This is a genomic window from Oerskovia flava (assembly GCF_026163685.1).
Taxonomy (GTDB): domain Bacteria; phylum Actinomycetota; class Actinomycetes; order Actinomycetales; family Cellulomonadaceae; genus Oerskovia_A; species Oerskovia_A flava.
Genome location: NZ_JAOXSR010000006.1, coordinates 1 through 57671 on the forward strand (window position 1 = coordinate 1; position 57671 = coordinate 57671).

Annotated in this window: 51 protein-coding genes and 1 pseudogene (1 of these 52 running past the window's edge); 26 read left to right on the plus strand and 26 right to left on the minus strand. The window is 73.2% G+C overall.

What is annotated here, in order from left to right; all coding sequences use genetic code 11:
* From OHL10_RS10975 to OHL10_RS10990, 4 genes and pseudogenes are all read right to left on the minus strand, one after another.
* Positions 1-169: pseudogene (locus OHL10_RS10975) on the minus strand (glucosamine-6-phosphate deaminase); the annotation flags it as partial.
* On the minus strand, positions 169-1245 hold the full coding sequence (locus tag OHL10_RS10980; RefSeq protein ID WP_265522257.1) for a Gfo/Idh/MocA family protein: 1077 nt from the start codon (positions 1243-1245) through the stop codon (positions 169-171). The gene OHL10_RS10980 and the pseudogene OHL10_RS10975, both read right to left, overlap by 1 nt.
* Positions 1242-2318 (minus strand): Gfo/Idh/MocA family protein, encoded by a 1077-nt coding sequence (locus OHL10_RS10985; RefSeq protein ID WP_265522258.1) that lies wholly within the window; start codon positions 2316-2318, stop codon positions 1242-1244. The genes OHL10_RS10980 and OHL10_RS10985 overlap by 4 nt, the downstream gene beginning before the upstream one ends.
* Complete coding sequence (locus tag OHL10_RS10990) at positions 2315-3064, minus strand: FadR/GntR family transcriptional regulator (protein WP_265522259.1); 750 nt, start codon at positions 3062-3064, stop codon at positions 2315-2317. Before OHL10_RS10990 ends, OHL10_RS10985 begins: the two co-directional genes overlap by 4 nt.
* A 105-nt stretch (positions 3065-3169) precedes the next feature.
* On the opposite strand from OHL10_RS10990, the gene OHL10_RS10995 reads away from it, so the two are divergent.
* The 8 genes from OHL10_RS10995 to OHL10_RS11030 all read left to right on the plus strand — a co-directional run bounded on the left by OHL10_RS10995 (position 3170) and on the right by OHL10_RS11030 (position 13319).
* Positions 3170-4771 (plus strand): ABC transporter substrate-binding protein, encoded by a 1602-nt coding sequence (locus tag OHL10_RS10995; protein ID WP_265522260.1) that lies wholly within the window; start codon positions 3170-3172, stop codon positions 4769-4771.
* A 125-nt stretch (positions 4772-4896) separates the two neighbouring features.
* Positions 4897-5853, plus strand: coding sequence for an ABC transporter permease (locus OHL10_RS11000; RefSeq protein ID WP_265522261.1), 957 nt, complete (start codon positions 4897-4899; stop codon positions 5851-5853).
* A 1-nt stretch (position 5854) separates the two neighbouring features.
* Entirely contained in the window at positions 5855-7873 is a 2019-nt protein-coding gene (locus OHL10_RS11005; RefSeq protein ID WP_265522262.1) for a dipeptide/oligopeptide/nickel ABC transporter permease/ATP-binding protein, read from the plus strand.
* Positions 7870-8688: an ABC transporter ATP-binding protein gene (locus tag OHL10_RS11010; RefSeq protein WP_265522263.1), complete on the plus strand. Its 819-nt coding sequence runs from the start codon at positions 7870-7872 to the stop codon at positions 8686-8688. The genes OHL10_RS11005 and OHL10_RS11010 overlap by 4 nt, the downstream gene beginning before the upstream one ends.
* A 23-nt stretch (positions 8689-8711) precedes the next feature.
* Positions 8712-9626 (plus strand): dihydrodipicolinate synthase family protein, encoded by a 915-nt coding sequence (locus OHL10_RS11015; protein ID WP_265522264.1) that lies wholly within the window; start codon positions 8712-8714, stop codon positions 9624-9626.
* On the plus strand, positions 9619-10617 hold the full coding sequence (locus OHL10_RS11020) for an ROK family protein (protein ID WP_265522265.1): 999 nt from the start codon (positions 9619-9621) through the stop codon (positions 10615-10617). Before OHL10_RS11015 ends, OHL10_RS11020 begins: the two co-directional genes overlap by 8 nt.
* Entirely contained in the window at positions 10614-11333 is a 720-nt protein-coding gene (locus tag OHL10_RS11025) for an N-acetylmannosamine-6-phosphate 2-epimerase (RefSeq protein ID WP_265522266.1), read from the plus strand. Before OHL10_RS11020 ends, OHL10_RS11025 begins: the two co-directional genes overlap by 4 nt.
* A 114-nt stretch (positions 11334-11447) precedes the next feature.
* Positions 11448-13319 (plus strand): carboxylesterase/lipase family protein, encoded by a 1872-nt coding sequence (locus tag OHL10_RS11030; protein ID WP_265522267.1) that lies wholly within the window; start codon positions 11448-11450, stop codon positions 13317-13319.
* Here OHL10_RS11030 and OHL10_RS11035 read toward each other — a convergent pair.
* Positions 13286-15028 carry an ABC-F family ATP-binding cassette domain-containing protein gene (locus OHL10_RS11035; protein WP_265522268.1) on the minus strand — a complete coding sequence of 581 codons (1743 nt, stop codon included), beginning with the start codon at positions 15026-15028 and terminating at the stop codon, positions 13286-13288. The genes OHL10_RS11030 and OHL10_RS11035 overlap by 34 nt on opposite strands.
* A gap of 142 nt (positions 15029-15170) precedes the next feature.
* Positions 15171-17165 carry a M15 family metallopeptidase gene (locus OHL10_RS11040; RefSeq protein WP_265522269.1) on the minus strand — a complete coding sequence of 665 codons (1995 nt, stop codon included), beginning with the start codon at positions 17163-17165 and terminating at the stop codon, positions 15171-15173.
* Positions 17166-17431: 266 nt separating this feature from the next.
* On the opposite strand from OHL10_RS11040, the gene OHL10_RS11045 reads away from it, so the two are divergent.
* The 4 genes from OHL10_RS11045 to OHL10_RS11060 all read left to right on the plus strand — a co-directional run bounded on the left by OHL10_RS11045 (position 17432) and on the right by OHL10_RS11060 (position 21241).
* Positions 17432-17974 carry a WXG100 family type VII secretion target gene (locus OHL10_RS11045; protein WP_265522270.1) on the plus strand — a complete coding sequence of 181 codons (543 nt, stop codon included), beginning with the start codon at positions 17432-17434 and terminating at the stop codon, positions 17972-17974.
* Between the two features lie 22 nt (positions 17975-17996).
* A complete protein-coding gene (locus tag OHL10_RS11050; protein WP_265522271.1) occupies positions 17997-19265 on the plus strand; it encodes a hypothetical protein in 1269 nt (422 codons plus the stop codon).
* Positions 19266-19407: 142 nt separating this feature from the next.
* Positions 19408-19980 (plus strand): hypothetical protein, encoded by a 573-nt coding sequence (locus OHL10_RS11055; RefSeq protein WP_265522272.1) that lies wholly within the window; start codon positions 19408-19410, stop codon positions 19978-19980.
* 94 nt (positions 19981-20074) lie between these two features.
* Positions 20075-21241, plus strand: coding sequence for a GAF domain-containing sensor histidine kinase (locus OHL10_RS11060; RefSeq protein ID WP_265522273.1), 1167 nt, complete (start codon positions 20075-20077; stop codon positions 21239-21241).
* On the opposite strand, the gene OHL10_RS11065 is transcribed toward OHL10_RS11060, so the two are convergent.
* Together OHL10_RS11065 and OHL10_RS11070 are read right to left on the minus strand one after the other, a co-directional pair.
* Positions 21183-21617 carry a pyridoxamine 5'-phosphate oxidase family protein gene (locus tag OHL10_RS11065; protein ID WP_265522274.1) on the minus strand — a complete coding sequence of 145 codons (435 nt, stop codon included), beginning with the start codon at positions 21615-21617 and terminating at the stop codon, positions 21183-21185. The two genes, OHL10_RS11060 and OHL10_RS11065, sit on opposite strands and share 59 nt — an antisense overlap.
* 52 nt (positions 21618-21669) lie before the next feature.
* Entirely contained in the window at positions 21670-22359 is a 690-nt protein-coding gene (locus tag OHL10_RS11070) for a response regulator transcription factor (protein ID WP_265522275.1), read from the minus strand.
* Positions 22360-22519: 160 nt separating this feature from the next.
* Between OHL10_RS11070 and OHL10_RS11075 the strand changes: the two genes are divergently transcribed.
* A complete protein-coding gene (locus tag OHL10_RS11075) occupies positions 22520-23473 on the plus strand; it encodes a universal stress protein (RefSeq protein ID WP_265522276.1) in 954 nt (317 codons plus the stop codon).
* Positions 23474-23478: 5 nt separating this feature from the next.
* On the opposite strand, the gene OHL10_RS11080 is transcribed toward OHL10_RS11075, so the two are convergent.
* Positions 23479-24174, minus strand: coding sequence for a potassium channel family protein (locus tag OHL10_RS11080; RefSeq protein WP_265522277.1), 696 nt, complete (start codon positions 24172-24174; stop codon positions 23479-23481).
* A complete protein-coding gene (locus OHL10_RS11085) occupies positions 24167-25546 on the minus strand; it encodes a TrkH family potassium uptake protein (protein WP_265522278.1) in 1380 nt (459 codons plus the stop codon). The genes OHL10_RS11080 and OHL10_RS11085 overlap by 8 nt, the downstream gene beginning before the upstream one ends.
* Before the next feature lie 107 nt (positions 25547-25653).
* Here OHL10_RS11085 and OHL10_RS11090 point away from each other — a divergent pair, with 107 nt between their 5' ends.
* The 4 genes from OHL10_RS11090 to OHL10_RS11105 all read left to right on the plus strand — a co-directional run bounded on the left by OHL10_RS11090 (position 25654) and on the right by OHL10_RS11105 (position 28844).
* Entirely contained in the window at positions 25654-26619 is a 966-nt protein-coding gene (locus OHL10_RS11090) for a metal ABC transporter substrate-binding protein (protein ID WP_265522279.1), read from the plus strand.
* Positions 26616-27404 (plus strand): metal ABC transporter ATP-binding protein, encoded by a 789-nt coding sequence (locus OHL10_RS11095; protein ID WP_265522280.1) that lies wholly within the window; start codon positions 26616-26618, stop codon positions 27402-27404. The genes OHL10_RS11090 and OHL10_RS11095 overlap by 4 nt, the downstream gene beginning before the upstream one ends.
* Entirely contained in the window at positions 27401-28270 is an 870-nt protein-coding gene (locus tag OHL10_RS11100) for a metal ABC transporter permease (RefSeq protein WP_265522281.1), read from the plus strand. Before OHL10_RS11095 ends, OHL10_RS11100 begins: the two co-directional genes overlap by 4 nt.
* Before the next feature lie 100 nt (positions 28271-28370).
* Positions 28371-28844, plus strand: coding sequence for a hypothetical protein (locus OHL10_RS11105; RefSeq protein ID WP_265522282.1), 474 nt, complete (start codon positions 28371-28373; stop codon positions 28842-28844).
* A gap of 203 nt (positions 28845-29047) precedes the next feature.
* Here OHL10_RS11105 and OHL10_RS11110 read toward each other — a convergent pair whose 3' ends face one another.
* The gene (locus OHL10_RS11110; protein WP_265522283.1) at positions 29048-29947 is read right to left on the minus strand and encodes a siderophore-interacting protein; all 900 of its coding nucleotides are present in this window, start codon (positions 29945-29947) and stop codon (positions 29048-29050) included.
* A 155-nt stretch (positions 29948-30102) separates the two neighbouring features.
* On the opposite strand from OHL10_RS11110, the gene OHL10_RS11115 reads away from it, so the two are divergent.
* A complete protein-coding gene (locus OHL10_RS11115; protein WP_265522284.1) occupies positions 30103-31695 on the plus strand; it encodes a bifunctional phosphatase PAP2/diacylglycerol kinase family protein in 1593 nt (530 codons plus the stop codon).
* 315 nt (positions 31696-32010) lie between these two features.
* Here OHL10_RS11115 and OHL10_RS11120 read toward each other — a convergent pair whose 3' ends face one another.
* Positions 32011-32955, minus strand: a complete 945-nt coding sequence (locus tag OHL10_RS11120; protein WP_265522285.1) for a potassium channel family protein — start codon at positions 32953-32955, stop codon at positions 32011-32013.
* A gap of 367 nt (positions 32956-33322) precedes the next feature.
* On the opposite strand from OHL10_RS11120, the gene hrpA reads away from it, so the two are divergent.
* The 4 genes from hrpA (at position 33323) to OHL10_RS11140 (ending at position 40437) form a co-directional block, all read left to right on the plus strand.
* Positions 33323-37711, plus strand: a complete 4389-nt coding sequence (hrpA, locus tag OHL10_RS11125; protein WP_265522286.1) for an ATP-dependent RNA helicase HrpA — start codon at positions 33323-33325, stop codon at positions 37709-37711.
* A gap of 129 nt (positions 37712-37840) precedes the next feature.
* Positions 37841-39049, plus strand: a complete 1209-nt coding sequence (locus OHL10_RS11130; protein ID WP_265522287.1) for a beta-ketoacyl-[acyl-carrier-protein] synthase family protein — start codon at positions 37841-37843, stop codon at positions 39047-39049.
* Between the two features lie 15 nt (positions 39050-39064).
* Positions 39065-39586, plus strand: a complete 522-nt coding sequence (locus tag OHL10_RS11135; RefSeq protein WP_265522288.1) for an O-acetyl-ADP-ribose deacetylase — start codon at positions 39065-39067, stop codon at positions 39584-39586.
* 56 nt (positions 39587-39642) lie between these two features.
* Positions 39643-40437: a hypothetical protein gene (locus OHL10_RS11140; protein ID WP_265522289.1), complete on the plus strand. Its 795-nt coding sequence runs from the start codon at positions 39643-39645 to the stop codon at positions 40435-40437.
* A 78-nt stretch (positions 40438-40515) separates the two neighbouring features.
* Here OHL10_RS11140 and solA read toward each other — a convergent pair whose 3' ends face one another.
* On the minus strand, positions 40516-41694 hold the full coding sequence (solA, locus tag OHL10_RS11145) for an N-methyl-L-tryptophan oxidase (RefSeq protein ID WP_265522290.1): 1179 nt from the start codon (positions 41692-41694) through the stop codon (positions 40516-40518).
* Between the two features lie 85 nt (positions 41695-41779).
* On the opposite strand from solA, the gene OHL10_RS11150 reads away from it, so the two are divergent.
* Positions 41780-41968 carry a PspC domain-containing protein gene (locus tag OHL10_RS11150; RefSeq protein ID WP_265522291.1) on the plus strand — a complete coding sequence of 63 codons (189 nt, stop codon included), beginning with the start codon at positions 41780-41782 and terminating at the stop codon, positions 41966-41968.
* A 136-nt stretch (positions 41969-42104) separates the two neighbouring features.
* Here OHL10_RS11150 and OHL10_RS11155 read toward each other — a convergent pair whose 3' ends face one another.
* From OHL10_RS11155 to OHL10_RS11170, 4 genes are all read right to left on the minus strand, one after another.
* On the minus strand, positions 42105-42899 hold the full coding sequence (locus tag OHL10_RS11155; protein ID WP_265522292.1) for a hypothetical protein: 795 nt from the start codon (positions 42897-42899) through the stop codon (positions 42105-42107).
* A 148-nt stretch (positions 42900-43047) separates the two neighbouring features.
* Entirely contained in the window at positions 43048-43200 is a 153-nt protein-coding gene (locus OHL10_RS11160) for a hypothetical protein (RefSeq protein WP_265522293.1), read from the minus strand.
* Positions 43201-43329: 129 nt separating this feature from the next.
* Positions 43330-44802 carry a mannitol dehydrogenase family protein gene (locus OHL10_RS11165; protein WP_265522294.1) on the minus strand — a complete coding sequence of 491 codons (1473 nt, stop codon included), beginning with the start codon at positions 44800-44802 and terminating at the stop codon, positions 43330-43332.
* Positions 44799-45503, minus strand: coding sequence for a nucleoside/nucleotide kinase family protein (locus tag OHL10_RS11170; protein ID WP_265522295.1), 705 nt, complete (start codon positions 45501-45503; stop codon positions 44799-44801). The genes OHL10_RS11165 and OHL10_RS11170 overlap by 4 nt, the downstream gene beginning before the upstream one ends.
* A 164-nt stretch (positions 45504-45667) precedes the next feature.
* Between OHL10_RS11170 and OHL10_RS11175 the strand changes: the two genes are divergently transcribed.
* Positions 45668-46396 (plus strand): SDR family oxidoreductase, encoded by a 729-nt coding sequence (locus OHL10_RS11175; protein ID WP_265522296.1) that lies wholly within the window; start codon positions 45668-45670, stop codon positions 46394-46396.
* 44 nt (positions 46397-46440) lie between these two features.
* Entirely contained in the window at positions 46441-47430 is a 990-nt protein-coding gene (locus OHL10_RS11180) for a LacI family DNA-binding transcriptional regulator (RefSeq protein ID WP_265522465.1), read from the plus strand.
* Positions 47431-47451: 21 nt separating this feature from the next.
* On the opposite strand, the gene OHL10_RS11185 is transcribed toward OHL10_RS11180, so the two are convergent.
* The 9 genes from OHL10_RS11185 to OHL10_RS11225 all read right to left on the minus strand — a co-directional run bounded on the left by OHL10_RS11185 (position 47452) and on the right by OHL10_RS11225 (position 57565).
* A complete protein-coding gene (locus OHL10_RS11185) occupies positions 47452-48351 on the minus strand; it encodes a hypothetical protein (protein WP_265522297.1) in 900 nt (299 codons plus the stop codon).
* Between the two features lie 22 nt (positions 48352-48373).
* Positions 48374-49735, minus strand: coding sequence for an FGGY-family carbohydrate kinase (locus OHL10_RS11190; RefSeq protein ID WP_265522298.1), 1362 nt, complete (start codon positions 49733-49735; stop codon positions 48374-48376).
* A gap of 100 nt (positions 49736-49835) precedes the next feature.
* Positions 49836-50831: an ABC transporter substrate-binding protein gene (locus tag OHL10_RS11195; protein WP_265522299.1), complete on the minus strand. Its 996-nt coding sequence runs from the start codon at positions 50829-50831 to the stop codon at positions 49836-49838.
* Positions 50832-51917, minus strand: coding sequence for an ABC transporter permease (locus OHL10_RS11200; protein WP_265522300.1), 1086 nt, complete (start codon positions 51915-51917; stop codon positions 50832-50834).
* The gene (locus OHL10_RS11205; RefSeq protein WP_265522301.1) at positions 51917-52684 is read right to left on the minus strand and encodes an ATP-binding cassette domain-containing protein; all 768 of its coding nucleotides are present in this window, start codon (positions 52682-52684) and stop codon (positions 51917-51919) included. Before OHL10_RS11205 ends, OHL10_RS11200 begins: the two co-directional genes overlap by 1 nt.
* 114 nt (positions 52685-52798) lie before the next feature.
* The gene (locus tag OHL10_RS11210; RefSeq protein WP_265522302.1) at positions 52799-53806 is read right to left on the minus strand and encodes a LacI family DNA-binding transcriptional regulator; all 1008 of its coding nucleotides are present in this window, start codon (positions 53804-53806) and stop codon (positions 52799-52801) included.
* Positions 53807-54006: 200 nt separating this feature from the next.
* Complete coding sequence (locus tag OHL10_RS11215) at positions 54007-54990, minus strand: phosphotransferase enzyme family protein (protein WP_265522303.1); 984 nt, start codon at positions 54988-54990, stop codon at positions 54007-54009.
* Between the two features lie 166 nt (positions 54991-55156).
* Positions 55157-55723, minus strand: coding sequence for a P-loop nucleotide/nucleoside kinase family protein (locus OHL10_RS11220; RefSeq protein ID WP_265522304.1), 567 nt, complete (start codon positions 55721-55723; stop codon positions 55157-55159).
* A 9-nt stretch (positions 55724-55732) separates the two neighbouring features.
* The gene (locus OHL10_RS11225; protein WP_265522305.1) at positions 55733-57565 is read right to left on the minus strand and encodes an ABC transporter ATP-binding protein; all 1833 of its coding nucleotides are present in this window, start codon (positions 57563-57565) and stop codon (positions 55733-55735) included.
* A 75-nt stretch (positions 57566-57640) separates the two neighbouring features.
* On the opposite strand from OHL10_RS11225, the gene OHL10_RS11230 reads away from it, so the two are divergent.
* Positions 57641-57671 carry the start of a TetR/AcrR family transcriptional regulator gene (locus OHL10_RS11230; protein WP_265522306.1) on the plus strand. Its footprint extends 596 nt past the window's final position, so 31 of the gene's 627 nt are visible here — the first part of the coding sequence; it begins with the start codon at positions 57641-57643; its stop codon lies beyond the right edge, outside the window.

Sequence of the window (57671 nt, forward strand, 5' to 3'; positions counted from 1 at the left end):
ACGACAACCCCGACTCCCGATGCCGACGCACCAGCTCGTCATACACCCGCAACGGGCTCGACCCCGTCGCCAGACCCAGCACCGCATCCGGCTTCGACCGCACCAACGACTCCACCGCATCAGCAGCCAGCACCGCCAGCTCCTGCGCAGGAGCGATGACGACCTCCATCAGACGATCTCCTTCGTGTGCTCATGACGGACCACTGCGACGTCGCCCGTCTCGACCGACCGGTAGGCCGCGTCGATCACCGCGAGCGTCGCTCGCGCCTCCTCGATGCCGTAGTCGGGCCGTCCGCCCGCCAGGACCGCGCCGACCACGTGGCGCAGGTACGCCTGCGCGGCGACCTGCCCGGCGTCGGCGGCGATCGTCGTCCGCCCGGCGGGGCCGAACCGCGCGACCGCGGGGACGTCGTCGTCACCGACCGCGTGCCCGTGCGAGCCGAGCAGCCGCACGGACGACGTGGTCGCCGTGCCGCCGGGGGCGTACGGGACGCGGCCGAGCGTGATCGTCGCGGTGACGCCACGCTCCAGCTCGAGCGTGACGACCGCGGTGTCCTCGACGCCCGCGGCGCGGTGCGGCTCGAGGAAGAGCGAGCCGACGAACGCGTGCACCTCGACCGCGCGCAGACCGGTGAGGTAGTGCGCCGCGTCCGCGCAGTAGCCCAGGAAGTTGAGCAGCTCGCCGCCGCCCGACAGCGCCGGGTCCACGACCAGCTCCGGCCGCTCGACCGACGTCGCGAGGTGCGCACCCGACGCGAAGAGCTCCAGGTCGAGGTGGCGCGGCAGGCCCACGTGCCCGGCGTCGACCCACGCGCGCAGCCGGCGCAGCGCGGGTGCGTGCGTCCGGTTCACGACCGCGCAGGTGCGGCCGGTCCGGGCGGCCACCTCCGCGAGGCGGTCGGCGTCCGCGAGCGTCGTCGCGACGGGCTTGTCCACCAGCACGTCGTGCCCCGCCTCGAGGAGGGTCGCCGCGAGGCGGGCGTGGCGCGTCGGCTCGGCGCACACCGCCACCAGGTCCACCGGGGCGTCGAGCGCCCGGGCGACGGACGCGACGTCGTCCACCTCGGCGTACCGCACACCGGCGTGGTCGGCCGCGGCCCGCGAGTCCTCGCGGACCCACGCGGGCGCCGACGACTCCTCGACCACCCCGACGACCTCCACCCGCTCGTCGGCCGCGAGGAGGCGCAGGTAGTCCGCCGCGTGCCGCACGGCGGAGGCGACGGCGACGCGCAGGACGACGCTCATGCAACCACCGCCGCGCCGACTGCGGCACCCCGGTCGTCGGCTCCCCGGTCGTCGGCGCCCCGGTCGTACCCGGGGACGTCGCGGACCCGCTCACGGCGTCCGGAGAGCAGCGACCGCTGCGCGGCGAGGGCGGTCGCGAGGGCGGCGCGCACCTGCGCCGTGGTGACGAGCGGTGCCGCGTCGCCGCGCACGACGTCGAGCCAGTGCGCGAGCTGGGTGCGCAGCGCGCCGTCGACGGACGGCGGTGGGGCGGTGGCGGCGTCGGAGTGCAGGCCGTCCTCCTCGGCGGTCGTGTGCGCGAGGGTGCCCTCGGTGCCGACCAGGACGACGCGGCGCAGCAGGTCGCCTCGGCGCTGCAGGGCGTAGCAGAGCTCGAGCGTCGCCAGCGCGCCGGAGGCGGTGCGGAGCTGGACGTGGAACGAGTCGGGCGAGTCCATGTCGGGCGAGAAGGTGCGGAAGCCCCGGGCGAAGACCTCGGCGGGCTCGTCGTCGAGCAACCAGGTCGCGAGGTCCATGATGTGGGTGCCGTTGTGCACCGGGTGCCCGCCGGAGAGCTCGGGGTCGAGCTGCCAGCCGCGCCAGCCGCCCGGCCACGCGTGCCCGGTGTACCAGGAGACGTGCGCGAGGCGCGGGGTCCCGATCTCGCCGCGCCTCGACGCGGCGGCGAGCGCCGCGACCGCCGGCTGGAACCGGACGGTCTGCCCGACGACGAGGCTCGTGCCGTGCGTGGCGCGCACCATCGCGTCGAGCTGGGGCAGCGACAGCGCCGCGGGCTTCTCGACCTGCACGTGTCGCCCGGCCTCGCCCGCGGCGACGGTGTCGCGCGCATGGGTGGGGGTGGCGGTGACGACGTCGACGGCGACGGCCCGGTCGTCCGCGAGCGCCTCGGCGAGGTCGGTCGTCGCGCGCGCTCCCGGTGTCAGCGCGGCGAAGTCTCGGGCCCTGCGGAGGTCGTGCCCGACGACCCAGCGCACGTCGGCGCCCGGAAGGGTGGCGAGGGCTGTCAGGTGCTCGCGGGCGAAGGCGCCGGTGCCGACGAGGGTGATGCCGACGGGGTCGTGCGGGGGCGTCACGCGGTCGTCACCTCGAGGGCGCGGTCGATGGGTTCGTAGTGGGAGACGACGGCGGCGCGGAACGCCTCGACGTCCCCGGCCTCGGCGGCGGTGAGCATGGCGCCGTGCGCGCGGGCGGTCTGGTCGAGGTCGGCGGCGACGGAGATCCCGAGCTTGGGGACGACGGCGGTGTGCACGTCCCAGAAGGCGGCGACGAGCTGGCCGACGAGGGAGTTGTCGAGCCGGGCGAGCAGGCCGGTGTGGAACGCGCGATCCTGCTTGGGGAAGGTCAGGCCGTCGCCGGCGGCGGCGACCATCTCGTCCACGAGGGAGTGGAGGTCAGGGTTGGACGTCCCGGCGAGGCTGGCGACGATGCGTTCGGCCATGGCGAGGTCGAGTGCCTGGCGGACCTCGACGACGTCCCGCAGGGCGCGCAGGTCGTCGCCAGGGCTGAGGACACCACGGAAGACGAGCGCCTCGACGAGCGCGTCGAGGGACATGTCGCCGACGAACGTGCCGTGCCCGTGGCGGACCTCGACGATGTCGAGGGTCGACAGGGTGCGGATCGCCTCGCGGACGCTCGAGCGGGAGACGCCGAGGTGCTCGCAGAGCTCGGCCTCGGTGGGCAGCGGGTCGCCCGGCCGCAGGCCCTCGCCGAGGATGAAGTCCTTGATCCGGTCGGCGGTGGTCGTCCGCCGGGGCGAACCCGCCGCCCCGGCCCGGGACGTGTCGAGGGTGGTAAAGCTCCTACGCCGTGCGGTTGCCATCTTGACCCCTTCGCTTTCTGCTCCTAGTGTCATGCTACACAACGTCAGACATCAGACATCATCTGTCATGACCTTCCCGTCGAGTCACCACTGTCAGGAGAACCAATGAGGCTTCACGTCAGTACACCTCCCCGGCGCCGAGGTACGGCCCTCGTGGCCATGGCCGTCGTCGGAGTCCTCGGCCTCACCGCCTGCTCGGGCGGCACCGCCGAGGACGACACCGCGCAGGGCACCGACGCCCCGGGCGAGATCGATCCGGACGCCGTCATCGAGGCCGGCATCTCCTACTCCCTCTCCGGTGGGTTCGACCCGATGATCACCACCGGTGCCGTGACAGTAGCGGCCAACTGGCACGTGTTCGAGGGACTCACCGAGCTGGACCCCGCGACGCGCGAGGTCCACGCGGCCCTGGGCGCCGAACTTCCGCGGGAGATCGATGAGACGACCTACGAGGTGGACCTGCGCGAGGGCGCGGTCTTCCACGACGGCACACCCGTCACCACGGACGACGTGGTCTACAGCTTCGAGCGCGTCCTCGACCCCGCCAGCGAGTCCCTCTACGCCGGGTTCATCGACTTCGTCGAGGGCGTCGAGGCGGTCGACGAGGACACCGTCTCCGTCTCGCTGAAGTACCCCTTCAGCCTCGTGCCCGAGCGGCTCTCGGTCGTCAAGATCGTGCCCGAGGCGCTCGTGGAGTCCGACTACGAGGCGTTCAACGCGCTGCCCGTCGGCACGGGACCGTTCGCGATGACCCAGGCCACGCCCGACGACAAGATCACGTTCGAGCGCTTCGACGAGTACTCCGGCCCGCGCCCCGCACAGGCCGCCGGACTCGTGTGGAACCTGCTCTCCGACCCCGCGGCCCGCGTCACCGCGATGAGCTCGGGCACGGTCTCCGCCATCGAGGACGTGCCCTACATCGACGTCCCGACCCTCGAGGGCAGCGCCGACGTCGAGTCGGTGCAGTCGTTCGGCACGCTCTTCATGATGTTCAACACCCAGGAGGCGCCGTTCGACGACGTCCGGGTGCGCCAGGCGTTCTTCTACGCCCTCGACATGGAGAACATGATCAACGTCGGGCTGCTCGGCAACGGCGCACCGGCCCGCGGGTTCCTGCCCTCGAGCCACCCGAACTTCAACGAGGCCTCGACGGTCTACGACTACGACCCCGACATGGCCCGCGACCTGCTCGCGGAGGCGGGCGTCGAGGACCTCTCGATCACCCTCCTGACGACCGACACGGGCTGGGTCGGCGACATCGCCCCGCTCATCAAGGAGAACCTCGACGCGATCGGTGTGGACACGACGCTCGACATCGGCCAGTCCGGCGGCCAGTACACCAAGGTGGACGCCGGCGACCTGCAGGTCATGGTCGCCCCCGGTGACCCGTCGGTCTTCGGCAACGACCCCGACCTGCTGATGCGCTGGTGGTACGGCGACAACGTGTGGTCGCAGTCCCGCTACCGCTGGAACGAGACCCCCGAGTTCGCGCAGCTCCAGGAGCTGCTCGACGGCGCGGTCCGCACCTCCGGCGACGAGCAGCAGGAGCTGTGGAACGAGTCGTTCGACCTCGTCTCCGAGCAGGTCCCGCTCTACCCGCTGCTGCACCGTCAGCTCCCGACCGCGTGGGACTCCGACGGCCTGGTCGGCTTCCAGCCGCTGCCCGTGACCGGCCTGTCGTTCCTCGACGTCGGCGCCCGCCAGTAGCCCGCTCCGGGGTCCCGTGCCGTGAACCGGCACGGGACCCCGGCCGACGGCGCTCCCCCGCGAGCGCCACCCTCGGAACGGAAGTCCCCCATGCATGAGTCCATCATCAGCGACGGAGGTACCACGTGAGCGCGCTCCTGCGGCTCGTCGGACGCCGTCTGCTGCAGCTTCCCGTGATGATCCTCGGCATCACGTTCCTCGTCTTCCTCGTGATGTCCTTCTCGCCGGCGGACCCCGCGATCCAGGCGCTCGGCGAGGGCGCGTCCCTCGAGGCGCGCGAGGCCTACCGTGCCGCGAACGGTCTCGACGACCCGCTGCTCGTGCGGTACGTCGCGTTCCTCGCCGGGCTGGTCCAGGGTGACCTCGGGACCTTCAGCGCCCGGCAGACACCCGTCGTCGACGAGGTCGCCCGCGCGCTGCCCATCACGCTCCAGCTCACCTTCCTGGGTCTGATCATCGGCGTCGTCGGCGCGCTGCTGCTCGGCGTGACCGCGGCGCTGTTCCGCGACCGCTGGCCGGACAAGGCGATCCGCGTCGTCTCGGTCGCCTCGCTCGCCACCCCGTCGTTCTGGCTCGCGGTGCTGCTCATCCAGGCGGTCACGCTCGGCCTCGGCTGGCTGCCGGCCAGCGGCCCGTTGCCCGACCCGTCGACCGACCTCGGCGGCTACCTCGCGCGGATGGCGCTGCCCGCGTTCGCGCTCGGTGTGCCCGTCGTCGGGCAGCTCACCCGGGTGGTACGTACCGCGATGGTCGAGGAGCTCGACAAGGACTACGTGCGGACCGCCGTCGGGGCAGGGGTGCCGCGCCACGTCGTCGTCGGGCGCAACGTCCTGCGCAACGCGCTCATCACGCCCATCACCGTCCTCGGGCTGCGCGTCGGGTACCTCATCGGCGGGGCCGTGATCATCGAGGTCATCTTCGCCCTGCCCGGCATGGGCACCCTCATCCTCAACGGCGTCACGAACAACGAACCGAACCTCGTGCAAGGAGTGACGCTCACCGTGGCCCTCGCCTTCGTGCTCATCAACATCGTGGTCGACATGCTCTACGTGCTCGTCAACCCCCGGATCAGGACGGTGTGACGTGCGACGTCTGCTCACCGAACGACTCTCCCGCCCCGGGCTGCGCCTCGCGGCCCTACCTCTCGGCTCGCGGCTCGCGCTCGCCTTCGTGGCGCTCGTCGCGCTCGCGGCGGTCTTCGCCCCGCTGCTGACCACGCACGACCCGCTGGCCTCGGGAACGCCCGTCCAGCCGCCCGGCGCCGACGCCTGGTTCGGCACGGACCGGCAGGGCCGGGACATCTTCTCGCGCCTGCTCTACGGCGCCCGGTACTCGCTCGTCATCGGGCTCGGCGCGACGGCGGTCGCACTCGTGGCCGCGGCCGTGCTCGGCTCGATCGCCGCGACCGCGAGCAAGGCCGTCTCCGAGACGCTCATGCGGGTGCTCGACATCGTCATGTCCTTCCCAGGAATCGCGCTGGCCGCCGTGTTCGTCTCCGTGTTCGGCCGGTCGCTGCCCGTGCTCGTGCTGACGATCGCGTTCCTCTACACCCCGCAGCTCACACGCGTCGTCCGGGCGAACATCCTCGACCAGTACGGCGAGGACTACGTCGCCGCGACCCGCGTCATGGGCGCTCGCACCTGGTGGATCCTCGCCAAGCACGTGGCCCGCAACTGCGCGGCACCCGTCCTGGTGTTCACGACCGTGCTCGTCGCCGACGCCATCATCTTCGAGGCGTCCCTGTCGTTCATCCAGGCCGGCGTCCCCGACCCGGAACCGTCGTGGGGCAACGTCATCGCGGCCGGCCGCGACCTCGTCATGGGCGGGTACTGGTGGGCGACGTTCTTCCCCGGCCTCGCGATCATGCTCACGGTGCTGTGCCTCAACGTGCTCTCCGAGGGCATGACCGACGCGATGGTCGCGGCTCCGCGCACACGCCGCAGCCCTGCGGCCGCGCGCGCCGCGACGGCGCAGGCTGCGCGGCCCGCGGAGGTCGACGAGCCCGTCGAGGACGTGGTGCCGGACATCGCGCCGGTGGTCACGCCGGCCGAGCCCGTGGTCCCGCTCGTCCAGCGGCTCGCCGAGCTGCGGGCGGTGGAGACCGCACGGACCGACCGTCCGACCTACACGGGCGACGACGCGCCGCTGCTCGAGGTCCAGAACCTCAGCATCCGGTTCCCCGAGCGCCACGGGGACGTCGCCGTCGTCGACGACGTGTCCTTCACGGTGCGTCCGGGCGAGACGATGGCCCTGGTCGGCGAGTCCGGCTGCGGCAAGTCGATCACGTCGCTCGCGATCATGGGCCTGCTCGACCGCTCCGCCGACGTCAGCGGACGGATCCTCTACAAGGGCCGGGACCTGCTGACCATGTCCGCCCGGGACCGCGCCGCGCTGCGCGGCACCGAGACCGCCATGATCTACCAGGACGCGCTGAGCTCGCTCAACCCGTCGATGCTGGTGCGAGCGCAGATGAAGCAGCTCACGCGCCGCGGCGGGACCCGCACCGCCGAGGACCTGCTCGAGCTCGTGGGGCTCGACCCTCGGCGCACGCTCTCGAGCTACCCGCACGAGCTCTCCGGCGGCCAGCGCCAGCGGGTGCTCATCGCGATGGCCCTCACACGGGACCCCAGCCTCGTGATCGCCGACGAACCGACGACGGCGCTCGACGTCACCGTGCAGGCGCAGGTCGTGGACCTGCTCGACGACCTGCGTTCGACACTCGGCTTCGCCATGGTCTTCGTGAGCCACGACCTCGCGCTCGTCGCGCAGCTCGCACACCGGATCACCGTCATGTACGCGGGGCAGGTCGTCGAGCAGGCTCCGACGAGCGAGCTGCTCGCCGACCCCCGCCACGAGTACACGCGCGGGCTCCTCGGCGCGGTCCTGTCGATCGAGTCGCGGGCCGCCCGGCTGCACCAGATCCCGGGCACGGTGCCCTCGCCCCGGGACTTCCCCGCGGGCGACCGCTTCGCGCCCCGGTCCTCTCGACCCGGCGCCGGGCTCGACGTGCGGCCCGTGCTGCACGCCGTGCCCGGGACCGAGCACTACTACGCCGCGCCTCCGCTGGACGCGCCGCTGCACACCCTGGGAGGAGTCCGATGAGCGCGACCCCCGTACCGGCGCAGGACGCCGCGGGACCCGTCGTCGAGCTGCGCGACGTCTGCGTGGACTTCCGCTCCCGCACCGGATCTGTGTTCCGCACGCAGCGGGTGCGCGCGGTCGAGCACGTCAGCATCGAGGTCCACCGCGGCCGGACGCTCGGGATCGTCGGGGAGTCCGGCAGCGGCAAGACGACCATGGCGAAGGTGCTCGTCGGTCTGCAGGAGCCGACCTCGGGCGAGATCCGCTTCGACGGCGAAGCCGTCACGCGCTACACCGCCGCGGTCCGCCGCCGGGTCGGGCGCGTCGTGTCCGTCGTCTTCCAGGACCCGGCGACCGCCCTCAACGCGCGCATGCGCATCGGCGAGGCGCTGCGGGACCCGCTCGACGTGCACGGCGTCGGCACACCCGCGCAGCGCACCGCCCGGGTCCGCGAGCTGCTGCACCTCGTCGGCCTCCCGGACTCCGCCCTCGAGGCGATGCCCGGGCAGCTCTCGGGCGGTCAGCGCCAGCGCGTCGCGATCGCCCGGGCGCTCTCGCTCGGGCCCGAGGTCGTCGTCGCCGACGAGCCCACCTCTGCGCTCGACGTCTCCGTGCGTGCCCAGATCCTCAACCTCCTCGCCGACCTCAAGACCGAGCTGAACCTCGGGATGGTCTTCATCTCCCACGACATCCAGACCGTCCGGCACGTGTCCGACGAGATCGTCGTCATGCGCCGAGGACAGATCGTCGAGCAGGGGCCCGCGGCGCGGGTCTTCGACGACCCGCACGACGAGTACACCCGCACGCTGCTCGCCGCAGCGCCCGCACTCCTGTGAAGAACCCCGAAACGGAGCACCACGTGACCATCTTTCGCGGCATCGTCCCGCCGATCCTCACCCCCCTGACCACCGACGGGGAGGTCGACACGGCCTCCCTCGTCCGCCTCACGCGGCACCTGCTCGACGCGGGCGTGCACGGGCTGTTCGTGCTCGGCTCGACCGGCGAGGTCGCCTACCTCACGGACACCCAGCGCGAGCTCGTCGTCCGCACCGTCGCCGAGACCACCGCCGGGCGCGTCCCGGTCCTCGCGGGCGCGATCGAGCTGACGTCGGCGCGCGTCGTGGCGCAGGCCCGCGCCGCCGTCGCGGCGGGTGCGGACGCGGTCGTCGCCACCGCGCCGGTCTACGCGATCAACGACGTCGACGAGATCGAGCAGCACCTGCGGACGGTCGCCGCGGCAGTCGACGTCCCGCTCCTCGCCTACGACATCCCGGTGCGCGTGCGCACCAAGCTCCCGCTCGAGATGCTGGTGCGGCTCGGCCGCGAAGGTGTCCTCGCGGGCGTCAAGGACTCCTCGGGCGACGACGTCGGCTTCCGCCGCCTCGTCGCGGCCAACGCCGCCGCGGGCTCGCCGCTGGCGCTGTTCACGGGGCACGAGGTCGTCGTCGACGGCATGCTGCTGCTGGGCGCCGACGGGGTCGTGCCGGGACTCGGGAACGTCGACGCCGCCGGGTACGTGCGGCTGTGGGACCTCGCCGACGCCGGCAAGTGGGACGAGGCCCGCCGTGAGCAGGACCGCCTCGCCGCGCTGTTCGAGATCGTCTTCCAGGCCGGTGGCCGCTCGGGCGACGCCGCCGGGGTCGGCGCCTTCAAGGTCGCCGTCCACGCCCAGGGCCTCGTCGACACCGCCACCATGGCCCACCCCGTGGCGCCGCTCGACGCCCCGGTCGTCGGACGCATCGAGACGATCGTGCGGGAGGCCGGGCTTGCGTGAGGCGCGCCCGACCGGGCCGGGGCGCGGGTCCGTCGTCGGCGTCGACCTCGGAGGCACCAAGATCGCCGCCGCCCGGGTCGACGCCGACGGCGCGTGCGGACCGGTCCGCACGCGGCCCACTCCCGCCCGGCGGGGGCCGGGCGCGGTGCTCGACGCCGTCGCGGACGCCGTGCGGGAGGTCGTCGACGAGTCCGGGGGCGGGTTGCGCGCGCTCGGGCTCGGTACGGCCGGCGTCGTCGACGTCGGCCGCGGCGTCGTGGTGTCCGCGACCGACACGCTGCCCGGCTGGGCCGGGACCGACCTGGTCGCGGCGCTCCGGCACCGCCTCGGCGGCCTCGTCCCCGTGGCGGGCGGGCCGCTGGCCGTGCACGCCGAGAACGACGTCGACGCGCACGCGGCCGGCGAGGCCTGGCTCGGTGCGGCGGCGGGCGCGAGCAGCGCCCTGCTGGTCGCCGTCGGGACGGGCGTCGGCGGGGCCGTCGTGCTCGACGGGCGCCCCCTGCGCGGCGCGCACCACCTCGCCGGGGAGATGGGGCACGTGCCCGTCCCCGGGGCAGAGGGGCTGCGGTGCTCCTGCGGGCGGACCGGCCACCTGGAGGCCGTCGCCGCAGGGCCCGCGATCCACCGCCGCTACCTCGCCCTCGGCGGGGCGACGTCCAGCCCCGACGCCCGGGACGTCGTCGCCCGTGCGGACCAGGGCGACGCGCTCGCGGTGCGCGTCGTGCGCGCGGCCGGGGCCGCCGTCGGGCGAGCCGTGGCCGGCGTCGCGACCGTGCTCGACCCCGAGGTCGTCGTCGTGGGTGGTGGGCTCGCCCGGGCGGGCGACCTGTGGTGGGCCGCCCTCGAGGGCGCGCTCCGGGCCGAGGTCGTCGACGTGCTCGCCGGGCTGCCCGTCCGGCCTGCAAGGCTGGGCGCCAGCGCCGCGATCGTCGGAGCGGCGCGCGGCGCCTGGGAGCACACCGCACGGACAGCCGGACGGAGAGCCTCATGACCACCCCACCCCTCGACCGCCCCGGCGTGCTCGACACGATCCGCGGCGGCCTGATCGTCTCGTGCCAGGCCTACCCCGGTGAGCCCTTGCGCGACCCCCGCACCATGACGCAGATGGCGCTCGCCGCGGTCGCGGGCGGTGCCGCGGCCGTCCGCGCCCAGGGCCTCGCCGACATCGTGGGGATCGTCGCGGCGGTCGACGTCCCCGTCGTCGGCCTGTGGAAAGACGGGCACGACGGCGTCTTCATCACCCCGACGCTCGACCACGCCCTCGCCGTCGCGCAGGCAGGAGCGCACGTCGTCGCCCTCGACGGGACACGGCGACCCCGGCCCGACGGGCTCGACCTCGCGACCACGGTCGCGAGGCTGCGCGAGGAGGCCGACGTGCTCGTCATGGCCGACTGCGGCTCCCTCGACGACGCGCTCGCCGCCCAGTCCGCCGGCGTCGACCTCCTCGGCACGACGCTCGCCGGCTACACCGGCGAGCGCCCGCGGACCGCCGGTCCGGACCTCGAGCTCGTCGACCAGATGGTCGCCACCTGCTCGCTGCCGGTCGTCGTCGAGGGCCGGGTGCACACCCCCGCCCAGGCGGCCGCGGCGATGGCGCACGGGGCGTTCAGCGTGTGCGTCGGCACCGCCATCACCCACCCGACCACCCTCACGACCTGGTTCACCGACGCGATCGGGACCGAGACAGCGGCGGAGCCGCCTGCTTGACCCTGTCCCGAGGACAGCCTTTCTACTAGACCACGAGCCGTCTCCAGCCACGCGCTGACGCATCGCCGTGTTCCGACCTGGGAGGGGCTCTCCGTCCGAGGGCAGGAGTCAAGAGTGCAGAGCGAGCAGCAACGTCCGCGTCCGACCGGCGCGACCAGGGCGGGCTCCGGAGGCGGTGTGCTGCGCTTCTGGGTCCCCCTCGTGCTCGTGTCGGTGGCCGCCCTCGTCCTCACCTGGCTCAACCGGAGCCCGTGGTGGGGCTGGGCGCTCGTGGTGGCGCTGCTCGTGGTGGCCGGGGCAGTCGTGCACCGTCGACCCCGCGGGAGCGGCCTGCGCCAGACCGTGGTGTGGCTCGTCGTCGGGGCGGTCGTGTGCGCCACGGCCGTGCTCGCCTACCCGCCCCCGCAGACCCGGGCCGCGGGCGGTGCCGAGCCGCAGGCCTCCGAGACCGTCTCCACGCAGCAGGGTCCGGTGCAAGGGGTTCTCAACGACAGCCGCACGGTGGAGATCTTCGCGGGCATCCCGTACGCACAGGCCCCGGTGGGAGACCTGCGCTGGCGCCCGCCCTTGCCGCCCGCGCCGCGCGACGGGTTGCTCGTCGCCGACACCTTCTCCCCGGTGCCCGTCCAAGGAACGTCCAGGTTCCTGACCCGGGCCCTCTCCCAGGTGGTCGACGTGCCCCTGGAGAAGACGCTGCTCAACCCGTTCCCGGTGAGCGAGGACAGCCTCTCCCTCAACGTCTGGCGCAGCACGAGACCCGCGTCGCCACAGCTCCCGGTCCTCGTCTACATCCCGGGCGGAGGCTTCGCGACCGGCTCCGGCGCGCTGCCGTTGTACGACGGTGAGTCGCTCGCCTCTCGCGGCGGGATGATCACGGTCACCATCAACTACCGGCTGGGTGTGCTCGGCTTCCTCTCGCACCCCGGCCTCGCGGCGGAGTCCCCGGACGACGCCTCGGGGAACTACGGGATCCTGGACCAGATCGCCGCCCTGGAGTGGGTGCGCGACAACATCGCGGCGTTCGGCGGCGACCCCGACCGGGTGACGGTCGCCGGCGAGTCGGCCGGTGGTGAGAGCGTCTGCCTCCTGGGCGCGACGCCGCTCGCAGCGGGCCTCGTGGACGGCATCATCGGCGGCAGCGGTGCGTGCATGGGCACGGCGGGCGACACCGGGGACGGTGACCAGTTCGACACCCGCGAGGCAGCGGAGGACGCCGGTCGCCGACTGAGCGAGGAGCTGGGCGGCGCCACGGTCGAGGAGATGCGCGCGCTGCCCGTCGACCGCGTCGTGGACGCGGCGGAGTCGCTCGGCAGCCACTGGCGTCCGTCCGTCGACGGCCACGTGCTGAGCAGGGCACCGGCGGAGATCTACGCCTCCGGAGACCAGCTGGACGTGCCGATCCTCGTCGGCAGCAACGCGCACGAGGCGTCGCTCGCGCTGGCCGCCCCGCCCGACACCGACGTCGACGCGTACCTCGCGTCGGTCCGGGAGGAGCACGGCGACGACACGGAGCGGTTCCTCGACCTGTACCCCGGCCGCACGGAGGAGGAGGTGCTCGACTCCCTCCTGCAGGCCCAGACCGACAAGGTCATGACCCGCGCCATGCGACGCTGGGCACTCCTGCAGACGCAGACGGGCACGTCCGACGCCTACCTCTACTTCTTCTCGCACGTCCCGCCCGAGAAGGGCCTCGAGAAGTTCGGCGCGTACCACGGCGCCGAGGTGGCGTACGCCTACGACAACCTCGGCGCGGACAGCGCCGCCGACTACACCGAGGCCGACTACCGGCTCCGCGACCAGATGAGCGGGTACTGGACGAACTTCGTCCGGACCGGCGACCCGGGCTCAGCGGGCCTGCCGCGGTGGCCGACGGTCGAGCAGGCGCCCGACCACGTCATGGAGTTCGACGCCGGCGCGGGGATGGCGCACCGTCCGCGTCCGGACGCCGTCGACTACTGGATGGACGTCGACGGACCGATCCCCTGACCGCCAGGCGTGAGGTGCACGACGTCGCCGCGCCAGCTGCGCCGCAACCACCGGTCGTGGGAGGCGACGACGACCGCACCGGGCCACGACTCGATGGCCTCGAGGAGCTCGGTCGCAAGGGTGAGCGAGAAGTGGTTGGTCGGCTCGTCGAGCAGCAGGACGTCGGGCGTCTGGGACAGGAGCATCGCCAGGACCACGCGGCGGCGCTGACCGACGGACAGGTCGGCCAGGGGTCGGCCGAGGTCCCGCGGGGCGACGAGCCCGTGCGCGTCGACGTCGCGCCCGCCGTCCGCGCCACGGTCACCCTGCACCAGCGTGAGGATCTCCCGCGGGGTGCGCGCCTCGTCACCGAGGTGAACGTCCTGCTCCAGCAGCGCCACCACGGCCCCCCGTGCCCGTCCCACCACCCCGGCGCTCGGGCGGACGTCGCCCGCGAGCGCGTGCAGCAGCGTCGACTTGCCCGTCCCGTTCCCGCCGGTCACCAGCAGCCGGGCGCCCCGGGCGACCGCGATCGACGGCGCCCCCGCGGCCGGCAGATCGAGCCGGACGGCCTCGCCGTCCCCGTGCACGACGACGTCCCGCGCCCACAGCACGAGCCCACCCGGGTCGTCGGGAGCCCAGCGGGCGGGCGGCGGGGCGAGGCGCATCGGTACCGGCGGGCGACGGACCTGCACGCGCTCGAGCGTCGCGAGCCGCCGCTGGGCGTCGCGCACCCGACGCGAGACCTGACCCTCGACCCGGTCCCCGCGCCGGCCGAACGCCATCTTGTTGCCGTCCCGGATCGGTCGGTCGTGACCGACCTGGCGGGCGGTCGTCGCGACGGTGCGGCGCAGGTCGCGCAGCTCTGCCTGCTCGACGGCGAATCGCTCCTCCCAGCGTCCCCGCTCGACCCGCTTGGCCACGAGGTAGTCGCTGTAGCTCCCGCCGTACAGCATCGCGCCGCCCGGGTCGAGATCGACGATCTCGGTGCACACCTCGTCGAGGAACACCCGGTCGTGGCTGGCGAGGAGGACCGCCCCCGGCAGCGCTCGCAGCGCGGTCGCGAGGTAGTCGGCGGCATCGTCGTCGAGGTGGTTCGTCGGTTCGTCGAGGAGCAGGGCTCCCGGCTGGCGGATCAGCAGCGCCGCCAGGCCCACCCGGCTGCGCTGGCCACCCGACAGCCGCCCGAGCGGCCTGCGCTCGGAGCCCACGAGGCCGAGGCCCGCGAGGGTGCGGGCGGCGCGCGCGTCCGCGTCCCACACGTCGGCGAGCTCGGCGCGCAGGAGGGCGTGGTCGTACGTGGCGGCGCCCGGCAACGCACCGTCCGTGGTGGAGGCGCCGTGCGGCGGCTGACCAGTCCCGGCGAGCGCCACCGCCGATGCCTCGAGCTCGGCCTCGAGCCTGCGGACCCCCGCGAGGGCGTCGTCGACGACGTCGCCGACGGTCCAGGTCGACGGGTACGGCAGCTCCTGGTGCAGGTGGCCGACGTCGTCCGGGATCTCGACCGTCCCCGCGTCCGGATCCTCGAGCCCGGCGAGTAGACGCAGGAGCGTCGACTTGCCCGCCCCGTTCTCCCCGACCAGGCCGGTGCGGTGGCCGGGGTCGACGGCGAGGGTCACGTCCCGCAGGACGGCGCGACCGTCGTAGGACTTCGCCAGGTCCTGCGCGCGGAGCACCGGGGTGCGGCGCGCGGACGAGGAGTGGTGAGGGGAAGGGTGTGCAGAGGTCATGGGGCTCACCTGCCAGGTGGCACGCGGCAGCGCGTGCGGTCGAACGGACGGTCCGGGGCAGGTCAGATCCACATGGTGACGACCGTACGGGGCGCGCGCAGGCTCCGTCACGGGAATTTCTCGGTGCCGGCACCGATGCCGATCAGGGGGTAGCGGCGTCCTCGTCCGACTCGTCGTCGGACTCCTCGGTCCGGGCGTTGGAGTCGTCCGACGTCGTGGCGGACTCCGGCTCCTGCGACGGCGGGGGCTCCGAGTCCGGCGGGTCGGTGGGCTGAGGGGCAGGATCAGGCGGCTCAGGCGTCGTCGGCTCGGGCTCGGTCGGTGTCGGCTCGGGCGGCTTGGTGGGCTCGGGCGGCTTGGTGGGCTCGGGCGGCTTCGTCGGCTCGGGCGGCTTCGTCGGCTCGGTCGGCTTCGTCGGCTCGGTCGGCTTGGTGGGCTCGGGCGGCTTCGTCGGCTCGGTCGGCTTGGTGGGCTTCGTCGGCTTGTCCGAGTCAGGCTTCGGCTTCGGGTTCGGCGTGGTGGGCTCGCTCGGCTTCGCCGAGGGCTTGCCGGTCTTGCTGTCGGACGAGCCGGTCGAGGTCCGCCCCGGTGTCTTCGTCATGGAGCCACCGTCACCTGCACCAGGCTCCTGTACCGACGTCCCCGATCCAGAGCCACCAGAACCGCCGGTCGCTCCGCCCTCGGCGGGGGTGTACCGGCTCGGCATCGAGCCGGCGCCGAAGAACTCGAAGTGCCACGGCTCGGGCTTGGACCCGGTGAGCCGCGCCCACGCCGGGTTGTCCCAGCCGTAGTCGGGCCCGTGCACACGCAGCCAGATGTACTCGGCGGAGCGGCCGGACGGGATCGGCCCACCGAGGTCCACGGCGAGGCCCCAGCCGTGGTTCGAGGTGCCCGGGACCGCGGCGAGGTGCGGCTTGGCCGCACGGACCGCGACCTGCGCCTCGTACGACCGGTACGAGTCGGTCATGGGGAGCGAATACCCGAAGCGCTTCTCGAACTCGACGGCGAGAGCGTTGAGCCGTTCCGCAGCGTCGCACCGCAGCGCGTGCCCGGGCGCGAAGTCGAGCGGGCACAGCGCCGACGCGGGGATCCGCCCGTTCTCGTACCCGGAGAGGTCGTGAGAGTAGCGGTCGACGACCTCAGCGAGACGTTCCGCGAGGTCCCCGTCGCCGGACGAGGTGGCGGTGCGCAGCACGCCGTCGGCCGGGACCACGAGGGCGGGGCTGAGCGCCGACGACGGGTCGATGAGGTTCGCCAGCCGCGTCGCGGCGGCCAGCACCTCGTCGAGGGTCACCTCGCCGTGGTCGTGCCCGTCCTCCGCCTCGGTGTCGATCCCGAGGCGGTCCAGCACGCTCAGGTCGAGATCGGGGATCTCCTCGAACGCGGGCTCCTCCTCGGGCGCTTCACCCGACAGCTCGCTCTCCGTGCCACCCTCAGCGCCCTCCGTGCCGTCGGCGGTCGGTGCCGTGTCGTCCTCGGCCTCGTCCGGGGCCTCGTCGTCCCGCGCGGTCTCGTCCGTCGGGTCGGTGGCACCGTCAGCAGTGTCGGCGGACGCCGCGTCGTCGGTGGCCGGCCCGGCGGCCGGTTCGCCGTCCTCGGGCGACTCGTCGGTCGTCCGAGGGGCGAGGGTGGTCGGTGTCTCGTCGGGCACGATGCCGGACAGGTCCTCCAGGTCCGGCCCGGTGGGGACGTCCTTCTCGTGGCCCGCCGCGAACGGCGCCTGCTCGCCGTCATCCGTCTCGTCGACGTGCTCGTCGTGCTCGGCGTCCGGTGCGGCGAGCTGCGCGAGGTAGGTCGCCAGGAGCATGCCCAGCTCGGCGCGGGCCTGCTCGACGGGTGCCGTCAGCGGGGGTGTGGTGTCCGGGGTGAGGGCGTCCGCACGGTCGAGGACGGCCAGCACACGACCGAGCTGCGTCGCGTCGTCGACCTCCTCGTGCGAGACGAGCTGGACGACCGGAGTCTGGGAGACCTCCACCTGCTGGGCTCGAGGTGTCTCGCGCAGCCCGAACGCCTCGGGCTGGGTGAGGACGGCACCGGTCCCGAGTGCGAGGACGGTGCCGAGCACACCGGTGGCGACGGCGGTTGCGGCGCGCAGCGCGGTGGGTCGTTGGGCCCGATCCTGCCCGCGACTACCCACGAACCCACTCCACTCGTCGTTCGGGTACCGATTGCCGGTCCCCGAGATGTCGAAGCGTCCCGATGCGCTCCAGTGCGCACAGCAACCATTCCAGGGTGCGGGAAGTCGTCGCGGAGCACCACCCCCTCCCGGGAAGTCGAGGAGGTGAACTCTGCATCCCGGGCCTGGCCCGATGTGCCGTATCCGCACATTACACGCACGTTCACCACGCAGCATCGGCGGTTCTCACCCTCTGGTCGGGCACCCGCACGCGGCACAATGACGGCATGAGCCCACGTCGCACCGCTCCTCGCCCCCGTACCGCCTCCCGCGTGGGCCGTCCCCTCGCCGCGCTGGGAGCGTCGAGCGTGCTGCTGCTCGGTCTCGGTGCGTGCTCCGACGGCTCGGTGACGATCCCGGAGATCACGCTGTCGAGCGAGTCGCTCGAGCAGCTCGCCGACGACGCCCGCGCCCAGGCCCAGACCATCGGGGACGACGTCCGCTCGCTCACCTCCCGGCTCGACTCGCTGTCCGGCTCGTTGCCCGACGACGCGCGGGAGCGTGTCGAGGAGGCCGTCACCGCGGCGCAGTCCGCCGCCGAGGAGGCCCGGGCCGCGCTGGAGGACGTCTCCGGCAGCACCGGCGAGGCGCGCGAGCAGGCGGAGGAGCGCGTCGCGGAGGCCGAGGTCCGGCTGGACGACGCCTCCCAGCAGCTCCAGGACGCGACGTCCGGGCTGAGCGACGTGGACGCGTCGCTCGACGCGGCCCTCGACGCGCTGCGCGACCGCGTCGAGGAGCTGCGCGCGGACCTGGACGACGCCACGTCCTGACGGGCGATGGCAGGCTGGGGTGATGTCGTCCGAGACCACGCCCCCGACGCCGCCTGACACGCAGCCCAGGAGCAACCCCGTCGACGAGACGCTCGCGCTCGCCGGGGTGGCGCTGGGCGCCGCGCTGGCGGAGCCGCGGGAGCTCGGCGGGTCGGCCCGCTCGCTCGTGCTCCGCTGCCGCGTCGTCGCCGGCCTGTCCCACGACGGCGTCGCCGCGAGCGACCGTCTCGACACGACGCGCGCCAGCGCGCACGCGCCCGGCACCACCGTGATCGTCAAGCGGTTCGGCGGCGCGCAGGCGTTCGTCAGCGAGTTCGCCCGGGAGGCGGCCGGCCTCGCCGTGCTCGATCGGACACCCGTGCTGCTGGCGGTGGACGTCGAGCACCGCCTCGTCGTCATGAGCGACCTCGGGTCCGGGCCGACGCTCGCCGACCTCCTCCTCGCGGGCACGGAGACGGGCGAGGAAGACGCCGCGCCGGCCGTGCGCGCAGGGGTCCGGGAGGCCGCGCGCGAGGGAGCGCGCACCTGGGCGGCTGCGCTCGGCGACCTCGTCGGTGCTTCCACGGCCCACGTCGCCCGCTTCGACGAGGCGCTGGCGTCCTTCGGCGGTACCGTCGACTGGGACCTCCGCACCACCGTGGCGGCCGGGGTCGACCGGCTGGTGGCCGCCGTCGACGGGGTGGCCCGCGAGCCCGGGCTCGCTGCCGGACTTGCTGCTGAGCTCGACGAGATGGCGACCCTGGGCGACCGGGGCCACGCCGACGTCGTCTCCCCGTCCGACACGTGCCCCGACAACGCGGTGCGCACCGCCACCGGCTGGGCGTTCCTCGACCTCGAGGGGTCGAGCGTGCACCACGCCGCGCTCGACGCCGCCTACGCCGCCCTGCCGTTCGCGACCTGCTGGTGCGTGCTGGACCCGCCGCCCGGGTTCACCGACGACCTGCTGACCGCGTTCACCACCGCGCTGGGCCACCACCGGCCCGACGTCGTCGAAGAACCCGGATGGTCGAGCGCGGTCGACGCGGCGTGCGGCGCGTACGTCCTCGCGTGCAGCGGATGGCTGTTCGACGGCGCGCTCGAAGGCAGGCCGCGCGTCGGCCCCGCGGGTGTCCCCTCGCCGTCCTACCGCCAGCTCCTGGCGAGCCGGTGGCGCTGGGGCGCGGACCGCCTCGGCGCCACGCTGCCGCACACGGCGACGCTCCTCGCCGAGGCCGCCGCCTGGGCCGACCGCGCCTGGGGCGACGACGCCCGGGGCCAGGGCGGATACCCCGCGCTGGACGGCGACGGCTGACCCTCCCCGACCGGCTTCCCCGACCGAGGACGAAGGTCCCTGCGGTCGGCGACCTTCGCCCGGCCTTCACAGCTCCTCCACCCTGGTGAAGTGGTACCAGGAGCCGGGACGTCCGAAGTCCCGGTCGACGAGAGGAACCACCATGAAGGGGACCATGGAGAGGGGCGCCACGACGCCACTCCCACCGAGCTCATCCACCGACGTGGCGACGCCGAGCCTCGCAGCTCGCGCCAGCACCGCCACCCAGGTCGTCCTGGGAGTCCTGCGGATCGCGCTGGGCTTCTACTTCCTGTGGGCCTTCCTCGACAAGACGTTCGGCCTCGGCTTCGCGACACCGGCCGAGCGCGCCTGGGTCGAGGGCGCCAGCCCCACGACCGGCTACCTCAGCGGCGTCGAGGGACCGTTCGCCGGCCTCTTCAACGGCATGGCGGGCGCCGCCTGGGCCGACTGGCTGTTCATGATCGGCCTCCTCGGCATCGGGCTCGCCCTCATCCTGGGCATCGGGATGCGGATCGCCGCCGTCTCCGGGGCGCTGCTGCTGGTCTTCATGTTCCTGGCCTCGCTCCCGCTGACCACGAACCCGATCATCGACAGCCACATCACCGAGGCCATCACGATCATCGCCCTGGCCATGATCGGCGCGGGTGACACGCTCGGGCTCGGCAAGCAGTGGAAGAAGCTGCCGATCGTGCAGAAGAACCCCTGGCTCGTCTGACGACGACATGAACCAGAGGGCGGGTGGCGGCGAGTCCACCCGCCCTCTTCGTCGTGCCACCACACGTGCCACCACTCGTGCCAGACTTCACCGGGTGAGCGAGAACCTGCCGTCCGACGTCGTGCACCGGGTCCTGGACGCCGTGGTCGCCGTGTCCTCCGACCTCGACCTCGACACCGTCCTCGAGCGCATCGTCGACAGCGCGATGGACCTCACCGGCGCCCGGTACGGGGCGCTCGGCGTCACGGACGGCCCCCGCCTCGTGCGGTTCGTGCCCCGCGGGCTCGACGACGACGAGGTCGCCGCGATCGAGCACTGGCCCCGGGGCGAGGGACTGCTCGGGGAGCTCATCCACGCACCGCACCCCCTGCGGGTCGACGAGATCGGCGACGACCACCGCTCCTCCGGCTTCCCCGCCGGCCACCCGCCCATGCACACGTTCCTCGGCGTCCCCGTCCGCGTGCGCGACGCGGTCTACGGCAACCTCTACCTCACCGACAAGCGCGGCGGGGCGTCGTTCACCGACGACGACGAGTCGGCCGTGACGGCGCTCGCGGCGGCCGCGGGCGTCGCCGTCGACAACGCCCGCCTCTACGCCGACGCCACCCGCCGCGGCCTGCTCGAGGACCGCGACCGCATCGCCCGCGACCTGCACGACCTCGTCATCCAGCGGCTCTTCGCCTCCGCGATGTCCCTCATGAGCATCCAGGGCCTCGTGACGGACCCGACGGCGCGCGGCCGGATCGAGGAGACCGTCACCGACCTCGACGACACGATCCGCCAGATCCGGTCCACGATCTTCGCCCTGCACACCGCGGCCGACCCGGCCGCGCCGTCGCTGGACGACCGTGTCCGCTCCGCGGTGGACGCCGCCGTGCGCACCCTCGGTTTCACCCCCGACGTCACGGTCGAGGCGGACCCTGCCGCCCAGGTGCCGGCCGACGTCGCCGACCAGGTCGTCGCGGTCCTCGGCGAGGCGCTGACGAACGTCGCCCGGCACGCGCTGGCGGGCTCCACCGTCGTGCACCTGGCCGTCACACCCGCCGAGGTGGCGCTCACCGTCACCGACGACGGCGTCGGGATCCGCCCGGACGGACGCCGCAGCGGGCTGCGCAACCTGGCGGTCCGCGCCCAGGACCTGGGCGGGGAGTTCACGCTGGAGGCCGCGCGCGCGGACGCGCAGGACCGGCCGGGCACGAGGCTCAGCTGGCGAGTGCCCGTACGCCGATCCGTCGACCCGAGATCATCTCGGGCCGGATGACGATGACGTGGTCGTGCGGCCCCGGGGCGAACGGGTGCAGCGGCAGGTCCAGCAGGCGGGCCCGCTCGTCGGGGTCGAGGACCTCCCGGGCCTGACCGACGATCACCACCGACCAGCCGGAGGCGAGCCGCTCGTCGAACTCGTCGACCTCGAACGCGACGATCGCGCCGCGCGCGGCCGCCGCGAGCTTCGAGCCCTCGCCGGTACGGATCACCACGTCGTCACCGTCGACCGCGAAGTTCACCGGCATGATCGCCGGCAGCGCACGGTCGGTGTAGACGATGCGGCCGACGGGCACGGAGCGCAGCAGCACGAAGCACTCGGCGGTCGAGACGTGCTCCAGACCGGCCGTGTCGAGATGACGAGGCGTCTCCATCTGCCCATCCTCCCCGAGGGCACCCCACCGTGCGAGGGTCGAAGGTCCCTGGCTACGGCGTGGCGGTGGGCTCCCCGCCCTCGCGACCGGCCTGCGGCTCGGTGCGCATCTCCGTCGCGAGCACCGCAACCTGCGTGCGGCGCTGGAGGCCAAGAGTCGCGAGCACGTGCGAGACGTAGTTCTTCACCGTCTTCTCCGCGAGGAACAGCCGCTCGCCGATCTGCCGGTTGGTGAGGCCCTCGCCGATCAGGCCGACGATCTGCCGCTCCTGCGGGGACAGTCCCTCCAGCCGGTCGGGCTGCTCGGTCGCCGCGTTGCGCATCCGCTCCAGCACACGCGCCGTGCTCGCCGGGTCGAGCAGGGAACCCCCGCCGGCGACCGTGCGGACCGCACCGACGAGGTCAGAGCCATGGATCTGCTTGAGGACGTACCCCGCGGCTCCCGCGAGGACAGCCTGGAACAGGGCCTCGTCGTCGGCGAACGACGTGAGCATCAGGCAGGCGACGTCGGGCAGCTCGGACCGGATCTCGCGGCAGACCTCCACCCCGGAGCCGTCCGGCAGGCGTACGTCGAGGATCGCGACGTCGGGGCGCACCGCCTTGATGCGCCCGAGCGCAGACTGCGCGGTGCCCGCCTCGCCGACCACCTCGATGTCGCCCGACGCCTCCAGGAGCGCCGCGACGCCACGTCGCACCACCTCGTGGTCGTCGAGGAGGAACACACGGATCGGCGAGTCGGTCATAGGGAGAACTTATGCGACCGCGACCGGCTGCGCGACGACCTGTCCGGGACCAAGGTCCCGGCGAGGTGAGGACCTCGCGCCGCAGCGTCGCACCGTCGGGCAGCGATAGACAGGGATCAGGAGTCGCGACGACGCGGGTTCGAAGGGCTCCGGAGGAGTGATGACGATGTCCACCGACCGCAGCCCCCTCGGCGCCCCGACGATCCTGGTCGGCGTCGACGGGTCCCCCACCGGCTCCGCCGCCCTCACGTGGGCAGCGCGCGAGGCCGCCTCCCGCGACGGCTCGCTGCACGTGCTGCACGTCGGGGAGATCCCCATGGTGAGCTCACCGTTCGCGGGCGTCGCCTACGTCCCGCCGCTCGAGGAGATCGCCGACTACGGCGCGCAGGTGCTCGAGGCCGCCGGTGACTGCGTCGCGCGCACCGCACCGGGCGTCCCCGTGCGGACCTCGATGCGCACGGGCAGCCCGTCCGAGGTCCTGCTCGACGCCGCGCGCGACGCGGACCTCGTCGTCGTCGGCACCCGCGGGCTGGGCGCGGTCGCGTCGATCGCCCTCGGGTCCGTCAGCGGACGCCTCGCCACCCGCGTCACGACCCCGCTCGTCGTCGTGCCGCGCGGCCGTGGTGGCCTGTGCACCCCTGACGCGCCGGGCGGCGAGCACGTGGTCGTCGGGGTCGACGGGTCCCCCGCCGCCGACGTCGCCCTGCGGTTCGCCCTCGACGAGGCCGCCCGTCGCCGGACGCGGCTCGTCGTCGTGACCGCCTTCCGGTCGGACGTCGGCCCGGCGTGGACCACGAACCCGTTGTTCGGCGGTGACGCGGCCCGCGCAGCGCACGACGCCGCCGAGGCCGTCGCGATGGACGCGCTCGCTCGGGTCCGCACGGGGGCCCACGCCGCCGCGACGGTCGACGTCGTCGTCCGGGACGGTCAGCCCGCCCAGCTCCTGCAGGAGGTCGGCAAGGACGCGGTGCTCACCGTCGTCGGCGCCCGCGGGCGAGGAGACGTGCGCAAGCTCATGCTCGGCTCCGTCAGCCAGAAGGTGCTGCACGACGCACGCCACCCCGTCGTCGTCGTGCACGCCGGCACCCGCGGGGTCGTGAGCGACGCCGCCTGACCCCCTCAGCGCAGGCGACTGAACGCCTCGGCCTTTCTCACCTCGCCGGCGACGATGATCGTGTCGTCGGCGGCGAGCACGGACTCGTTGCTCGCGTAGGTCCACCGCCCGCCGAGCGGGCGGATCGCGACCACCGTGACGTCGTGCTGGGGGCGCAGGTCCGACGCGCCGAGCGGGACCCCGACGAACTTGCGCGGCGGGCTGGTCTTGATCATGACGAACCCGTCGTCGAACTCCACGAAGTCCAGCATCGACCCGCGCACCAGGTGGGCGACACGCTTGCCCATGTCGTGCTCGGGATAGATGACGTGGTGCACCCCGAGCTGCTCGAGGATCTGGCCGTGCGCGTCGCTGATCGCCTTCGCCCAGATCCGCCCCGTGCCGTAGCTCAGCAGGTGCGAGGTGGTGAGGATGCTCGCCTCCAGGTCGGACCCGATCCCGACGACCACACGGTCGAACTCGGGGACGGAGAGCTGACGCAGCACGTCGTCCTTGGTCGAGTCGGCGCGTGCGACGTGGGTGAGGACGCCGTTGTGCGCCTGCACGATCTCCTCGTCGACGTCGACCCCCAGGACCTCGGTCCCGGACGTGGCGAGCTCGATCGCGAGGGCGCTGCCGAAACGGCCGAGGCCGATCACGGCGACCGAGTCGGCGTCCGCCAGGCGCTCGGTGCTGCGGGAGAACCAGGGTGTCCTAGCCAATGATCGGCCTTTCCTTGGGGAGCTCGAACAACCTGCGGCGGCGCCGCAGGACGAGCGCGGTGGCGAGCGTGATGGGACCGAGCCGGCCCATGAACATGAGGACGACGAGGATGAGCTGGGCGGCGGGCGGCAGGTCCGCCGTGATGCCGGTGGACAGGCCCACGGTCGCGAACGCCGAGATCACCTCGAAGAGCGTCCGGTCCAGGCCGAACCCCTCGATCGTCATGAGCACCATCGTGGAACCGACGACGGCGGCGAGCGCGAGGAGCGCGACCGCGATGGCCTGGCGGTGGGTCGAGCGCGGCAGCCGCTTGCCGAGGACGTTGACCGCGACCTCGCCGCGCACCTCGGTGTAGATGATGAAGAACAGCACGGCGAGGGTCGTCACCTTGATGCCGCCGGCCGTGCCCGCCGGACCACCGCCGATGAACATGAGGATGTCGGTACCGAACCACGTGACCTCGTGCATGGCGCTCGTGTCGACGCTGTTGAAGCCTGCGGTCCGGGTCATGACGGACTGCACGAACCCCGCGAGCAGCTTCCCGCCGAGGCTGAGCGTGCCGAGCGTCGCGGCGTTCTCCCACTCCGTGGCCAGGAAGAAGACGGTCCCGAGGGCGAGGAGGACGCCCGTCACGAGCAGCACGACGCGCGTGTTCATCGTCCAGTGCAGCGGGCGGCCGAGCTCGCGGCGCAGCTCCATGAGGACAGGGAACCCGAGGCCGCCGAGGATCACGGCCGCGCAGATCGGCAGGCAGATCCACGGGTCGGCGACGAAGCCCATGAGGCTGTCGGAGAACAGCGCGAAGCCCGCGTTGTTGAAGCCGGAGACCGCGTGGAAGACGGCGAGCCACAGCGCGTGCAGCGGGTGCTCGCCGTAGCCGATGGTCCACCGCAGCCACAGCGCGAGCGCCACGACGGCCTCGATGATCAGCGCGGTCCGCACCACGCCGAACAGCAGCCGGCGCACGTCGCCCATGCCGACCGTGCTCGCACCGACGGTCCGGGCCTCCGCGGTGGCGGACAGCCGCGAGCGCATCCCGAGCCGGCGGACGACGACGAGGCCGAGAGTGGTCGCGAACGTCATGACGCCGAGCCCGCCGATCTGGATGAGCGCGACGATGACCCCCTGACCGAACGGGGTCCACGCGGAGGCGGTGTCGACGACGACGAGCCCGGTGACGCAGATCGCCGACGCCGCCGTGAAGAGCGCGACCAGCGGGGTGGCCCCGCCGGGGCCTGGGCTGGCGATGGGTAGCAGGAGCAGACCGCTGCCGATGAGCAGAGCGGTGAAGAAGGCCAGCACGATGATCTGTGCCGGGTGCAGTGCCCGGCCGAACCGCGCGGATGCCGAGACCGAACGCGACGATGTCACGAGGTGCGAGCGTACGCCTGCTACCCCCCTCGTGCCGAGCAGACGGGTCGTTGAAGTCCGGGCGGCGCCGCGCTAGATTGTTCGGTGTGCCGAACTTTTCTGTCCGGATGTCCGGATCTGCCCGCCGGACCGGTGCCGGTGCCGCCGTGCTCGCCGCCGTCGCGCTCGCCCTGAGCGCCTGCACGGGCGGTGCTGAGGGTGCCGGTCCGGACGCTGCCGGGACGCCGGGCGAGGACGACCGTCCGGTCGTCCTCACGACGTTCACCGTCCTCGCGGACATGGCCCAGAACGTCGCGGGCGAGCACCTGCGCGTCGAGTCCATCACCAAGGTCGGCGCGGAGATCCACGGCTACGAGCCGACACCCGGTGACGTCCGGCGCGCGACCGACGCCGATCTCGTCCTCGACAACGGGCTCGGCCTCGAGGTGTGGTTCGCGCGCTTCGTCGACGGCCTCGACGTGCCGCACGTCGTCGTCAGCGAGGGCGTCGAGGTCATCCCCATCAGCGACGTCGACGGTGGCGCCTACCACGGCCTCGCCAACCCGCACGCCTGGATGTCGCCGCTCAACGCCCAGGTCTACGTGGAGAACATGGCGGACGCGTTCGCCGACCTCGACCCCGCGCACGGCGAGGACTACCGCGCCAACGCCGACGCCTACGCCGCCGAGCTGCAGGCCGTCCACGACGACCTCGTCACCCGGCTCGAGGCCGTGCCGGCGGAGCAACGGGCGCTCGTCACGTGCGAGGGCGCCTTCTCCTACCTCGCCCGGGACGCGGGGCTCACCGAGCACTACATCTGGGCGGTGAACGCCGAGCAGCAGGCCACCCCCCGGCAGGTCGCCCGCGTCATCGACGCCGTGCGGGACGACGACGTGCCCGCCGTGTTCTGCGAGTCGACCGTCTCCGACCGGCCCATGCAGCAGGTCGTCGCCGCGAGCGAGGCGACCTTCGGCGGTGTGCTCTACGTCGACTCGCTCTCGGAGCCCGACGGCCCCGTCCCCACCTACCTCGACCTCGTGCGGCACGACGCCACGACCATCGCCGAGGCGCTGACGGGCGGTGCGGACCGGTGAGCGCGAGCCCCGTCCCCGCCGTGCAGGTGACGGACCTGACCGTGCACTACGGCGACGTGCGTGCGCTCGACCGGGCGACGCTGCGTATCGGCCACGGCACCGTGTGCGGACTGGTCGGGATGAACGGCTCCGGCAAGTCCACGCTCTTCAAGGCCGTCATGGGCATGATCCGCCCCGACGAGGGAACCGTGCTGGTCGACGGCGCCGCCCCCGCCCGCGCCCGCCGCGCCCAGACGATCGGGTACGTGCCGCAGAGCGAGGACGTCGACTGGGCGTTCCCGCTGAGCGTGCGCGACGTCGTCATGACGGGCCGCTACGGCTACCAGGGCTTCACCCGCCGACCGCGGCCGGCGGACCGCGAGGCCGTCGCGCACGCGCTCGAACGGGTCGAGCTCACCGACCTCGCCGACCGGCAGATCGGCGCGCTGTCCGGCGGTCAGCGCAAGCGGGCGTTCGTCGCCCGCGGCCTCGCGCAGGACGCCACGATCCTCCTCCTCGACGAGCCGTTCGCCGGTGTCGACAAGCGCACCGAGGCCACGCTCACCACGCTCCTGCGCGAGCTCGCCGCCGACGGGCGGACCGTCGTCGTCTCCACGCACGACCTGCACGCGCTCCCGGACCTCGCCGACGAGGCCGTGCTGTTCCTCCACCGGGTCCTGCTGCACGACACCCCGGACGTGGTGCTGCGCCCCGACAACCTCGCGCTCGCCTTCGGTCTCGACGTGCTGGGCGGGCGCAGCCAGCAGGGCGGTCAGGGTGCCCGCGGGGACCGGGAGGCGTCGTGAACCCCGTCGACCTGCTCCTGGGGCCCCTCACCTACGACTTCATGCAGAACGCGCTGGCCGTCACGGTCACCGCGGCGATCGTGTGCGGCGTCCTGTCGTGCTGGCTCGTGCTCATCGGCTGGTCCCTCATGGGTGACGCGGTCTCCCACGCGGTGCTGCCCGGCGTCGTGCTCGCGTACGTCGTGGGCGCGCCGTTCGCGCTCGGCGCGCTGGTGTTCGGCCTGCTCGCCGTGACGCTCATCGGCGTCGTGCGGGACACCAGCCGCGTCAAGGAGGACGCCGCGATCGGGGTGGTGTTCACGACGCTGTTCGCGCTCGGCCTCGTCCTCATCTCCGTGACGCCGAGCCAGACCGACCTCAGCCACATCCTCTTCGGGAACCTGCTGGGGGTGAGCCTCGCCGACCTCGTGCAGGTGCTGGTGCTCGGCGTGATCACGTTCGGGATCCTCGTGCTCAAGCGCCGCGACCTCACCCTGTACGCGTTCGACCCGACGCACGCCCACGCGATCGGGCTCTCCCCGCGCCGCCTGGGCGCTCTGCTGCTCGGGCTGCTCGCACTGACGGTCGTCGTCGCGCTGCAGGCCGTCGGCGTCATCCTCGTCGTGGCGCTGCTCATCATTCCCGGCGCCACCGCGTACCTGCTCACGGACCGGTTCGCGCGGATGCTGTGGATCTCCCCCCTCGTCGCGGCCGCCGCCGCGGTGACCGGCATCTACCTGTCGTACTACCTCGACACGTCGTCGGGCGGCATGGTGGTGCTCACGATGGGCGCGGTGTTCGCCGTCGTCTACCTGTTCAGCCCGCGGCACGGGCTGGTCGCCTCCCGCGTCGCCCGTGCCCGACGTCGGCGGCTCGCCCTGCGCTGAGCCCTCACCACCCGCCGTGCCGGCGCCCGTGCCCAGGATCACCACAAGTTCACCTCTTGTTCTCGGCGAAATCCCAGGTTGAGCAGGCAGACTCTTCCCCATGACGTCGACGAGGACATCAGGAACGGCACGGTTCGCCGCTGCGGGCCTGCTCGCGCTCGGGATGATGCTGCCGCTCAGCGCGACCGCCACCGCGACCCCCGAGGTCCGGCAGCTCCTGGCCGACGCCCAGGTCCAGACCGAGACCATCAACACCGACCTCGACCGGGTCGAGCACCAGCTCCCCGAGATCCCCGCACTGCTCCGCCACGACATCACCGACGCCGTCGAGTCCGTGCACGCCGCGACCGACGAGGCACGCGCCGCGCTCGACGAGGCCGCGGACCCGCTGAGCGACGGCCGCGCCGCCGTCGCCCTCGCCGACGCGCAGGTCGCGCTCGACGCCGCATCGGCCCAGCTCCGCTACGTCACGGACCTCGCCGCCGGGCACGGCGAGGACGTCACCGCCAGCCTCCTGCGGCTCCAGGCCCACATCGACGAGCTGCGCGGCGAGACGAGCCGCGCGGGCGTCTGAGACGGGACACGACTCGTCGAACACGACTGAGCAGAACTTCTATCGCGCCGGCGACCCCGTCGTCCAGGGTCCGGGGTTCCCGCGTCCTGGTCGTCGTGAGACGCAGCGCGGGCTGCGGCGACCACAACGCCCAGCCGCCCGTGCTGACCACCGGGTACTCGTGGAGGCCGGGCGCCTGCACGGAGCCGACCCGGTCCGTCCCGTCATGAGCCCGCCCCGACGCCCGCACCCCACTGCGCACCGTCGAGCGGTGCCTCCGGGTCGAGGTTGACGACCCCACGGCGCCAGTAGCCGCGCAGCTCGAGCCGGTCGGCGTCCGCACCGGCGCGCAGCAGGTCGCGGCGGACTCCAGCGAGGTCGGTCGCCTCACCCGCACCGACGACGACCTCGTCGGCGTCGAGCGGGACGAGCGCGCGCACCGCGTCGACGAGCTGCCCGGGACCGTCCGTGCGGTAGAGGATCTCGACGACCGCACGACCGAGCTCGTCCTCGACGAACGCCTCGTCGACGTCGTCGCCGATCTCGACGATCGCCTGCACGGGGACGTCAGGCCGGACGGCCGCGACCCACCGTGCCAGCGCGGGGAGACCCGTCTCGTCACCGACGAGCGTCAGGCGCCCGATCCCGTCGGGCACACCGCGACTCGTCGTCGGGCCGACGAGGACCACCTCGTCCCCCACCGCGGCCCGCGCGGCCCACGCCGACGCCGGGCCCTCCTCGCCGCCGAGGGCGTCCCCGTGGAGCACCCAGTCGATGTCGACCTCCGCGACGCCGTCTGCCGTGCGCGTCGCCCTGACCGTCATCTCCCGCGAGATCGAGACCTGCCCCGCGGGACGCTGCAGCGCGCCGTCGGCAGTGAGCCTCGGCGGGTGCAGGATCCCTGTCGCAGGGTCCGGGAGGAACACCCTGACGTGGTCGTCGGGACCAGGCGATCGCAGCGCGGACAGAGTCGTCGCGCCGGCTGCGTCACCATCGGCACCGGACCCGGCGTCAGCCGCACCCCGGAACGTGATGCGGCGCAACGCCGCGGACGTCTCCGCGACGGCATGGACGCGCACGCGGCGCGGGAGCAGGTCGAGCTGGGTGACTGGTCGGCGGAGCACGGCTCGATTCCACCACGACCTCGCTCCGGACGTGGTGTCGCGCGGCAGGACGAGCCGCACGGGCGTCTGGGGCCGATGATGGGACGGTGCCCTGTCCTTCACGCCACCGCTCCCGTCGGCCCCGGCCGCACCTGACCGGCCTGATCAAACCGCACGTGGCGCTCCCTGCCCTGGGGCGCGCCGACCGGGCGGCCAACGCCTGGACCAACCGCCTCGCGCTCGGCACCGTCGCCGACACCGCCCTCGTGCGGCTGTCCGCCGCGGCGGACCGCGGCGTGCTCTGGGCGGGCGTCGCGGCGGGGGTGGCACTGACCGGGCGCCGCGGACGGGACGCCGCGTTCCGTGGCTACGGTTCCTTGCTCGCCGCGAGCGCCCTGGCGAACCTCGTCGGCAAGACCGTGTTCGGTGGTCAGCGCCCGGCGCTCGACCCCTTGCCGCTGTGGCGACGGGTCGGTCGTCCGCCCACCTCCCCGTCCTTCCCGTCGGGGCACTCGGCGTCGGCGGCGGCGTTCGTGACGGGCGTGGCGATCGAGTGGCCGACGCTCGGCCTGGCGCTCGCGCCGCTCGCGGGCGGGGTCGTGTACTCGCGACTGCACACCGGCTCGCACTGGCTCTCCGACGTCGTGTCCGGTGCGGCGCTCGGCACCGGCGTCGCACTCGCGGGGTGGGCGCTGCTCCCGCGGGGCCCGGGCACGGTGCCCGACGTCCCGGCCGGCCCGCTCGCCGACGTGCCTGCCCTGGCGGACGGAGACGGCCTGTTCGTCGTCGTGAACTCGGCTGCGGGCTCGGGTCGCCTGTTCGGCGAGAATCCGCTGACCGCGATCCGCACCGGTCTGCCGCGTGCGCAGGTTCACGTCCTCACCGACGGTGACGACCTCCCGGCGCTCTACGGCCGGGCGGCGGAGCGCGGTGCCCGGGCCTTCGGGATCAGCGGGGGCGACGGCACAGTCTCCACCGCCGCCGCTGCGGCGCGGGCCCACGACCTGCCGCTCGCGGTCTTCCCGGGCGGCACCCTCAACCACTTCGCGAAGGCGGCAGACCTGACGTCGATGGCCGCGACGGTCGCGGCGGTGCGGTCGGGCGCCGGCGTGGTGATCGACGTCGCCGACCTCGTGGTCGACGAGCACGGGGCCCGCACCGAGCGGACCGTCCTCAACACCTTCTCCGTCGGGGTGTACCCCGAGCTGGTCACCGAGCGGGAGAAGCACGAGCACCGGCTCGGCAAGTGGCCTGCCGCCGTGTGGGCCGCGGCGCGCGTGCTCCCGCGGGCGCGGCCGGTCCGGCTCGAGGTGGACGGGCGCACCGACGACTACCTGTCGCTCTTCGCCGGCATCAACCGCTACTACCCCCAGAGCCTCGCCCCCGTGGAACGGCTGCGGCTCGACGACGGGGTGCTCGACGTCCGGACCGCGACCGCCCAGCGTCGCGGTAGCCGGGTGCGCACCTTCCTCGAGGTCGCCGCCGGCGACCGCGGGTCACGACTCGCCCGGGCGCTGCCGCCGGTCCGGGAGCACCTCGTGGTGCGGGCCACCACGACGCCCGGGTTCGACCTGCGCGTCGAGGGTCGTCGGGAGGCCGATCGAGAGACCCACCCGGAGCCCGGTGACGAGGGCCGGCCGCAGGTGGTGCTCGCCCACGACGGCGAGACGCTGGTGCTGGACGGGGACGCGTCGGGCACGGCGGTCCGGCTGACGATGCAGCCCCGGGCCCTGCGGATCTACGCCCCGACCGACCCCACGGCGGGCTGAGCGTGCGACGCGCCGTGCACGAGGCAGATCGCGGTGCTCTGCGCGTCGGCGGTGCGGATCGGCGCCCCGCACGGTCCCCCCGGCCGGGGCGCCGTAGGCCTGGGCGAGAGAGCTCCGAGCACCAGCACGCGTGGCGCGAGCGCCGCGAGGACGCCTGCGCGCGACCGTGACCACCGAGAGGTCCAGGTCGGCCACCGGCTGCCGGTCGAGCCTCCGGACCACGGCTCGGTCCGGAGCGCTCCGCTCCAGCGCGTACCTCGGCGTCCATCGTGCGCCCGTTCTCGGCGAGTCGTGCGGCCAGGTGGCCGGACGCGCTCACGGGCCGCCGGGGCTCTCCGCCCTGCTCGCCGACACAGGCTCGTGGTCCTGGTCAGCCGCGTAGGCCGCGAAGACCTCCGCCGAAGATCCGCCGGTGCGGAGGTAGGCACCGTCGAGCAGTTCGGCGAAGCGGTCCAGGGTCCACCGCAACGACCTGGCGGACCGGCGAACCTCCGGGTCGGTCGAAAGGGCTGCCACCTCCACGAGGTTCGCGCCCACACCCACCGCCGCTGGCAGTGCTTCGGACGGGTCCGCGTCGCGGAAGTAGTAGGTCTCGCCGTAGTGCCCGAGCTGTACGTGCACCCGCGAGAAGTCCGCGACAAGGCCGTCGAGCGTCGAGACACGCAGCGCACCCCCGCCGTCCCCGGGGTCCTCGGACGTCCCGTGCTGAGCCTGGGTGTACGCGGTCAACCGACGTGCCAGCGCGCGGCGCTGCGTGAGGGCGGGAGCGACCTGCAGCACCCACGACACGGAGGCGCTGAGCAGGGCGAACCCGACGACGGCCTGGAGCGCCGTGCAGATCCGCGTCCAGCCGGTGGTGGGCGCGATGTCTCCGAGACCGAGCGTCGACAGCCCGACCATGGAGACGTAGACCGTCGCCACCATGCGCTCCCAGACGTCCGTCGGGACGGCGCCCGTGGAGTCCTCGAACGCGTCGGGCATGTGGGGCCAGAAGACGAACGACCAGCCGACGATGACCCCCGTCACCCAGGCGACGACGACGACGGCGAGCACCATCGGGCCGGCGAGGTCGAGCAGGAGCCGCCGCAGCCTCGACCGCTGCGGGAGACGGTGCACCGCCCACCAGGTCGCGCGGCCCACCACACCGCTCAGGCGACCCTCCCCGGCCGGGTGCCACAGCGTGTGGAACACGTCGCGGAGCACGAGCACGATGACAGCGGCTCCCACCAACGACAGCACGACGTCCATCACGTTCCTCACCCTCGGAGTGCACCCACCGTAGACATGCCACGCACGCCACGCGCGGTCGCGCTGACGGTCGACCCCGCGGCGGGCTGAGCGCGCCGAGAACGCGCCTCCTCGCCGTCGAGCCCGTGGTTGATGTCGCCTCAAGCCCGTTTCCGTCATCAACCTCGTGTTCGGCGGGGGTGGGGGAGAATTTACTTGCGTGCGCTTGAGAGAATGGACCGTCGTGAGTACCGAACCGCAGCCTGACGCGCGCCCTCCCCGCCGGGACGGCGCCACCGACGGCACCCCGCGGACGCCTCGACGCCGACGCGGTGGGCAGCGCACGGGACAGGGCGGGGGTCGGGGACAGGGGTCGCGCACGCCGTCGGGTACGCGTCAGGTGAGCACGGCTCAGCTCGAGAAGGCCGCGGAGGCGCGCGCGACGGTCACCGTCCCGCCGATCGTCTACCCCGAGCAGCTCCCGGTCAGCGCTCGCCGCGAGGACATCTCCGCGGCGATCCGTGACCACCAGGTCGTCGTCGTCGCGGGCGAGACGGGCTCGGGCAAGACGACGCAGCTGCCGAAGATCGCGCTCGACCTGGGCCGCGGCCGGGCAGGGCAGATCGGTCACACGCAGCCACGCCGGATCGCCGCCCGGACGGTCGCCGAGCGCATCGCCGAGGAGCTGCAGGTGCCGCTGGGTGGCGTCGTGGGCTACCAGGTCCGGTTCACCGACACGTCGAGCGAGGACACGCTCGTCAAGGTCATGACGGACGGCATCCTGCTCGCGCAGATCCAGCGCGACCCGCAGCTCCTCGCCTACGACACGATCATCATCGACGAGGCGCACGAGCGGTCGCTCAACATCGACTTCCTCCTCGGCTACCTCACCCGCCTGCTGCCGCAGCGCCCGGACCTCAAGGTCGTCATCACGTCGGCGACGATCGACTCGACGCGGTTCGCCCAGCACTTCTCGCCCGCACGGCTCGCGGAGCTCGGCGGTGCGCCGGGGTACGTCGTCGACGCGCTGCCCGACGAGGCGCCGGTCATCGAGGTCACGGGCCGCACCTACCCGGTGGAGATCCGCTACCGCCCGCTGAGTCCCGACCAGGGCGAGGACGAGCGCGCGGGCGGGCGCGCGGCGTCGAGCAGGTCGGGCGGCAAGGCCTCCCAGGACAAGGACCTCATGGCGGGGATCGTCGAGGCCGCGGACGAGCTGATGACCGAGGGGCCGGGCGACATCCTCGTGTTCCTCTCGGGCGAGCGCGAGATCCACGACGCCGCGGACGCCCTCGAGGGGCACCTCAAGGAGCGCGTGCGGGACCCGAAGCACCCGCAGCGCGTCGAGATCCTCCCGCTGTTCGCGCGGCTGTCGTCGGCCGAGCAGCACCGGGTGTTCCAGCAGCACACGGCGCGGCGCATCGTGCTGGCCACGAACGTCGCCGAGACGTCCTTGACGGTCCCGGGCATCCACTACGTGATCGACCCGGGCACGGCCCGCATCTCGCGGTACTCGAAGGCGACGAAGGTCCAGCGTCTGCCCATCGAGCCGGTGTCGCAGGCGAGCGCGAACCAGCGGTCGGGACGCTCGGGGCGTGTCGCGGACGGCGTCGCGATCCGGCTGTACGCGGAGGCGGACTTCGAGTCCCGCCCGGAGTTCACCGAGCCGGAGATCCTGCGCACGTCGCTCGCGTCCGTGCTGCTGCAGATGATCTCGGTCGGGGTGGTGTCCTCGCCCGACGACGTCGCGCGCTTCCCGTTCGTCGAGCCCCCGGACACTCGCGCGATCCGCGACGGCGTGCAGCTCCTCACCGAGCTCGGCGCCCTCGAGACGGTGGGCCGGGCGGGTGCGGACGGGACGGTCACGCGCCTCACCGAGACCGGGCGCGTCCTCGCCCAGCTCCCCATGGACCCGCGCCTCGCCCGGATGATCTGGGAGGGCTCGCGGCTGCAGGTCGCGCGCGAGGTCGCGATCATCGCGGCCGTCCTGTCCATCCAGGACCCGCGCGAGCGCCCCGCCGAGTTCCGCGCCCAGGCCGACCAGCTCCACGCACGCTTCGCCGACCCGCGCTCGGACTTCCTCACCTACCTCAACCTGTGGGAGTACGTGCGCGAGCAGCAGCACGAGCTCTCGTCGAGCGCGTTCCGGCGCCTGTGCAAGGCGGAGTACATCAACTTCCTGCGCGTGCGCGAGTGGCAGGACGTCGTCGCGCAGCTCCGCGACATGGGCAGGCCGCTCGGCATCGACATGTCCTACCGGCCGCGCGCGCGCGGCGAGGTCCGCACCGACGAGCGCGCCGAGCCGGCCGCCCCGGAGACCGCCGAGGCCGACCACCGTCAGAGCTGGGACGGCGACACGATCCACCGCGCCCTGCTCGCGGGGCTGCTGTCGCAGATCGGTATGCAGGAGTCGGGGGACGTCAAGGCGTCGTCGGTCGCGCACCTCAAGGGTGCGGCGCGCGAGCAGGCGATCCGCCGGGCGAAGAAGCAGGCCCGCAACGAGTACCTCGGCGCGCGCGGGGCGCGGTTCGCGATCTTCCCCGGCTCGCCGCTGTCGAAGAAGCCCCCGGTGTGGATCATGGCCGGGGAGCTCGTCGAGACGAGCCGCCTGTGGGCGCGCGACGTCGCCCGCATCCAGCCCGAGTGGGCGGAGGACCTCGCGGGGTCGCTCGCCCGGCGCACGTACTCCGAGCCGCACTGGTCGAGCAAGCAGGGTGCCGCGATCGCGCACGAGAAGGTCCTGCTCTACGGGGTGCCGATCGTCGCCGACCGCAAGGTCCTCTTCGCCAAGGTCGACCCCGAGGGCGCCCGCGAGCTGTTCATCCGCCACGCCCTCGTCCAGGGCGAGTGGACGACGCACCACCAGTTCTTCCACGAGAACCGCCGCCTCCTCGAGGAGGCCGAGGAGATCGAGGCGCGCTCGCGCCAGCGCGGGCTCGTCGTCGACGACGACGTGCTGTTCGCGTTCTACGACGAGCGGCTGCCCGACGACGTCGTCTCGGCCCGGCACTTCGACCAGTGGTGGAAGGGCGCGCGGCGCCGCGAGCCGGACCTGCTGACGTTCACGCTCGCGCAGCTCGTGCCCGACGCCGAGGCCGTGGACACCTCGCAGTTCCCCGAGCAGTGGGTCCAGGGCGACCTCAGCCTGCCGCTGACCTACCAGTTCCAGCCTGGTACAGAAGCAGACGGCGTGACGGTACACATCCCGGTGTCGGTGCTGAACCGCGTCGTCCCCGACGGCTTCGACTGGATGGTGCCGGGCCTGCTCGACGAGCTCGCGACCGCCACGATCCGGTCGCTGCCCAAGCCCGTGCGCGTCCAGCTCGTGCCCGCGCCGGACGTCGCCCGCGACGTCGTCGCCTGGCTGCGCGAGCACACCCCCGCCTGGGAGGACATGACCCGCGCCGGCGACATGGCCGAGCCCTTCCGCACCGCGTTCTCACGCGCCGTGCGGGCGCTGCGGGACGTCGTCGTGCCCGACGACGCGTGGGGACCCGAGCAGGAGGCGCGCCTCGCGAACCACCTGCGCATGACGTTCCGCGTCGAGGACACGCGCGGCCGTGGCGGCGTCGTCGTGCTCGACGAGTCGAAGGACCTGATCGCGCTCCAGCGACGCCTCGCCGCGCAGAACCAGGCCGCCGTGCGCGCCGCGGTCAAGGGCGCCGTCGGACAGGCGCTGCGGGAGGCGGCCGAGGCGTCTCCCGCGCAGGCCGCGACCACCGCACCAGCCGCACTGGCCGCATCAGCCGCACCCACCACGGGGACCGGCGGCCCCGTGCCCGCCGCACCGGCGGCGCCCGCTCCGGCGTCGGGCCCTCCCCCGGCACCGGCGATCGCCGAACGGGCCGCCCTGACGACCTGGCCGGACGACCTGCCGGACGGAGCGCTGCCGGACGTCGTGCAGACCGACGCCGGGGGCGGCGTGCTCGTGCGCGGGTACCCGGCGCTCGTCGAGGAACGCGACGCGAAGGGTATGCCGAACGTGGCGCTGCGCGTGCTGGCCGACGCGCGGCTGCGCGACGACGCCCACGCGCGCGGCGTGCGCCGGCTGCTGCTCGGCGAGACCGCGCTGGCGCCGGGCCGGATCACGAGCCGCTGGAACGGGTCGCAGTCGCTCACGCTCGCGGCGAGCCCCTACCGCAACACCGCGGCGCTGGTCGCGGATCTGCAGCTCGCGGCCGTCATCGCCCTGACCTCCGGCGGGAGCGACCCGGCCGGCGGGACCTCCGAGCGTACGACGCTGCCCGACGCCCGCACGATCCGGGACGCCGCCGCCTACACGAGCGCGCGAGACCTCGTCCGGGAGCGCCTGGAAGACCAGGTGCACCAGGTCGTCGGCCACGTCGTCGCGGTGCTCACGGCCGCGCGCACCCTCGACGGGGAGATCCGCGCGGCGAACAGCCTCGCCCTGCTCAACACGCTGACCGACCTCCGGGACCAGGTCGCCGGTCTCGTCCACGACGGCTTCGTGTCGGCCACCCCGCCCGAGCGGCTGCCGCACCTGACGCGGTACGTGCGGGCGGCGTCGTACCGGCTGGAGAAGGCGACGACGAACCCGAACCGGGACGCCGAGCTCGCGTGGCGCGTGCACGACGTCGAGGAGGCCGCGGCCAAGGCCAGGGCAGCGTGGGCCGCCGGGCCGCCCGACCCGGCGCGGGCCGCCGAGCTCGCCGAGGTCCGGTGGATGATCGAGGAGTTCCGTGTGTCGTTGTTCGCGCAGCAGCTCGGCACGCAGGGTTCCGTCAGCGAGAAGCGGATCCGGAAGGTGCTCGCTCCCGGCGGCTGGTGAGTCGGCGCGGACCCCGACACGCCGCGTCTCGCCGGGACAAAACCGCGCGACTGCTCTTGACTGTCCCCACGGGGAAACGAGGGCGTCCGGCGGCGACCTCCCGCCGGGCCGTGGCAGGGGGACTGTTCCATGGAACGAGTGATGGTGACGGGGTACGGGGCGGTGACGCCGGTCGGCGGGACCGCCGAGCGGACGTGGGCGGCGCTGCTGCGGGGAGACTCGGGCATCGAGGCCGTGAAGGACGAGTGGGCGCACGACCTCCCGGTCCGCATGGCGGCCCGCGTGGACGACGCGTTCGCCGACGAGCTGTCCGTGCGTGAGCTCCGGCGGCTGGACCGGGCCGAACAGCTCGCGCTCGTCGCGGGGCGTGAGGCGTGGGCGTCGGCTGGGAGACCGGACGTCGACCCGACGCGGGTCGCGGTCGTCGTCGGGACGGCGGTCGGCGGCATCGCGACGACGGTCGAGCAGAGCCAGGTGCTCCAGACGGCGGGGGCTCGACGCGTCTCCCCGCACGCCATCACGATGCTCATGGCGAACGGGCCCGCCGCGTGGCTGTCGATCGACCTCGGGGCGCAGGGCGGCGCCCGCACACCGGTCAGCGCCTGCGCGGCCGGGTCGGAGGCGATCGCGATGGGTCGCGAGCTCATCCGCGCGGACGTGGCCGACGTCGTCGTGTGCGGGGGCACGGAGGCGCCGGTCGTGCCGTTCGCGTTCGCGTCGTTCGCGCGGGCCCGCGCGATGTCGACCCGCAACGACGAGCCCCTGCGCGCGTCGCGCCCGTTCGACGCGGACCGCGACGGGTTCGTCCTCGGGGAGGGCGCGACGCTGCTCGTGCTCGAGCGCGAGGACCACGCCCGGGCCCGGGGGGCCACGCTGCACGGGGCGATCTCCGGCGCCGCGGTGACGTCCGACGCGTACGACATCGTCGGCGGGGAGCCGCGCAACCAGGCCCGCACGATCACCACCGCGCTGCGCGCCGCGGGCCTGACGCCCGCCGACGTGGGGCTGGTCCACGCGCACGCGACGTCGACGCCGGCCGGGGACCGCACCGAGGCGCTCGCCATCTCCACCGCGCTCCCGGACCTCCCGCCGGTCACGTCCACCAAGTCCTCGACCGGTCACCTGCTCGGCGCGTCCGGCGCCCTCGGCACCCTCGTGGCGGTCCTCGCCCTGCGGGACGGCCAGGTGCCGCCGACGCTGAACGTCGACCGCCAGGACCCGGAGATCGGCCTGGACGTCGTGCAGGACCGCGCCCACGGCACGACGGCGGAGCATGCCGTGGTCAACGCGTTCGGCTTCGGGGGGCACAGCGCGTCGGTGGTGGTCTCGCGCGCCTGAGCCGAGGATGGGTCCATGGGACCCGACCTCAGCGCCCGGCAGGGCGACATCACGACCGCGACGACGGACGCGATCGTCAACGCGGCGAACTCGTCGCTGCTCGGCGGCGGCGGGGTGGACGGCGCGATCCACGCGGCCGCAGGGCCCGGGCTCCTCGACGCGTGCCGGGAGCTGCGGCGCACCACCCTCCCCGACGGGCTCGGCGTCGGGGACGCCGTCGTCACGCCCGGCTTCGACCTGCCGGCGCGGTGGGTCGTGCACACCGTCGGCCCGAACCGCCACCGCGGCGAGCGCGACCCCCGGCTGCTCGCGTCCTGCTTCACCCGCTCGCTCGACGAGGCGGCGCGCGTCGGCGCGACGTCCGCGTCGTTCCCCGCCGTCAGCGCGGGCGTCTACGGGTGGGACGCACGCGAGGTCGCGGAGGTCGCCGTCACGGCGGTGCGGTCGTGGGACGGGTCAGGCGTGGACTCGGTGCAGTTCGTCCTCTTCTCCCCCGCCGTGCTCGCCGCGTTCCGCGCTGCGCTCGACGGATCGTGACGCCGGTGGAGAGCTCAGAGACCGGACGACGGTGTCGTGAGCCGCCATACTGAGCCATGGACTGCCGCCTCGAAGCCGCTGCGTTCGACATCGCATCGTCTGCCGGCTGGTACTCAGCCATCGCCGGGCTGCTCGCCGGTTTCGCACTGCTGGCCATCCTGCTGCCGCTCGACCACGAGGCCGACACCTCGGAAGACCCCCACCTGGCCGACTCGGTGGTCATCTTCACCTGTGCGTTCTTCACCCTGCTGATCCTCGCCTTCAACTACGGCGTTCTGTCCGGACGGACGGGCGCGGGGCCCGCGGCCGGGGTGGCGGCCCACGAGCAGCTGCTCAACGGTGCCGTGTTCGGCCTGGCCACACTGTTGCTGCTGTTCGGTCTGCGGGCTGTGCTCCGCAGCTACGGCACCAACGCCACAGTCTTCGAGTCGGCCAGGACGGTGATCCTCGTGGCCACGGCGACGCTCGGCCCCCTCGTGTCTCTGGCCCTGCAGTTCTCGAACGCGCTCGATCTCGAGCACTACCGGGTCGGCCTGGAGACCAGCACGGGCTGCGGCACCGACGGACTGCCGTCGGGTGTGTGGATCAACCTCGCCATCACCGCCGTCGCAGCCGTCGCAGTCCTCGTCGTCGCGCTCGTGCGGAAGCGACTTCCCCACAGTCTCACCGCGGTCACCACCGTCGCCAAGGTCACCCTCGGCCTGGCGGTGGTGGTCACCGTGTGGACCGCGGTGGTCGTGCCGCTGCTGCCCCTCGACGTCATCACCAGCTCCGTCTTCGAGCACCTCACCCTGGCGGCCACCGGGGTTGCCACCGTGATCGTCGCCGTCGCGGCGTGGACCGCCCGCTGATCGATCGAGCCGGTCAGGCCAGGGTCGATCTCGGCCTCCGACGTCGTCGGCATAGACGGGCCGGCAGCATCGGCGCGACTACCCGCGGGCGGCGAAGCGGTCCGGGGAGAAGCCGGTGAGGTCGACAGCCGGGGTGTCGCCCACCGCGAGCGCCGCGACAGCGTCGCCGACGGCGGACGCGTGCTTGAAGCCGTGCCCGGAGCACGCGGCGGCGAGCACGACGCGGGGGTAGGCGGCGGGCACACCGATCGAGAAGGAGTGGTCGGGGGTCATGGTGATCATGCAGCCCTCGGCGGTGACGGCCTGCGGGTCGAGGCCGGGCAGCCGCCGGGCGACCCAGCGGGCGACGGGCTCCCACTCGTCGGGGGTGGCGTCGAGCGGGTTGCGGGACGGGTGCCCGACGACGGGTCCCGGCAGGTCGTGCAGGCCCACCTTGACGCCGTGCCCCTCGAGCGCGGGCGCTCCCCACGCGAGGTGGCCGTCGCTCTCGTGGATGAAGACGGGAAACCGGTCGGGGTCGAAGCCGGCGCCGGCGCCGGTGCCAGAGCCCGACGGAGCGTCCCGTTCCCCGAACCAGGTGAGCACCACCCGGCGCACCTCGGTGGGGACGGTGAGCCGGGGCAGGAGGTCGGTGGCCCAGGCGCCGGCGGCGACCACGAGGCGTTCGACCCGGGTCTCCTCGTCGCCCTGCGGGCCGCTGGTGCGGACGGTGACCCCGGCGTCGTCGGGCTCGATCGCGACGACGCGCGCACCGGTGCGGACCTCGGCGCCGAGCGCGCGGGCCACGTCGACCGCGGCGCGGATCGCGGCCTCGGACCGCACGACGCCGGTGCCGGGGTCGACGAGCCCGACGGTGCCGTCGTCGACGACGTGCTGGGGGAAGCGGCGGCGCAGATCGTCGGTGTCGAACAGCTCGTGCGGCAGCCCGTGCGCACGCACGGCGTCGAGCGTGGAGGTGACCATGGCGCCGTCGGGCCGGCCCATGAAGATGCCGCCGGTGAGGGTGAGGAGCTCGCGGCCCGACGCGGACTCGAGCTCGCGCCACAGGTCGCGGGCGTGCAGTGCCAGGCCGACGTACTCAGGACCCTCGACGAGCGCGGTGCGGAACAGCCGCGTGTGCCCGTGGGACGACCCGTGGGCGTGGCCCGGGGTGTGCTGCTCGAACCCCACGACGCTCGCCCCGCGGGCCGCCGCCCTCCACAGGGCGGAACTGCCCGCAGCGCCGAGCCCCACCACACCGATCTGCGCGTCCGTCACGGGACCAGTGTCCCAGGGTCACGTCCGGGCCGGGTCAGGGGTCTCCCCGATACCGAGCGGGCCACGGACGTCGTAGCGTCGAGGTATGAGCGCACCCACCTTGTCCCGTCCCCGCCGCGGCCGTGTCATCGCCGGAGTGTGCGCGGGCCTCGCCCGTCGCTTCGGCTGGAGCCCGACCGTCGTGCGTGTCGTCGCCGTCGCGTCGATCCTGCTGCCCGGCCCGCAGGTCATCGCCTACATCGTGCTGTGGATCATCATGCCCAGCGACGACTGAGCCGCCGGACCGGCCGACCTCAGGGCTGCCGGTCGAAGACCGTGCGTCGAGCAGGCCGACTGCGCCCTCGGGTCGGTCGGACCCGCAGGGCGCCACCGAATCGTATCGGGTCATGTCTCGCGAGCGGATCGGCGCTCTACTTCTCGAACAGCCGGGCACCGAACCAGTCGAACCGTGGACGCCAGCCGTGGTTGCGGAGCAGGGTGAGTACCGGGACCTTCGCGTCGGAGGGTCGGATCGACACCGCACCCTCCCACGAGGTCCGCGTCTCCCCCGAGCTCGCCACGTGCACCTGGCCGTCAGCACCCTCGGCGATCGTCATGTTGAGACGACCAGACGTCTTGCCACGGTGCCACTTCCAGCTCGCCCGCGAGGACGCCCCTCCGGGACCGACGACGGTGCGGGAGTCCGCCGTGCCGGAGTACTCGACGAAGGTGTACCGGGACCGCTCCGGATCGAGGTCGACCTCCATGCGCCAGGCGTAGGCGACCTTGCCCCTGACGAACAGGGTCTGCCAACGCATCTCCTCGGACTTCCACCGCACCTCGAGCCGCACGCGGCCGTCGGTGCCCCGCTGCGCCTCGAGCAGATAGGGAAGGCCGTCGGAGTTCAGTGCGAGCAGCTCACCGACCACCCGGTCGACGGACGACGGCGCGCCCGGGGTCGCGACAGCGACGTCCACCACCTCGGCCACCTCCCGGCGTTCCGCCAGCGCCAGCGCCCCACGCCTCACCATCCACACGACACGAGCGACCACCACGACGAAGAACGCCGCGATGATCGTGACGCCGAGAGCGACCCGGCCCGAGAGGATCGCCCACACGCCGAGAGGGATGATCACGTAGGCCGAGAAGAAGATCACCCGGCGGCTGATCACGGCGAAGCGATTAGCTCCGGCCGGTGAGCTGGTCTGCGCGCCCGCCTCGCTCATCGGCCGACCAGAGCGATGCTGTCCTGGATGGCGCGCACGGCGGGCCAGACGTCCGGCGCCTGCGGTCCGGCACACGTCCCGGTGAAGTCCTCGCTCGGATAAGAGACGGTAGTCATGTGTCCATCCAATCAGTCGGCGCCATGCCCGGTCACCACCATCCACCGGTGATGCCGTCGACGTCAGAGATTGCCAAGACCGTGTCGGCCGGCGACCACTCCAGCGAGACGTCGAACCCGGCGCCGATGCCCAGTGCCGCGCCCAGGATCCACCTGTCCGACGCCCTGGGCGGCAGTCTGCTCACCCGTCGAGGGCAATCAGCACGGACTCGCGCTGGTCGACAACACCTGCATCCAGGACGCGCTGGCCGCGTACCGGATCGATCTCGAGAGCCCTGGCCCGACGCGCCCTGCGACCTGCAGGTGGCAGCGGGTTAGGCCGAGCGCGCCGTCAGCCTGTCGACGACGTCGGCCGCTCCGCGGGACGCGAGCGCCTCGCGCGCGGCGGTGTACGCGGAGACGAGGCGCTCGTCCTGGCCGAGGTCGCCGAACGTCGGCGCGAAGGACAGCAGCGCGCCCGGCTCCTGCGCCTCCCGGCGGACCGCCGCGCGCAGGGCGTCGGCGTGCTGGTCGGGCACCGGGTCCTCGGCTGGTTCGAGCCGCAGGCTCCAGGCCGCGATCACCAGGACGCAGCAGTCGGTCGGGCCGCCGGTGCGCAGCTGTTCCCGCAGCACCGGCACGAGGAACTTGGGCAGCCGCTCGGACGCGTCGACGACCTGACGGTCGAGCGTGTCTCCCACGGCGTCGCTGCGGAACCGGGCCAGGAGCTGGTCGCAGTAGGCCTCGAGGTCCGTCCCCGGCACCTGCCCGAGGGTGGGGATCGCCTCCGTCGACCAGTACCGGCGGAGGAACCCCGCGAGCGTCTCGTCCCGGGACGCCTCGTGCACCCAGGAGAACCCGGCCAGCAGGCCGAGGTGCCCCAACGCCTGGTGCGCGGCGTTCAGCAGGCGGAGCTTCATCCGCTCGAAGGGCTCGACGTCGTCGACGAGCTCGACCCCGACCGCACCGAGGTCGGGCCGACCGAGCGTGAACGTGTCCTCGAGCACCCACTGCTGGAAGCTCTCGGACGTCACCGCCCACCGGTCCTCCAGCCCGACGAGCTCGGCGGCCCGCGCACGGGACCGCTCGGTGGGCACGGGCGTGATCCGGTCGACCATCGAGGACGGGAACGCGACCTCGGCCTCGATCCACCGCGCGAGGTCGGCGTCGAAGGCGCGCGCGAACGATGTCAGGGCCGTCCTCGCGACGTGCCCGTTGCCCTGGATGTTGTCGCAGGAGACCACGGTGAAGGGCGGGGTACCGGCGTCCCGTCGCGCGCGCAGCGCGAGGACGAGGTGGCCGAGCGCGCTCGTCGGCTCGACGCCGGCGGGGAGGTACTCGAGGTCGGCGAGGGTGGCCGGGTCCCGGGGGGAGAACAGCCCGGTCGAGTCGTCGACGCCGTAGCCGCCCTCGGTCACCGTCATCGTGACGATCCGGGTCGTCGGCGCCCGCAGCACCCGCTGGACGGCCGACTGGTCCGCCGGTCCGTAGAGGTACCGCACGACGGCCCCGACCACGCGCGCCGTCTCGGCGCCGTCGGGGTCGACGGTCACGTGCGTGTAGAGCCCGTCCTGCGCGGCCGCCACGGCGGCGGCCGCGGCGTCGCCGGGGAGCAGGCCGACCCCGCAGATGCCCCAGTCCGGGTCACCAGCGGCGAGGACGTCGTCGACGTACCGCGCCTGGTGCGCGCGGTGGAACCCTCCGACGCCGAGGTGGACGATCCCCACCCGGACCGCGTCGCGGTCGTAGCGGGGGGTGGCGACGCCCTCCCTCGCCTGGTCGACGGTGCGTGCTCCGAGCCGGGTCATGACAGATCCTCCGGGTGCGGGTGACGTGCGGACGCGGTGCGGTCACCGGGTGGTGCCAGGCGGACGACGAGGTCGGCGCGGGCGCGGGTCGCAGCCACCACGTCGGCGTTCGACTCGTCGACGGTGCGCACCCAGTCCCGGGCGGCGTCCTCGTCGTGCCCGTAGGAGACGCGGCGGGCCGTGAGCCGCTCGACCCGCTCGGACGCGGGCAGGTCGAGGTACCAGACCGTGTCCAGCCGGCCGCGCACCCGTTCCCACCCGCCGGCGTCCCCGAGCAGGTAGTTCCCCTCGGTCACCACGAGCGGGACGCCCGACGGGACGGGCACCGCCCCGGCCACCGACGCCTCGAGCCTACGGTCGAACCGCGGGGCGTAGACGACGTCCTCGTCGTTGCGGCGCAGCCGGTCGAGCAGCGCCACGTACCCGGCGACGTCGAACGTGTCCGGCGCACCCTTGCGGGCGAGCCGCCCGGTCGCGGCGAGCACCTCGTCGGCGAGGTGGAAGGCGTCCATGCCGACGACGGCGACGTCGGCACCGAGGACGCGGACCAGCTCGTCGCAGAGCGTCGACTTGCCGGCACCCGGCGCTCCGACGACCCCCAGCAGGCTGCGCCCACCTCGCGCCACCAGCGCGGCCGCACGCTCGACGAGGCGCTCGACCGGCTCGACCCGCACGAGGTCGGCGGACGTCGTCTCCTCCATCGCAGTTCCTCCCGCTCCTGGTTCCCGACAGGACGCCGGACCAACCGCTCCCCCGGACGCTAGGCCTCTATGTCACCGGTGTCAAGAGATTGCATGACACCGGTGACATGCGCCGGATTCTGTGGCACGATCGGCCTCCAGGACACGACGGAGGGATGGGGACCATGAACGGACTCGACGGCAGGACGGTGCTCGTGACGGGCGCCGGTGGCGGGATCGGCGGCGCCATCGTCCGCGACCTGGTGGCAGCCGGTGCGGACGTGGTGGCCAGCGGTCGCGACGACGCAGCGGTCGCCCAGATCACCGCGGAGACCGGGTGCCGGTCGCTGACCTTCGACGTCACCTCCGAGGACGAGGTCGCAGCGGCGCTCGACGGGTTCGACCTCTGGGGCGTCGTCGCCTGCCACGGGTTCGGCGGGGAGATCGCCACACCGATGGAGACGGACATGGACGTCTTCGACAAGGTCATCGCCGTCAACACGCGCGGCACGCTCCTCGTGACCAAGTACGCCTCCCGGACCATGATCCGGCTCGGGCAGGGCGGCTCGATCGTCAACGTCTCCAGCCAGGCGTCGCTCGTCGCGCTGCCGAACCACGTGTCGTACGGGGCGTCCAAGGCCGCCGTCGACTCGATCACCCGGGTCAGCGCGCTCGAGCTCGGACCGCACGGCATCCGCGTCAACTCGGTCCACCCGACCGTCGTCATGACGGAGATGTCGGAGTTCTACTGGGGCCGGCCCGACATCGGCGAGCCGTTCCTCGAGCAGATGCCGCTCGGCCGGTGGGCGACGCAGGAGGAGGTCTCGGCCCCGGTCGTCTTCCTCCTGGGCGACGGCGCGTCGATGATCACCGGCGCCCACCTCCCGGTGGACGGCGGATACACCTGCCGGTGAGCCCGCCGGGAGGCCGGGGTGCGAGGATGTCCCCCGTGGTGAGCATGCGGGACGTGGCTCGCGAGGCCGGTGTGTCGGTGAAGACCGTCTCGCGCGTCCACAACGACGACCCGCACGTCTCCGCCGAGACCCGCGAGCGCGTCGAGGAGGCGATCAGCCGGCTCGGCTACCTGCCGAACACGCTCGCGACCACCTTCCGGGACGGCCGCTCCGCCGTCGTCGGCGTCGTCGTCCCCAGCATCGAGGACCCGTACTTCGCCGCGATCGTCCACCAGGTCGACCGGACCGCCGCCCTGCACGGCATGCTGACGATCGTCGCGGGCACCGGTGCGGACCCGGTCGAGGAGCGCGAACGCGTCGAGACGCTCCTGAGCCGGCGGCTGAGCGGCCTGGTGCTGGCGCCCGTGTCCGAGGACCAGTCATACCTGACGCCGTGGGCAGGCTCCACCCCCCTGGTGCTCGTCGACCGCCAGCCGACCCGGCTCACGGCGGACTCCTTCACGACGGACGACGCCGGCGGTGCGGCCGTGCTCACCGAGCACCTCCTCTCCCACGGCCACCGCCGGATCGCGTTCCTCGGCGACACCCCGCGGCTCTCGACCACCGCCGACCGCCTGGCCGGCTACCTCCGCGCGCTCGCGGACGCCGGGGTGGACGCACGCCCCGACCTCGTGGCCATGGCCGACGACGACCCCGGGGGTGTGGACGGCGTGCTCGACGCCCTCACGGCGCTCGACGCCCCACCGACCGCCCTGGTCAGCTCCAACGCCCGGTGCACGCAGGCTCTCGCGCCGCGCCTCCGGACGCTCGGGCTGGCGGTGGTCTCGTTCGGCGACTTCCCGCTGTCCGACGCCCTGGTCCCCTCCGTCACGGTCCTCGACCAGCAGCCCCGCCTCGTCGGCGAGCTCGCCGCCGCGCGGGTGATCGACCGGCACGCGCACCCCGGCCGACGGTTCCGGCGTCGGACGACGGTGCCGGCCGTCCTCGTCGAGCGCGACTCGTGCCGGGGCGAGGCCCCCGGCACGAGTCGCTGAGCTCTCCTCGGAGAGGTGCGGTCAGGCAGCGGCGACGGCGACGGCCGTGACGGCCTCGCGCAGCTCGCGGAGCCGGGGCTGCGAGAACGTCGTCAGGCGCTCCTCGCGCTCCTCCGTCGTCATCCCCAGGCTGTCCTTCCAGAGCGACCGGCCCGCCATGGCTCCCGCCGCGCCGTGCGCGACCGCCGTGCGGACCTGGCCGATGAACGTGGCGTGGTCGACGCCCGCGGACAGGACGGCCCACGGGACGCCGTCGGCGGCGGCGGTCACCGCGGCACAGGCCTCCGGGCTGCCCGGGTAGGGCAGCTTGAGGACCTTGGCACCGCACGCGACCGACAGGGCGGCCGCGTCGGCGACCAGGGTCGGGAAGGCGGCGGCGTACTCCTCCTCGGTCTCGCCCTCGAGCCGGTAGGTGAGGATCTCCACGATGAGGAGCAGGCCCTCGTCCGCGCACGCCCGCACGAGGTCGCGGATCTCCTGGGCGACGCGCGACCCGGCGTCCTGCCGGTCGGTGCGCACGTACCAGAGCATCTTGGCGACGGCCCCGCCGAGGTCCCGGACCGTGCGGGGCGTGACGCCGTCGACGTGGCGGGTGTACCGCAGCCCGTCGACGGTCTCGAAGCCCGAGGCGTCCATCCCGACGACGAGCGCGGTGTCCCGGCCCAGGACGCCGTCGTCGACGATCTGGGGCAGCGCGACCTCCGGGTCGAGGAGGATGGCCGGTGCGTGGTTGCCGAGGTAGGTCACGAGGTCGGCCTTGGCGTCGGCGAGCTGCTCGGCGCTGATCGCCGCGGGACCGTCGGGGTTCCCCATCACGGCCTTCATGCCGTTGCGCTGGTCCGCGGCCACGATGAGCATCGCGCCGTCGGGCGTGCAGATCGTCGACAGGGCACGTCGTTCGAGGGTGGTGAGCTGGTTCATCGTCATCTCCTGGTTCGGGTGGTCAGTCGGTGAGCTCGGCGGCACGGGCCGCGAGCAGGTGTGCGGCGAAGCCCGCCGCGCCGTGGGCGGTGTCCTGGGTCCGGGAGGAGACCCGGACCCCAGGGAGCACCGCGGCTCGCGCCGTGCGGACGGACTCCATGCCCGCCCATCCGCCGGTGAGAAGGGTCGACGTCGCCGGCGGGAGCTCGCGGTCCATGACCTCCACCAGGCGCCGGATCTCGTCGTTGCCGTGCTGGAGCACGGCGAGGAAGGCCTCCGCCGGGGTGACGCCGTCGGCGCGCACGGTCAGTCCGAGGACGCCGTCGTCGTTCCGCGCACCCGTCACGTCGACCGCGCCGGGTGCGAGGGCGGAACCTGCTCCGAGCCGGACGACCTGCTCGTCGAGCTCGGCGCGCCGAGCGGCGTCGTCGATCCCGAAGAGCTGGAGCGAACGGCGCATGAGGAGACCGGTCTTCACCCCGGCGACGAGGACGTGCTGCCCGGGCACGACGTGGTGCACACAGTTGACGAGCGCGCCGGCAAGCCGCCGCCGGACGTCGGCGGTCAGGGGCCCGTCGACCACGCGCAGCAGCACCTCGGCCGTGCCCATCGAGACGTGGTAGGCGTCGGCGACGAGGCCGCCGGAGACCGCCGACACCAGGTGGTCGTGCCCGGCCACGGTGAGCGATGCGCCCTGGAACATCTCCGGGACGCGGGCTCCGGCCATCTCGCCCAGCGGGGTTCCCGCCTCGACGAGCTCGGGCAGGAAGCCCGGACCGACGCCGAGCAGGTCGAGGGCCTCGCCCCACGGCGCACCGGTGTCCTGGTCGAGGAGACCCGTGCGCGAGGTGAGGGACAGCTCGCCGACGAGCCGGCCCCCGAGGACGTGCGCGAGGTACTCGGGGAGGTTCGCCCACCGTGACCCGGCCAGCGGGACACCGCTGTCACGCAGGTACAAGAGCTTGGCGAGGGTGACCTGGACGCCCCACGGGAGTCCCGTGCGGCCGGCGAACCGCGCCCGGAACCCGTCGGGGAGCGCGGCGACCTGCGGCTCCCCGCGGGGGTCGAACCACGCGATGCCCGGGCTGAGGACGGTGCCGTCCCCGGCGATCACGAAGCCCGTCTCGCCCATCCCCGCCACCGCGACGGACGCGACCCGCGGGGACTCCAGGCCCACGTCGTGGACGAGCGCGTCGGCCACGTCCGCGAGCAGGGCCTCGACCGTCGCCACGAGGTCGTCGGCGAGCATGTCGGTCGTGCCCGCCGGTCCGCCGACCCACGGGGTCGGGCGCTGCCTGACCAACAGGGTCCGGCCGTCCCTGTCGGTGACGAGGATCTTGATGCCGGTGCTGCCGAGATCGAGCCCGGCGACCAGTTCGTGCACGAAGGTCAGCTCCTTTCAGGGGGCGCTCGTGGCGCTGCGCGGGCAGGGCCGAGCACGCCGCCCTGCTCCACGGCAGGGCGGCGGCCGGTGCGGTCGGTCGTCAGCAGGTCGAGGCGTAGAGCGCTGCCTGACCCTCCTCGGTGGCGAGGTCGTCGACCGTGAGGATCGAGAAGCCGGTCTGGATCCTGCTCTCGGTGGACTCGCCACGGATCGCGGCGACCGCCTGCTCGACGCCCTGGTAGCCGATGTCGAAGGGCTGCTGGGCGATGATCGCCTGGACGGTGCCGTCCTCCAGCGCCTCGACCTGGGCCGGGCCGGCGTCGAACCCGACGACCTGGACCTCACCCGCGACACCGGCCTGCTCGATGCCGGTCGCGGCACCCTCGGCGCTGAACAGGTTCGTGGCGAAGACCGCCTTGAGGTCGGGGTAGCGCTGCAGGGTCGAGGTGACGATGTCCGCAGCGCGAGCCGGCTGGTTCTGCGCGTACTGGACCCCGACGTACTCGAAGTTCGGGTCGGCGGCAGCCGCCTCCTCGAACCCCTTGACCCGGTCGTCGGAGGTCGAGATACCGGGCTGGTTGTCGATGACGAGGACCTGACCGCCGTCGGGCACCAGGGCGGCGATCGCCTCGAAGGCCGCGGCACCGCCGCCGACGTTGTCGGACGCGATCTCCGAGACGGCGATGGACGGGTCCTCGAGGGTCGTGTCGACGAGGACCACCTTGCTGTTCTCGGCCGCGTCGGCGAGGGGTCGCTGCAGGGCGCTGACGTCGTTCGGCGCGATGAGGATCGCGTCAGGCTTGGTCGCCGTGACGGACGACACGATGGGCTGCTGGAGCGCCGGGTCCCACTTCTGCGGTCCCTGGACGCTCACCTCGATCCCGCCGAGCTCCTCGGCGGCAGCGAGGACGCCGCACTCCATCGAGATGTAGAAGTTGTCGCCGATGACCCCCTGGATGAAGGCGAGGTCGATCGAGTCGGAGTCCGAGCCGGCCGGCTCGGAGACGGACGCGGCGTCGGAGTCGGAGGCGCAGGCGCCGAGCACCAGGAGCAGTGCGGTGGCGGCGGCGGGCAGGACGATCTTCTGGGGACGCATCTATGAGTCCTTTCGGTGGTGGGTGAACAAGCGGAAGAATCTGCGGGGCCTGGAACCGCCTCGGACCGCCCGGGCCCGACGGACCTGGTCGGCGTAGACGGCCAGGATGAGGAAGGCACCGACGACCACCTGCTGCCAGTACGGCTCGACACCGAGGATGACGAAGCCGTTGCGGAGCGTGGCAGGGATCAGCAGCCCGACGACGGTGCCGAAGACGGTCCCGATGCCGCCGAACAGGCTGGTGCCGCCGATGACGACGCCGGCGATGACGTCGAGGTTCGTCAGGCTGTGCCCGGCGATGGTGGTGGAGCGGAAGAACGTGAGGTTGAGCAGGCCCGCGAGCCCGGCGAGCAGGCCGGCGAGCGCGTACACCTTGATGAGCTGGCGCTCGACGTTGATCCCGACGCGGCGGCATCCCTCGGCGTTGGAGCCGACCGCCGAGGTGTGCAGGCCGAAGCGGGTGCGGCGCAGGAGCACGATGCCGAAGACGACGACGCACGCGGCGACGATCACGAGCCCAGGGACGCCGAAGACGTCTCCGAACCCGATGGTGTCCACCAGCACGTCCGGCACCGCACGACGGTCGATGCCACCGGTGAGGACCTGAGCCAGACCGAGCGCGGCACCGAAGGTACCGAGCGTCACGATCATCGGCGGGACCTTCGCCTTGGCGACGAAGAAGCCGTTGAGCAGGCCCCAGCACAGACCGGAGAGCAGGGCGACCCCGATACCGACCACGGCCGACGACCAGCCCTGGCCGTCCCCGACGAGACCCATTGACATCGATGACACAACACCGCTGAAAACGAGGACCGAGCCCATCGAGAGGTCGATCCCGCCGGTGACGATGATGAAGGTGGTCCCGACGCCCAGCACCGCGAGGATGGAGACGCTGATCGCGATGTTGCGGAAGTTGTTGGAGTCGAAGAACGCCTCGGGGCTCAGGACGCTGAAGAGCACGACGATCCCGAGCCAGACCAGGACGATCTGCATGGCCTGGGCCTTGAGCCCTGACGCGAGCCGTGCGGTGAAGGGCACCTGGTTCGCGGTCGACGCGGGCGCCGGCCTGACGGATGTCTGGACCATCACGCGGCCTCCTTGCCGTCGAGGGCACCGGTCATGGCGCCCACAAGTTCTTCGACGCTGCTCTGCGCCGCCTCGTACACCGCGACCCGGCGACCCTGCCGCATGACGTGGACGCGGTCGGACACCTCCAGCACGTGCGGCATCGAGTGACTGATGAGGACGACGGCGATGCCGCGGTCCCGGATGCGCCGGATGAGGTCGAGGACACCGCGCGTCTGCACGACACCCAGGGCAGCCGTGGGCTCGTCGAGGAAGATCACGTTCTGCGCCCACGCCGCGGCGCGAGCGACGGCGATCGCCTGACGCTGGCCACCCGACATGCCGCCGACCGGCCCGGTGTAGTTGCGCACCGTCGCCCCGAGGTCCTCGAAGGCCTGCCGTCCGTCGGCGCGCATGGCAGACCGCTCCATAAAGCCGAGCTTGCCGAGGATGCCCGGCTTCATGCGCTCGCGGCCCAGGTACATGTTCTGGATCGGGTCGAGATGGTTGGCGAGCGCGAGGTCCTGGAAGACCGTCTCGACCCCCCGACGTCGTGCGTCCGTCGGGCTGCTGAGCACGGTCGCCTCGCCGTCGAAGCGCAGCTCACCGGAGTCCGGTTGCTCCACCCCGGCGAGGATCCGGACGAGCGTCGACTTGCCCGCACCGTTGTCGCCGATGATCGAGCAGACCTCACCGGGACGGACGTCGAAGCTGGCACCCTGCAACGCCTGCACCGAGCCGTAGCTGCGGACGATGTCGCGTGCCTCGTAGACAGGCTGCGTGTTCATGCGAGCACCGTCCCTCGTCGGGCGCGGGGTCCGGTCGGACCACGCCACCGTGCTGCGGGAGTCATGCTTCCTCCTAGGTTTCTCGTCGTCGAGTCCATCAGGTCGTGCGCGGGGTCAGGGGCGTAGCTCGCCCGAACCTCGGGGGATGAGCCGGGCGGGGACCGTCACGATGGGGTCGTCGAGCGTGCGGGTCGGGTCGGCGAGGCTCGCCAGCATCGCCTCGGCCGCGGCCGCCCCGACCGCCGTCGGCGAGTGGTCGATCACGGTGATCGCCGGCGACAGGCTCTCGGCCATGTCGAAGTCGCCGATGGCGACCACGGCGAGCCCCGTCCGGCCGTACTGCCGGACGGCCGGGACGACCCCGAGGGAGAGCCGCGTGTTCGTCGAGATCACCGCGGTCGGCGGCTCGTCGAGGTCCATGAGCTCGGTGATGGCCCGCACCACGTCGGACCGGTCGTCGCAGTTCCCCCGGACCAGGCGCTCGTCGACCTCGAGGCCCGCGGCGAGCATCGCCGCCCGGTAGCCCTCGTGCCGGCGTCGCGTGGTCTCGACGACCGGGGCGTCGCTGACGAGCGCGATCCGGCGGTGGCCGTGCTCGATGAGGTGCTCCGTCGCGGTGCGGCCGAACCCGAAGTCGTCGGAGACGACCGACTGGGCGCCGGGGAGGTCCCCGATGCGGTCGACGAAGACGACCGGTGCGTCGCGCAGCGGGACACCGTCCAGCGAGCTGCGGGAGATCGGCGCCACGATGACGCCGGCGCACCGTCGCTGGACCAGGCTCTGGACGAGGTCGCGCTCACGCTGCTCGTCCCGGTTGCTGGAGGCGATGAGGACGCGGTACCCGGCGGCGTCGAGCATCGACTCGATCCGCGCGACGAGCTGGGAGAAGAACACGTCCCCGACGCTGTCGATGACGACACCGACCAGCCGGTCCTTGCCGGCTCGCAGCGAGCGCGCTGCCGGGTCCGGCTGGTAGTCGAGCGAGCGCATGGCCTGGGCGACGGCGGCTCGGGTGGACGCGGCCACCGCCGGGTCGTCGTTGAGGACGCGTGACGCCGTCTTGATGCTCACCTTCGCCATCTCGGCGACGTCCTTGAGCGTCGCGCCTCGGGTCTGGGCCATGTCACGTCCTTCGGATGTCATCGTTGTCATCGCTGTCTGGGCACCACCATGGGGCATCGATGACAAGGATGTCAACGCCGCGGACCAAAGTCGTCCGATTCGTGCGGGATCGTGCAGGATCGCTAGGACGTGTGGCCTCACTGCGGGGGTCGGCGCCTCGAACTGCTCTCGCCACGGAGCTCAGCGAGCCGGAAGCCGGATCACTCCGAGGGTGGTGGCCCGACAGGTGCCGTGAGGGTCTGGGCGACGGCGACGGCCAGCTCCCGGTGGGAGTGGGCCATGGCGGTCAGGCGGGTCCTGAGCTCAGCCCTCCATGCGGGGTCGTCGTGGTTGGGTGTGCTGAGGGCGTGAGTGATGCGGACCAGCGAGCAGGCGGCGTGCGCGCCGGCGAACAGTCGCAGGTTCGTCAGGTCGGCGTCATCGAGCGGCCGTACGCTGCGGTACCCGGCGACGAACGCCTGGACGAGTCCTCGGCGTGCCGCGTCCGGCTCACCGTCGGGTCCGGTCAGGTCTCGTAGCGCGTAGGCGATGTCGGCGGCATACCAGGACACGGCGGCCTCGTCGAAGTCGAAGGCGGTCGCTCGGTCAGCGTCCCAGGCCAGGTTGTCGAGCTCGAAATCGCCGTGGACCACACCGAATCGGGCACGGTCACGCGGCAGGACGGCGAGCCTGTCGGACAGGCGCGCAGCGGCCTTCACCAGGAGGGGATCGTCGGCGAACCATCGGGGTACTCCGGTCAGTTCGGCGAAGGCGACGGGTAGACCGGTCTCGAGCCCGGCAGCGGCGTCGTGCATCGAAGCGAGCGTGCGACCCCAGGCCCGGGCCCGATCCTCGGTCAGGTCGTCGACGTCGAGCTCGTCGCCGGGAGCAGCGTCGACCATCATGGCGTGCATCGGTCCCAGCGTCGTCGGCACCGTCACGATCAAGGTGCCGGTCTGAGCCGGGACCGGGCGGACCACAGCCGCGCCGCCTGCGGCGAGCCGGTCCATCAGCGTGCTCACGGCCGCCATCGGGCCGGCGCCCCGAGAGGAGTCGGGCACGAACCGCAGGTATCGCTTCCCGCTCGGGTCGGGCAGGACGAACACGTGCGAGGCGCTCGAGCGCCACCACTTCGCCGTTCCAGGCGAGCACCCCCATGCGGCAGCCACCTGGTCGGCGACCGGGCTCTCCCACGCGGCGGTCACGGTTCGTCTCAGACGATCGATCTCCAGCAGTGGCATCATCGCCGCTCAGCATCACGTCCCGGAATACGCCGTGCAACACCTTTGCCGATCACACCAAGCGCACCGCACCCGAGCGCACTTCCGCTGCACGACGTCACTGAACCCCGACGCCCTACCGCCGGAATCTCTACGGAAGCACCCGCAGAGCGTCGACGATCTGCTCGGCCTGGGACGCGACGTCGGCCGCCGCGTCGACCTCGATGAACGGCACGCCCGGCGGGTCGAGGTCCAGGCTCCCCACGTACGCCGCGACGTCGGCCGTCTTGGCGGCGTCCCGTGCCGCCCCGCGCGCGACGAGGCGCCGGCCGAGCTCCTCGGGCGTGATCCGCAACCACGCCAGGACCGGACGGCCGCCGGCGTCGGCGATCTGCTCGGCGAGGCGGTCCCACGCGGCCGGGTCCTGGCGTTCCGCGGTGAAGGGGGCGACCAGGACGGACGGCACGCCGACGCGGGCGCAGTCGCCCGCGACCCGCAGGACGCACGCGTAGCGCGCCTCCCGGACGAGCGCCGCGAGCCGCGGGTCCGCGTAGTCGTCGGCGCCGATGGTCCGGGCGACGACGTCGACCAGGGGGTTCGTCATCGAGTCCTGGTCCAGGAGCGCGGCCCCGGTCGACCTCGCGAAGGCGGCGGCCGTCGTGGACTTGCCCGACCCCGGCGGCCCGGTCATGACGACGACCCACGGTCCTGTGTGCACGGCCAGAGCCTACGCGTGCCCACGACCCGCCGGCTCGATCTCCGCGATCCGCAGCGCCGCGACGAGCTCCTGGTAGAGCTCGTCGGTGGCGAGGAGCTCGGCGTGGGTGCCGCGGGCCCGGACCTGGCCGCCCTCGAGGACGACGATCTGGTCGGCGTCGACCACGGTCGACAGCCGGTGGGCGATGGTCAGGACGGCGCCGTGCTGCGCGGTGCGGTGGATGACGTCCTGCACGGCCACCTCCGTGAGCCCGTCGAGCTGGGCGGTGGCTTCGTCGAGGAGCAGCACCGCGGGCCGGCGGACGACGGCGCGGGCGAGGGCCACGCGCTGACGCTCGCCGCCCGAGAGGTCGGTCGCGTGCACGAGGGTGTCGAGCCCGTCCGGCAGGGCTCGGACGGTGGCCTCGAGCCGCACGGCGCGCAGCGCCTCCCACACCTCGTCCTCGGTGGCGTCGGGGTAGCGGAACAGCAGGTTGTCGCGGACGGTGCCGGAGAGCAGCGGCGTCTCCTGCTCGACGTACGCGAACCGCGCCCGGACGGTGTCGATGCTCAGCTCGTCGTAGGGCACACCGTCCAGGCGCAGCACCCCCGCGTCGGGCTCGACGAACCGCAGCAGCAGCGACATGAGCGAGGTCTTGCCCGCCCCCGAGGGTCCGACGAGGGCCGTGTGCCCGCGGCGCGGCACGTCGAGGTCCACACCGTCGACGGCGGGCCCGGTCGCCCCGGGGTAGGTGAGCCGAACACCCTCGAGGGCGAGGACGGGCGGGAGGTCGTCGTCGGGCGTCCCGTCCGTGCGCTCGGGGTGGGAGCGGCCGGCCGCGAGGTCCTCGATGCGGATGGCCTCGGTCTCGCGGATGCGGGCCGCGGCCGCCACGCCGGACTGCAGCTGGGTGAAGGTCTGGGTGAGGGTGGTGATGGGGTCGACGATGTTGAAGGCGTAGAGCAGGAACGCGACGAGCGTCGACACCTCGAGGGTCCCCACGCCCACACGCCAGGCACCCACGCCGAGGATGACGATGACGGCGAGCTGGATGCCGCCACCCGCGATGGTCCAGGCCACCGCGGTGACCCGCACGGCGCGGATGCTGTGCCGGGCGGACTCGTGGGCCTGGCGGGAGACCTGCTCGGCCTGGCGCTCCTCGGCGCCGCTGGCCTTGACGGTGCGCAGGGCCCGCAGGGCGCCCTCGAGAGTCGAGCCGACGTGCCCGAGGGACTCCTGGGCCTTGCGCTGCGCGAGGCCGATCTTGGGCAGCAGCGTCCCCATGAGCACCGCGACGACGACGATCGCGGCGAGGGTGCTGAGCAGCAGCGGCACGTCGAGCACCGCCATGAGTACCACGGTGCCGACGAGGGAGACCAGGCCGTTGACGAGCTGCACGATGCTCGACGACGCCGCCTCCCGCAGCAGCACGGTGTCCGAGGTGACGCGCGTGACGAGCTCGCCGGGGGTGCGCTGCTGGACGTCGCCCAGGCGACCGCGCAGCATCCGTTGGACGAGGGACTGCCGGGCGTCCAGGACGATGTGCTCGGCCAGGCGACCCAGCACGATCCACTGGATCAGCCCGGTGATCGACCCGAGGATCAGCAGGCCCACCAGCAGCGCGACGGGGCCGGCGAGCGAGACGCCGGTGCCGAGGGTGTCGAGGACCCACTTGGTGGCCATGGGCATGGCGAGCGCGGTGGCGGTCGCGCCGAGGCCGAGGACCGTACCGAGCACCACGGTGCGCAGGTGCGGGCGCACGAACCCCCACAGCACCGCGAGGTTCTGCCAGCGCAGCGGGACGGGAGGGGGTGCGTCGGTGGTGCCCGGGACGGCGGGTGCCTCGGCGGTGTCGGTGGCCATGCTTCGAGTGGAACACTGCTGTTCCACAAAAGTCAACGCCTATTCCGCCACGGGCGAACGTTGTACCGTGGAGGCGTGGCAGCAGAGAGCACGACGAGCCAGGGTG

What these genes read in the sequence shown, in the direction of transcription:
- OHL10_RS11175 (WP_265522296.1), top strand. Translation starts at nt 45,668, where the DNA reads ATGAACGGACTCGACGGCAGGACGGTGCTCGTGACGGGCGCCGGTGGC.
- OHL10_RS11205 (WP_265522301.1), bottom strand. Translation starts at nt 52,684, where the DNA reads ATGAACACGCAGCCTGTCTACGAGGCACGCGACATCGTCCGCAGCTAC.
- OHL10_RS11010 (WP_265522263.1), top strand. Translation starts at nt 7,870, where the DNA reads ATGAGCGCGACCCCCGTACCGGCGCAGGACGCCGCGGGACCCGTCGTC.
- OHL10_RS11075 (WP_265522276.1), top strand. Translation starts at nt 22,520, where the DNA reads ATGACGATGTCCACCGACCGCAGCCCCCTCGGCGCCCCGACGATCCTG.
- OHL10_RS11090 (WP_265522279.1), top strand. Translation starts at nt 25,654, where the DNA reads ATGTCCGGATCTGCCCGCCGGACCGGTGCCGGTGCCGCCGTGCTCGCC.
- OHL10_RS11050 (WP_265522271.1), top strand. Translation starts at nt 17,997, where the DNA reads ATGTCGTCCGAGACCACGCCCCCGACGCCGCCTGACACGCAGCCCAGG.
- OHL10_RS11200 (WP_265522300.1), bottom strand. Translation starts at nt 51,917, where the DNA reads ATGGTCCAGACATCCGTCAGGCCGGCGCCCGCGTCGACCGCGAACCAG.
- OHL10_RS10995 (WP_265522260.1), top strand. Translation starts at nt 3,170, where the DNA reads ATGAGGCTTCACGTCAGTACACCTCCCCGGCGCCGAGGTACGGCCCTC.
- OHL10_RS11210 (WP_265522302.1), bottom strand. Translation starts at nt 53,806, where the DNA reads ATGGCCCAGACCCGAGGCGCGACGCTCAAGGACGTCGCCGAGATGGCG.
- OHL10_RS11105 (WP_265522282.1), top strand. Translation starts at nt 28,371, where the DNA reads ATGACGTCGACGAGGACATCAGGAACGGCACGGTTCGCCGCTGCGGGC.
- OHL10_RS11070 (WP_265522275.1), bottom strand. Translation starts at nt 22,359, where the DNA reads ATGACCGACTCGCCGATCCGTGTGTTCCTCCTCGACGACCACGAGGTG.
- OHL10_RS11035 (WP_265522268.1), bottom strand. Translation starts at nt 15,028, where the DNA reads ATGACCTCTGCACACCCTTCCCCTCACCACTCCTCGTCCGCGCGCCGC.
- OHL10_RS11055 (WP_265522272.1), top strand. Translation starts at nt 19,408, where the DNA reads ATGAAGGGGACCATGGAGAGGGGCGCCACGACGCCACTCCCACCGAGC.
- OHL10_RS11045 (WP_265522270.1), top strand. Translation starts at nt 17,432, where the DNA reads ATGAGCCCACGTCGCACCGCTCCTCGCCCCCGTACCGCCTCCCGCGTG.
- OHL10_RS11140 (WP_265522289.1), top strand. Translation starts at nt 39,643, where the DNA reads ATGGACTGCCGCCTCGAAGCCGCTGCGTTCGACATCGCATCGTCTGCC.
- OHL10_RS11180 (WP_265522465.1), top strand. Translation starts at nt 46,441, where the DNA reads ATGCGGGACGTGGCTCGCGAGGCCGGTGTGTCGGTGAAGACCGTCTCG.
- OHL10_RS11130 (WP_265522287.1), top strand. Translation starts at nt 37,841, where the DNA reads ATGGAACGAGTGATGGTGACGGGGTACGGGGCGGTGACGCCGGTCGGC.
- OHL10_RS11225 (WP_265522305.1), bottom strand. Translation starts at nt 57,565, where the DNA reads ATGGCCACCGACACCGCCGAGGCACCCGCCGTCCCGGGCACCACCGAC.
- OHL10_RS10980 (WP_265522257.1), bottom strand. Translation starts at nt 1,245, where the DNA reads ATGAGCGTCGTCCTGCGCGTCGCCGTCGCCTCCGCCGTGCGGCACGCG.
- OHL10_RS11195 (WP_265522299.1), bottom strand. Translation starts at nt 50,831, where the DNA reads ATGCGTCCCCAGAAGATCGTCCTGCCCGCCGCCGCCACCGCACTGCTC.
- OHL10_RS11185 (WP_265522297.1), bottom strand. Translation starts at nt 48,351, where the DNA reads ATGAACCAGCTCACCACCCTCGAACGACGTGCCCTGTCGACGATCTGC.
- OHL10_RS11155 (WP_265522292.1), bottom strand. Translation starts at nt 42,899, where the DNA reads ATGAGCGAGGCGGGCGCGCAGACCAGCTCACCGGCCGGAGCTAATCGC.
- OHL10_RS11065 (WP_265522274.1), bottom strand. Translation starts at nt 21,617, where the DNA reads ATGGAGACGCCTCGTCATCTCGACACGGCCGGTCTGGAGCACGTCTCG.
- OHL10_RS11170 (WP_265522295.1), bottom strand. Translation starts at nt 45,503, where the DNA reads ATGGAGGAGACGACGTCCGCCGACCTCGTGCGGGTCGAGCCGGTCGAG.
- OHL10_RS11150 (WP_265522291.1), top strand. Translation starts at nt 41,780, where the DNA reads ATGAGCGCACCCACCTTGTCCCGTCCCCGCCGCGGCCGTGTCATCGCC.
- OHL10_RS11135 (WP_265522288.1), top strand. Translation starts at nt 39,065, where the DNA reads ATGGGACCCGACCTCAGCGCCCGGCAGGGCGACATCACGACCGCGACG.
- OHL10_RS11165 (WP_265522294.1), bottom strand. Translation starts at nt 44,802, where the DNA reads ATGACCCGGCTCGGAGCACGCACCGTCGACCAGGCGAGGGAGGGCGTC.
- OHL10_RS10990 (WP_265522259.1), bottom strand. Translation starts at nt 3,064, where the DNA reads ATGGCAACCGCACGGCGTAGGAGCTTTACCACCCTCGACACGTCCCGG.
- OHL10_RS11025 (WP_265522266.1), top strand. Translation starts at nt 10,614, where the DNA reads ATGACCACCCCACCCCTCGACCGCCCCGGCGTGCTCGACACGATCCGC.